The sequence below is a fragment of the Escherichia sp. 93.0816 genome (genome assembly GCF_013368855.2).
GTDB lineage: Bacteria > Pseudomonadota > Gammaproteobacteria > Enterobacterales > Enterobacteriaceae > Escherichia > Escherichia ruysiae.
Genome location: NZ_JABWNC020000023.1, coordinates 1 through 55,511 on the forward strand (window position 1 = coordinate 1; position 55,511 = coordinate 55,511).

Annotated in this window: 69 protein-coding genes and 2 pseudogenes (1 of these 71 running past the window's edge); 64 read left to right on the forward strand and 7 right to left on the reverse strand. The window is 46.2% G+C overall.

Features of this window, described 5'->3' with window-relative positions:
* Window positions 1–457: abortive infection system antitoxin AbiGi family protein (locus HEM79_RS18620; protein ID WP_286178629.1), on the reverse strand; the 457-nt coding region annotated here is incomplete at its 3' end.
* Between the two features lie 149 nt (window positions 458–606).
* Between HEM79_RS18620 and HEM79_RS18625 the strand changes: the two genes are divergently transcribed.
* The 5 genes from HEM79_RS18625 (at window position 607) to HEM79_RS18645 (ending at window position 3,393) form a co-directional block, all read left to right on the forward strand.
* Window positions 607–750 carry a hypothetical protein gene (locus tag HEM79_RS18625; protein ID WP_155082129.1) on the forward strand — a complete coding sequence of 48 codons (144 nt, stop codon included), beginning with the start codon at window positions 607–609 and terminating at the stop codon, window positions 748–750.
* Entirely contained in the window at window positions 747–992 is a 246-nt protein-coding gene (locus HEM79_RS18630; protein ID WP_175617228.1) for a GrxA family glutaredoxin, read from the forward strand. Before HEM79_RS18625 ends, HEM79_RS18630 begins: the two co-directional genes overlap by 4 nt.
* 95 nt (window positions 993–1,087) lie before the next feature.
* A complete protein-coding gene (locus HEM79_RS18635; protein WP_176242877.1) occupies window positions 1,088–1,696 on the forward strand; it encodes a hypothetical protein in 609 nt (202 codons plus the stop codon).
* A 9-nt stretch (window positions 1,697–1,705) separates the two neighbouring features.
* A complete protein-coding gene (locus tag HEM79_RS18640) occupies window positions 1,706–2,116 on the forward strand; it encodes a type II toxin-antitoxin system YafO family toxin (RefSeq protein ID WP_176242876.1) in 411 nt (136 codons plus the stop codon).
* A 173-nt stretch (window positions 2,117–2,289) separates the two neighbouring features.
* Window positions 2,290–3,393 carry a tyrosine-type recombinase/integrase gene (locus HEM79_RS18645; protein ID WP_000797845.1) on the forward strand — a complete coding sequence of 368 codons (1,104 nt, stop codon included), beginning with the start codon at window positions 2,290–2,292 and terminating at the stop codon, window positions 3,391–3,393.
* Here HEM79_RS18645 and HEM79_RS18650 read toward each other — a convergent pair.
* Window positions 3,388–3,774 (reverse strand): transcriptional regulator, encoded by a 387-nt coding sequence (locus tag HEM79_RS18650; protein WP_001282576.1) that lies wholly within the window; start codon window positions 3,772–3,774, stop codon window positions 3,388–3,390. The genes HEM79_RS18645 and HEM79_RS18650 overlap by 6 nt on opposite strands.
* 251 nt (window positions 3,775–4,025) lie before the next feature.
* Here HEM79_RS18650 and HEM79_RS18655 point away from each other — a divergent pair, with 251 nt between their 5' ends.
* The 4 genes from HEM79_RS18655 (at window position 4,026) to dnaE (ending at window position 11,475) form a co-directional block, all read left to right on the forward strand.
* The gene (locus HEM79_RS18655; RefSeq protein WP_024269779.1) at window positions 4,026–4,238 is read left to right on the forward strand and encodes a hypothetical protein; all 213 of its coding nucleotides are present in this window, start codon (window positions 4,026–4,028) and stop codon (window positions 4,236–4,238) included.
* Between the two features lie 98 nt (window positions 4,239–4,336).
* Window positions 4,337–6,445: a cobaltochelatase CobT-related protein gene (locus HEM79_RS18660; protein ID WP_060965157.1), complete on the forward strand. Its 2,109-nt coding sequence runs from the start codon at window positions 4,337–4,339 to the stop codon at window positions 6,443–6,445.
* A 95-nt stretch (window positions 6,446–6,540) separates the two neighbouring features.
* Complete coding sequence (locus HEM79_RS18665; protein ID WP_001717302.1) at window positions 6,541–7,776, forward strand: AAA family ATPase; 1,236 nt, start codon at window positions 6,541–6,543, stop codon at window positions 7,774–7,776.
* A gap of 180 nt (window positions 7,777–7,956) precedes the next feature.
* Window positions 7,957–11,475: a DNA polymerase III subunit alpha gene (gene dnaE / locus HEM79_RS18670; RefSeq protein ID WP_060965158.1), complete on the forward strand. Its 3,519-nt coding sequence runs from the start codon at window positions 7,957–7,959 to the stop codon at window positions 11,473–11,475.
* Window positions 11,476–11,778: 303 nt separating this feature from the next.
* On the opposite strand, the gene cspG is transcribed toward dnaE, so the two are convergent.
* The 3 genes from cspG to HEM79_RS22750 all read right to left on the reverse strand — a co-directional run bounded on the left by cspG (window position 11,779) and on the right by HEM79_RS22750 (window position 13,172).
* Entirely contained in the window at window positions 11,779–11,994 is a 216-nt protein-coding gene (cspG, locus tag HEM79_RS18675) for a cold shock protein CspG (RefSeq protein ID WP_000066497.1), read from the reverse strand.
* A gap of 329 nt (window positions 11,995–12,323) precedes the next feature.
* Entirely contained in the window at window positions 12,324–12,887 is a 564-nt protein-coding gene (locus HEM79_RS18680; protein WP_001240351.1) for a helix-turn-helix transcriptional regulator, read from the reverse strand.
* Between the two features lie 60 nt (window positions 12,888–12,947).
* A complete protein-coding gene (locus tag HEM79_RS22750) occupies window positions 12,948–13,172 on the reverse strand; it encodes a hypothetical protein (protein ID WP_001351985.1) in 225 nt (74 codons plus the stop codon).
* Between the two features lie 281 nt (window positions 13,173–13,453).
* Between HEM79_RS22750 and HEM79_RS18685 the strand changes: the two genes are divergently transcribed.
* The 11 genes from HEM79_RS18685 to HEM79_RS18735 all read left to right on the forward strand — a co-directional run bounded on the left by HEM79_RS18685 (window position 13,454) and on the right by HEM79_RS18735 (window position 20,089).
* Complete coding sequence (locus HEM79_RS18685; RefSeq protein WP_001351984.1) at window positions 13,454–13,858, forward strand: hypothetical protein; 405 nt, start codon at window positions 13,454–13,456, stop codon at window positions 13,856–13,858.
* Window positions 13,859–13,975: 117 nt separating this feature from the next.
* Complete coding sequence (locus tag HEM79_RS18690) at window positions 13,976–15,004, forward strand: hypothetical protein (protein WP_001717300.1); 1,029 nt, start codon at window positions 13,976–13,978, stop codon at window positions 15,002–15,004.
* Between the two features lie 60 nt (window positions 15,005–15,064).
* The gene (locus HEM79_RS18695; RefSeq protein ID WP_001755518.1) at window positions 15,065–16,009 is read left to right on the forward strand and encodes a 5'-3' exonuclease family protein; all 945 of its coding nucleotides are present in this window, start codon (window positions 15,065–15,067) and stop codon (window positions 16,007–16,009) included.
* Window positions 16,009–16,275, forward strand: a complete 267-nt coding sequence (locus HEM79_RS18700) for a hypothetical protein (RefSeq protein WP_000920224.1) — start codon at window positions 16,009–16,011, stop codon at window positions 16,273–16,275. The genes HEM79_RS18695 and HEM79_RS18700 overlap by 1 nt, the downstream gene beginning before the upstream one ends.
* 2 nt (window positions 16,276–16,277) lie before the next feature.
* Window positions 16,278–17,351, forward strand: coding sequence for a recombinase RecA (locus tag HEM79_RS18705; RefSeq protein WP_001051809.1), 1,074 nt, complete (start codon window positions 16,278–16,280; stop codon window positions 17,349–17,351).
* 92 nt (window positions 17,352–17,443) lie between these two features.
* Window positions 17,444–17,644 (forward strand): hypothetical protein, encoded by a 201-nt coding sequence (locus tag HEM79_RS18710; protein ID WP_021533191.1) that lies wholly within the window; start codon window positions 17,444–17,446, stop codon window positions 17,642–17,644.
* A 3-nt stretch (window positions 17,645–17,647) separates the two neighbouring features.
* On the forward strand, window positions 17,648–18,478 hold the full coding sequence (locus HEM79_RS18715) for an SPFH domain-containing protein (RefSeq protein WP_000715581.1): 831 nt from the start codon (window positions 17,648–17,650) through the stop codon (window positions 18,476–18,478).
* A 91-nt stretch (window positions 18,479–18,569) separates the two neighbouring features.
* A complete protein-coding gene (locus tag HEM79_RS18720) occupies window positions 18,570–18,995 on the forward strand; it encodes a DUF7238 family protein (RefSeq protein WP_033803584.1) in 426 nt (141 codons plus the stop codon).
* 55 nt (window positions 18,996–19,050) lie between these two features.
* Complete coding sequence (locus HEM79_RS18725) at window positions 19,051–19,326, forward strand: hypothetical protein (RefSeq protein ID WP_001265407.1); 276 nt, start codon at window positions 19,051–19,053, stop codon at window positions 19,324–19,326.
* 215 nt (window positions 19,327–19,541) lie between these two features.
* Window positions 19,542–19,877, forward strand: a complete 336-nt coding sequence (locus HEM79_RS18730) for a hypothetical protein (protein ID WP_000644408.1) — start codon at window positions 19,542–19,544, stop codon at window positions 19,875–19,877.
* Window positions 19,877–20,089: a hypothetical protein gene (locus tag HEM79_RS18735; RefSeq protein WP_001229345.1), complete on the forward strand. Its 213-nt coding sequence runs from the start codon at window positions 19,877–19,879 to the stop codon at window positions 20,087–20,089. Before HEM79_RS18730 ends, HEM79_RS18735 begins: the two co-directional genes overlap by 1 nt.
* A 579-nt stretch (window positions 20,090–20,668) precedes the next feature.
* Here the strand turns inward: HEM79_RS18735 and HEM79_RS18740 are convergent.
* On the reverse strand, window positions 20,669–21,883 hold the full coding sequence (locus HEM79_RS18740) for a RepB family plasmid replication initiator protein (RefSeq protein WP_024219435.1): 1,215 nt from the start codon (window positions 21,881–21,883) through the stop codon (window positions 20,669–20,671).
* 201 nt (window positions 21,884–22,084) lie between these two features.
* On the opposite strand from HEM79_RS18740, the gene HEM79_RS18745 reads away from it, so the two are divergent.
* From HEM79_RS18745 to HEM79_RS18935, 41 genes and pseudogenes are all read left to right on the forward strand, one after another.
* On the forward strand, window positions 22,085–22,729 hold the full coding sequence (locus HEM79_RS18745) for a hypothetical protein (RefSeq protein ID WP_000364573.1): 645 nt from the start codon (window positions 22,085–22,087) through the stop codon (window positions 22,727–22,729).
* 254 nt (window positions 22,730–22,983) lie between these two features.
* Window positions 22,984–24,069: a metallophosphoesterase family protein gene (locus HEM79_RS18750; protein WP_000174803.1), complete on the forward strand. Its 1,086-nt coding sequence runs from the start codon at window positions 22,984–22,986 to the stop codon at window positions 24,067–24,069.
* Window positions 24,024–24,302 (forward strand): hypothetical protein, encoded by a 279-nt coding sequence (locus HEM79_RS23070; protein WP_001308884.1) that lies wholly within the window; start codon window positions 24,024–24,026, stop codon window positions 24,300–24,302. The genes HEM79_RS18750 and HEM79_RS23070 overlap by 46 nt, the downstream gene beginning before the upstream one ends.
* Window positions 24,299–26,215, forward strand: coding sequence for an AAA family ATPase (locus HEM79_RS18755; protein WP_001404451.1), 1,917 nt, complete (start codon window positions 24,299–24,301; stop codon window positions 26,213–26,215). Before HEM79_RS23070 ends, HEM79_RS18755 begins: the two co-directional genes overlap by 4 nt.
* Window positions 26,205–26,948, forward strand: coding sequence for a hypothetical protein (locus HEM79_RS18760; protein WP_000008655.1), 744 nt, complete (start codon window positions 26,205–26,207; stop codon window positions 26,946–26,948). The genes HEM79_RS18755 and HEM79_RS18760 overlap by 11 nt, the downstream gene beginning before the upstream one ends.
* Before the next feature lie 9 nt (window positions 26,949–26,957).
* Complete coding sequence (locus HEM79_RS18765; protein ID WP_000037962.1) at window positions 26,958–27,527, forward strand: hypothetical protein; 570 nt, start codon at window positions 26,958–26,960, stop codon at window positions 27,525–27,527.
* 73 nt (window positions 27,528–27,600) lie between these two features.
* Window positions 27,601–29,916 carry a class 1a ribonucleoside-diphosphate reductase subunit alpha gene (nrdA, locus tag HEM79_RS18770; RefSeq protein ID WP_060965161.1) on the forward strand — a complete coding sequence of 772 codons (2,316 nt, stop codon included), beginning with the start codon at window positions 27,601–27,603 and terminating at the stop codon, window positions 29,914–29,916.
* A gap of 106 nt (window positions 29,917–30,022) precedes the next feature.
* Complete coding sequence (gene nrdB / locus HEM79_RS18775) at window positions 30,023–31,165, forward strand: class Ia ribonucleoside-diphosphate reductase subunit beta (RefSeq protein WP_000122502.1); 1,143 nt, start codon at window positions 30,023–30,025, stop codon at window positions 31,163–31,165.
* Between the two features lie 77 nt (window positions 31,166–31,242).
* A complete protein-coding gene (locus tag HEM79_RS18780; protein WP_001011861.1) occupies window positions 31,243–32,112 on the forward strand; it encodes a hypothetical protein in 870 nt (289 codons plus the stop codon).
* Window positions 32,113–32,283: 171 nt separating this feature from the next.
* The gene (locus HEM79_RS18785) at window positions 32,284–33,387 is read left to right on the forward strand and encodes a thymidylate synthase (protein ID WP_176242875.1); all 1,104 of its coding nucleotides are present in this window, start codon (window positions 32,284–32,286) and stop codon (window positions 33,385–33,387) included.
* 1 nt (window position 33,388) lies between these two features.
* The gene (locus HEM79_RS18790) at window positions 33,389–33,802 is read left to right on the forward strand and encodes a hypothetical protein (RefSeq protein WP_001308886.1); all 414 of its coding nucleotides are present in this window, start codon (window positions 33,389–33,391) and stop codon (window positions 33,800–33,802) included.
* Window positions 33,799–34,275 carry a trimethoprim-resistant dihydrofolate reductase DfrA51 gene (dfrA51, locus tag HEM79_RS18795; RefSeq protein ID WP_000781810.1) on the forward strand — a complete coding sequence of 159 codons (477 nt, stop codon included), beginning with the start codon at window positions 33,799–33,801 and terminating at the stop codon, window positions 34,273–34,275. The genes HEM79_RS18790 and dfrA51 overlap by 4 nt, the downstream gene beginning before the upstream one ends.
* A complete protein-coding gene (locus HEM79_RS18800) occupies window positions 34,275–34,919 on the forward strand; it encodes an AAA family ATPase (protein WP_000386469.1) in 645 nt (214 codons plus the stop codon). Before dfrA51 ends, HEM79_RS18800 begins: the two co-directional genes overlap by 1 nt.
* Before the next feature lie 61 nt (window positions 34,920–34,980).
* Window positions 34,981–35,400 (forward strand): hypothetical protein, encoded by a 420-nt coding sequence (locus tag HEM79_RS18805; RefSeq protein ID WP_001718079.1) that lies wholly within the window; start codon window positions 34,981–34,983, stop codon window positions 35,398–35,400.
* A 9-nt stretch (window positions 35,401–35,409) separates the two neighbouring features.
* A complete protein-coding gene (locus HEM79_RS18810) occupies window positions 35,410–35,967 on the forward strand; it encodes a 3'-5' exonuclease (RefSeq protein WP_176242874.1) in 558 nt (185 codons plus the stop codon).
* 158 nt (window positions 35,968–36,125) lie between these two features.
* Window positions 36,126–36,935, forward strand: a complete 810-nt coding sequence (locus HEM79_RS18815) for a hypothetical protein (protein WP_024219428.1) — start codon at window positions 36,126–36,128, stop codon at window positions 36,933–36,935.
* A gap of 183 nt (window positions 36,936–37,118) precedes the next feature.
* Entirely contained in the window at window positions 37,119–37,712 is a 594-nt protein-coding gene (locus HEM79_RS18820) for a phage N-6-adenine-methyltransferase (RefSeq protein WP_000559568.1), read from the forward strand.
* Between the two features lie 185 nt (window positions 37,713–37,897).
* Complete coding sequence (locus HEM79_RS18825) at window positions 37,898–38,128, forward strand: hypothetical protein (protein WP_000121543.1); 231 nt, start codon at window positions 37,898–37,900, stop codon at window positions 38,126–38,128.
* Between the two features lie 585 nt (window positions 38,129–38,713).
* Window positions 38,714–39,307, forward strand: a complete 594-nt coding sequence (gene rnhA, locus HEM79_RS18830; RefSeq protein WP_053271996.1) for a ribonuclease HI — start codon at window positions 38,714–38,716, stop codon at window positions 39,305–39,307.
* Window positions 39,308–39,452: 145 nt separating this feature from the next.
* Window positions 39,453–39,947, forward strand: coding sequence for a hypothetical protein (locus tag HEM79_RS18835; protein ID WP_021533181.1), 495 nt, complete (start codon window positions 39,453–39,455; stop codon window positions 39,945–39,947).
* Between the two features lie 9 nt (window positions 39,948–39,956).
* On the forward strand, window positions 39,957–40,154 hold the full coding sequence (locus HEM79_RS18840; protein ID WP_021533180.1) for a hypothetical protein: 198 nt from the start codon (window positions 39,957–39,959) through the stop codon (window positions 40,152–40,154).
* 93 nt (window positions 40,155–40,247) lie between these two features.
* Complete coding sequence (locus tag HEM79_RS18845) at window positions 40,248–40,673, forward strand: tellurite resistance TerB family protein (protein WP_021533179.1); 426 nt, start codon at window positions 40,248–40,250, stop codon at window positions 40,671–40,673.
* Entirely contained in the window at window positions 40,673–40,831 is a 159-nt protein-coding gene (locus HEM79_RS18850; RefSeq protein WP_014962273.1) for a DUF3927 family protein, read from the forward strand. Before HEM79_RS18845 ends, HEM79_RS18850 begins: the two co-directional genes overlap by 1 nt.
* Before the next feature lie 139 nt (window positions 40,832–40,970).
* On the forward strand, window positions 40,971–41,540 hold the full coding sequence (locus tag HEM79_RS18855; protein ID WP_001718087.1) for a hypothetical protein: 570 nt from the start codon (window positions 40,971–40,973) through the stop codon (window positions 41,538–41,540).
* A 55-nt stretch (window positions 41,541–41,595) separates the two neighbouring features.
* A complete protein-coding gene (locus HEM79_RS22930) occupies window positions 41,596–41,877 on the forward strand; it encodes a hypothetical protein (RefSeq protein WP_021533177.1) in 282 nt (93 codons plus the stop codon).
* 2 nt (window positions 41,878–41,879) lie between these two features.
* Window positions 41,880–42,494 (forward strand): hypothetical protein, encoded by a 615-nt coding sequence (locus HEM79_RS18860; RefSeq protein ID WP_000467662.1) that lies wholly within the window; start codon window positions 41,880–41,882, stop codon window positions 42,492–42,494.
* Window positions 42,495–42,597: 103 nt separating this feature from the next.
* Complete coding sequence (locus HEM79_RS18865; protein WP_021520151.1) at window positions 42,598–44,283, forward strand: DUF4942 domain-containing protein; 1,686 nt, start codon at window positions 42,598–42,600, stop codon at window positions 44,281–44,283.
* Between the two features lie 61 nt (window positions 44,284–44,344).
* Window positions 44,345–45,049: a hypothetical protein gene (locus HEM79_RS18870; protein ID WP_001718091.1), complete on the forward strand. Its 705-nt coding sequence runs from the start codon at window positions 44,345–44,347 to the stop codon at window positions 45,047–45,049.
* Window positions 45,049–45,429, forward strand: coding sequence for a hypothetical protein (locus tag HEM79_RS18875; RefSeq protein ID WP_021520153.1), 381 nt, complete (start codon window positions 45,049–45,051; stop codon window positions 45,427–45,429). Before HEM79_RS18870 ends, HEM79_RS18875 begins: the two co-directional genes overlap by 1 nt.
* Before the next feature lie 119 nt (window positions 45,430–45,548).
* Entirely contained in the window at window positions 45,549–46,190 is a 642-nt protein-coding gene (locus HEM79_RS18880) for an HD domain-containing protein (protein ID WP_021533175.1), read from the forward strand.
* Window positions 46,187–46,729 (forward strand): hypothetical protein, encoded by a 543-nt coding sequence (locus HEM79_RS18885; protein WP_021533174.1) that lies wholly within the window; start codon window positions 46,187–46,189, stop codon window positions 46,727–46,729. Before HEM79_RS18880 ends, HEM79_RS18885 begins: the two co-directional genes overlap by 4 nt.
* Window positions 46,729–47,229, forward strand: a complete 501-nt coding sequence (locus HEM79_RS22760) for a hypothetical protein (RefSeq protein WP_021533173.1) — start codon at window positions 46,729–46,731, stop codon at window positions 47,227–47,229. Before HEM79_RS18885 ends, HEM79_RS22760 begins: the two co-directional genes overlap by 1 nt.
* Window positions 47,226–47,573 (forward strand): annotated as a pseudogene (locus HEM79_RS18900) (ead/Ea22-like family protein); the annotation flags it as partial. The gene HEM79_RS22760 and the pseudogene HEM79_RS18900, both read left to right, overlap by 4 nt.
* Window positions 47,574–47,623: 50 nt before the next feature.
* Window positions 47,624–47,947 (forward strand): ClpX C4-type zinc finger protein, encoded by a 324-nt coding sequence (locus tag HEM79_RS18905; RefSeq protein WP_024187529.1) that lies wholly within the window; start codon window positions 47,624–47,626, stop codon window positions 47,945–47,947.
* Window positions 47,944–48,474 carry a hypothetical protein gene (locus HEM79_RS18910; RefSeq protein ID WP_021533171.1) on the forward strand — a complete coding sequence of 177 codons (531 nt, stop codon included), beginning with the start codon at window positions 47,944–47,946 and terminating at the stop codon, window positions 48,472–48,474. Before HEM79_RS18905 ends, HEM79_RS18910 begins: the two co-directional genes overlap by 4 nt.
* Window positions 48,471–48,656, forward strand: coding sequence for a hypothetical protein (locus HEM79_RS18915; RefSeq protein WP_001355905.1), 186 nt, complete (start codon window positions 48,471–48,473; stop codon window positions 48,654–48,656). Before HEM79_RS18910 ends, HEM79_RS18915 begins: the two co-directional genes overlap by 4 nt.
* Before the next feature lie 161 nt (window positions 48,657–48,817).
* Window positions 48,818–49,069: pseudogene (locus HEM79_RS22765) on the forward strand (DUF551 domain-containing protein); the annotation flags it as partial.
* Between the two features lie 18 nt (window positions 49,070–49,087).
* On the forward strand, window positions 49,088–49,309 hold the full coding sequence (locus tag HEM79_RS22770; protein WP_001718095.1) for a hypothetical protein: 222 nt from the start codon (window positions 49,088–49,090) through the stop codon (window positions 49,307–49,309).
* The gene (locus tag HEM79_RS18925; RefSeq protein ID WP_001355893.1) at window positions 49,306–49,689 is read left to right on the forward strand and encodes a hypothetical protein; all 384 of its coding nucleotides are present in this window, start codon (window positions 49,306–49,308) and stop codon (window positions 49,687–49,689) included. The genes HEM79_RS22770 and HEM79_RS18925 overlap by 4 nt, the downstream gene beginning before the upstream one ends.
* Window positions 49,686–50,312, forward strand: a complete 627-nt coding sequence (locus HEM79_RS18930) for a hypothetical protein (RefSeq protein ID WP_021533169.1) — start codon at window positions 49,686–49,688, stop codon at window positions 50,310–50,312. The genes HEM79_RS18925 and HEM79_RS18930 overlap by 4 nt, the downstream gene beginning before the upstream one ends.
* An 801-nt stretch (window positions 50,313–51,113) precedes the next feature.
* Window positions 51,114–51,503: a HumD family translesion DNA polymerase gene (locus HEM79_RS18935; protein WP_176242873.1), complete on the forward strand. Its 390-nt coding sequence runs from the start codon at window positions 51,114–51,116 to the stop codon at window positions 51,501–51,503.
* A gap of 37 nt (window positions 51,504–51,540) precedes the next feature.
* Here the strand turns inward: HEM79_RS18935 and apbC are convergent, their stop codons facing one another.
* The gene (gene apbC / locus HEM79_RS18940; protein WP_000004356.1) at window positions 51,541–52,641 is read right to left on the reverse strand and encodes an iron-sulfur cluster carrier protein ApbC; all 1,101 of its coding nucleotides are present in this window, start codon (window positions 52,639–52,641) and stop codon (window positions 51,541–51,543) included.
* A 157-nt stretch (window positions 52,642–52,798) separates the two neighbouring features.
* On the opposite strand from apbC, the gene metG reads away from it, so the two are divergent.
* From metG to HEM79_RS18955, 3 genes are all read left to right on the forward strand, one after another.
* On the forward strand, window positions 52,799–54,832 hold the full coding sequence (metG, locus tag HEM79_RS18945) for a methionine--tRNA ligase (protein ID WP_001755492.1): 2,034 nt from the start codon (window positions 52,799–52,801) through the stop codon (window positions 54,830–54,832).
* Between the two features lie 161 nt (window positions 54,833–54,993).
* Window positions 54,994–55,293 (forward strand): DUF5983 family protein, encoded by a 300-nt coding sequence (locus HEM79_RS18950; protein ID WP_021520099.1) that lies wholly within the window; start codon window positions 54,994–54,996, stop codon window positions 55,291–55,293.
* Between the two features lie 36 nt (window positions 55,294–55,329).
* Window positions 55,330–55,511, forward strand: partial view of a hypothetical protein gene (locus HEM79_RS18955; protein ID WP_000910476.1) — the 5' portion only. The gene runs 4 nt beyond the window's last position; the window shows 182 of its 186 coding nt (coding positions 1–182); its start codon is at window positions 55,330–55,332; its stop codon lies off the right edge, out of view.

The window sequence follows — 55,511 nt, forward strand, 5'->3', positions numbered from 1 at the left end:
GATCAGAGTATTCTGCTTTCAATTTCTCAAACTCTATTCTGTTTTTGGTATCTAAATTTCCTCTAGCCTTCCAAAGCGGCACCAACTTATTTTTAATAAGTCGAATTCTGGCATTGTATTTAGAAAATATTTCACTACTCTTATTCATATATAGAACTGGGTGTAGACCTTTCTTTTCCGCCCAAGACTTAGTTAGCCCAAGACCGAATTCTCCATATTTTCCGCTATGATCTCTGATTTGTGATAGTTTTATGTCACAAAACGATACCATTGGTACTGCAAACCTCCTGCGTCCCCCGACTCCTCTTATTTCCTCGCGAGCAAGAAATGGTTTAAAATATTTCTCAGCCAATATGCTATAGAAAGCATCTTCGTTTTTTGTAAAATGAAACAACGTGGTTGGATGAAGACTATAAACAGATTCAACATTCGCATCAGGATTTTCAAGGATAGTCATTTTACACCTTGTGGAAAGCCAGTTTAGTTCTGTAAATAGTATCACACGACAGGCGGCTATTCTTCTATCAATAAATGATAGGTAAGCACTTACTTTTTACGCACGTTAACTGTATAGTTCTTTCGGATACTCACTTGAAAGGACTCAATATGGGAAATAAATGTAAACATGCGCGTCGCGCATCTCGTCAGGTGCAGAAGTCAAATCCATACATTCACGAGCACTACCACCTCAGCTCTTTCACTAACCGCTACACGTTCCCCAGCGAAGCGCATAACGAGGCAAAGCAATGACGATCACTATCTATGGACGAGATAACTGCTCATACTGCAAACGTGCGGTCGAGCTGGCGAAGCAACTAAAGGGACATGGCTACGGTGATTATGAGTACATCGACATCACCACTGCCGGTATCGATAAGGAAAAACTTAGCGAAATTGTTGGTAAACCGGTAGAGACGATCCCCCAGGTGCTGATCGATGGCCAGCCGATTGGCGGATACACAGAATTTGCTGCTTTTGCGAGCACTCTGTAATACAATACGGCTCCTTTTGGGGCCATTTATTATTTGTAGCTTTCATCAGCACAGCGTACACTTAGTTACGAGCCATTGAGTAGTTAAGAGGTTTTATGCGTTTAGAAAATTGCCTAGAAGATATGAGTGTCATTAGCAATGCCCTTGCTACTGTGACCTCTAACGCTTCACGCTTTTCAAACGCAAAGCCTACAGCTAAATCTGGGCGTGATTTTATTGAACCGCGTGGATATCGACGCTTCCGTGGCACGATGAAGCCCTCTGCGAAATTCACAGGATTCAAAACACAAACCTATGTGAGCACTCCGGCTATTCCTGTTCAAGAGAACCGCGATGCGGCACAGCTGGCAAAGATTGAAAGCAAGCTCGCAGAATTGACGGCGAAACACGTTCGCTTAGCCCATGCCATCTCTGGATGGAAAGCGGAAAAGATTCGCAGCAACTTCGGTGAAAGTCGTTACGAAGAACTGAAGAACGTTGACCTGACCATTCGTGGTTTGGAGGGATTCGTTAACAAGTTGATTCGCGACTCTGAGCAACCTCATCCATATTTGAAACGCTTGAGCGATTCTGTAACTGAGTATCGTTTAGCTATCTCTGATCTGCTATTGATTTTAAATCAGTGTTTTAACGACGTAAACGTCATCGAATCGCAGACTGGCCTCATTGATGAGGACGTCTTCGCCAACTTCTCATTCCATTGAGGTTGAACGATGAAGATCACATGGAACAGTGATAGTTACGCCCAATTTTTAAAGCCGACCTTCGATATAAAGCCTGACTTAGAGATTACGTTACTCAACGATTTCAAGTCGTTTAAACAAGGCATGTACCCAGCCATATTCGGCAAAGATGGCCCGTATACGGCTCCTGGTGCTATCGTGTCCTCCCGCGTTTATCACGTTCATCTCTTGTTCACGAAGCAAGAACGAACCAGCAGCCGCAGCAGATTCGATTGCACAAGCGACCGTGCACTCGTTTACAGTCAACATGCACATTTCCAAGATGTGTATAGCCTATTGGCAATCTTCCCTAACAACGCACATCAGTACGCGAAAGATCCAAAAATTATGGTCGATATCGCTGCCTACGCGGCCGCATTTCAAGCTCTCACTAACCCTTAACAATCATATTAATAACGCCTCAGAATTTAAATTCCTCCCTTAAATGATTCCATACCTACTATGTATGGAATCATTGCTGAAAATGAGTTACTTTTACTCTTGATCCTATAAGAATCTATGCCTAATATACTGTTTACTTATACAGTGCATCGGCGTAACTCGGTGATTGTCATATGAAAAATAGCTTTGACAGAGCACGCGCTGCGGAGAACACCTCAAAAGAGGCGATAGAGTATCTCGAAAGAGCATCTCAAATGCAGGCCGTTATGATCTCCCAGGTCAGCAATGACATGAGATTCTCGGACGCATTCATGTTATTCACTCGCTTATCTCTGCTGATAACCAGACGTCGGCCAGAGATCGCTGTTCATTGTATTTTGATACATGTTTTGCCGCACATTGCCGATGTAAAAGTAAGTGACATTAATAGGTTCATGGTGAACCAACTGGTCAACCCACTAATACTGGATGGCAAAATTGTTATGGGCCGCCGCGTTTTCTCTCTGATGAAGCAGTTCCTTAGCTGGTGCGCCTTCCAGGGGATGATAGACGTGTCACCGTTAAACGATATGTCACTTAACAAAGTTGCCGGTGGCGCAAAGCCCACACCTCGCGAGCGGAAGCTGACCGACGCAGAGGTATGGGTGTTCTGGAATATATGGGACTACTTCAATGTGTGTGCTGGTACAAAATGGGCGGCCAGGCTATGTCTTGTATCCGCAAGACGACCTGACGAAGTACTGCGGGCTAAAAAAAGTGAGTTCAATCTTAAGCGTGGGGTTTGGAATCAAGGCAAGAGGAACAAATCTGCCCGTGAGCATTCTCTGCCTTTAAGCTCATTAATGCGCACTTGTATTGAAGAGTTGTTCGAATATGGTAAAGACAGCCAGTGGCTCGTGCCTTCGAATAAAAAAATCGGGAAAGACCTTCCTATGTCTAAAGTGGCAATAGCCCAGGCATTACGTCGTATTCTGGAACGACCAGAACTGATGGAGCTTGAGCCATTTACACCCCGAGATTTGCGCCGTACTGCGCGTAGTTACTTCCCAGCATTAGGCATAAGCCAGGAGGTATCACGTAAAATCATGAACCACAGTCTTGAGGGGATAGATCGGGTCTACGACCGGCACGATTATATGGACGAGATGCGAGACGCCTTAGAAAGTTTCTCGACGTACATCGCATCAATCGTAGAGCAACCGGATTTAGACGAAATTGACCACAAATTTAAGGGAGATCGTCTATCAACAGAGCTTATTCGTGTAAATTTTTCATAGAGACTTTATGGCCTCAACAACCTTTTGTGATGCGCCTTTCTCTTTACCGAATCGCTCGTTATATGCAGCAAGAACCTGTTTTTCGTCCTCGTTAAGAGGAGCAGTGCCTTCTTTGTATAAAAATGCTGCGAGTTCGGGTTGGCGTTCTTCCAGCACCATCATCATAAGACGACTTGGCTCAATGCCCAGTGCCAGCGCCAGCGGACGAACCTTATCGATAGGCAAAGGAATTTTGCCGCTTTTAATTAAAGAAAGGTTGTTGGCGTTTTTATACCCAATTGTTTTGGCTATCTGGGCCTGGCTCATAGGTGAGGATTCAATCAACCCTGCGATAAAAGCAGCGTAGCGACTTTCTATAAATTCAATCTTGTTATCAGACATGGTTACAACCTTTGCGCGTTCAATTCTCTCTGGTAAGTGCTTACCGATATTACATCAAAGGTTAGGGTTGTAAAGCTATTATCATTTTTTTCGATAGGCACTTAAAAGACCGGTTAAAGGCCATTGCACGGAGAAAAATTAGCCCAAAACAGGTAAGAAAATCAACTTGCATATGATATGAATGTATTCAGTATTGATACAAATTTTAGTAGTATTCCTTACCATAGTATAAGTTAGAATGGATTGATTGAATGAACACCACTATTTCCAGCCTAATCGCTCTTGAGATCGGACACGTACAGAAATTAGCTGATGAGTGTGTAGCTGACATCCTCACCGATCTACCGAATGAGCAGATTCAGGTTGGTGTGAATGACACAACTGGCTTTATATTCGAACTTAACAACAAACGCTTCACGCTTCTCAATACCGGCTCCTGGTCTTTAGCCGTCAGAATCTGTTAACCCCTCTTCTCCCTGCGCGAATGGCTTAGTTCCCTGTTCGCGCAGTGCTACATTAAACACACTAGTAAATAATTTGTTTTCATAACAAAGGATTAGCCATGTCTAAAAAACGTTCCATCAAAGAGGTTCAGGACTTCCGTGACAGTGTAAAACGAGTAGTCGCTCTCCTTTCAGGTAAAAACATCCCTGTTGCAGAACGAGGGGACGACGCTTATGTACGCTATAACGATGATGGAGAGCCAATTCTCGTAAACATCCCATCAATCCCGGATAACGCAACACCGGCATTGATGAATGCTGTGCGCGGATTTCTCGATCATGAGGTTGCTCACATTTTGTTTACCGATATTCGTGTGTCCAACAAAATGAGAGAAAAAGGACGCGTTCCTTCCTGGTCGCTATGGAATGCCTTAGAAGACGTGTTCATCGAGCGAAAAATGGGTCAGGTCTTTAACGGAACAAGACGTAATCTGATGGCAACTCAGCGCCTTATAATCGAAAAAGTCTTTAAACCAAAGGCTTCAGAGGCTATTGCTTATTGTGGCAAAGATCAGCGCGCGCTTTTTCTAAACTTCTTTCTCTGTCCGGTTGTAAGAGCCTGGGATGGCCAAGCACCGTTCGTAGATTTCATGGATGAATATTGGCCTGTCATTGAGAAACCAATTTCATTATTAAAAGAACATGGTATCGATGTGGCCGTGCGTAACATGTCTTGCACCGAGGATTGTGTAAAGGTGGCTGCGACCATAGCTAAGATCCTCAAAGACACTGAAAGTGAAAGCAAAGGTAAGGAGTCAGCTCCGGGAAAAACTTCCGATCCTTCAGACGCTGACCAGACGGATGCCTCTGGAGAAAACAATGAAGACAACGAAGATCATGAGACACCCTCAGCGTTAGATAATCACAAATCTATCAAATCAGAATCACACAGTAAGCACAAACATGATAATAACGACAGTGATGATTCAGATAATTCTGAATCATCAGAAACAATATTCGATGATACAGAAAATGATAAAGAGGTATCAGATTCTGGTGCTTCTGATAACGCGGCGTCAGAATCATTTACCACTGACCACGAAAAAAGAAAATCGACAGAAGACGGCTCTTCAGACATTCCAACTCCGTCAAAAATGAGTCTGGAAGAGGCTTTAGAGGAGTTGGATAGCATGGAAGATGAAGTCGGAGGCATGACAGAAGATGCGCTATCCGAAACGATTAAAAGCGAGTTAACAGAAAGCTCGAAAAGCGAATACAGGCCATACAATCGCTCATACGACTTCATCGGCTCGATTGATCAGGCAGAAGCCCATATCAAACGGCTTATTAAAACATTCTCCGATATTGATTTAGGTGGATATCCAATCAGCCGTTATCGCATCGTTCCTGAAGGCAACCAACTCTTCGACAAATATATTGAAAAGCACCTTTCGTCAGGTGTTTCGTCGACGCTGGCAAAAGACCTGGAACGTGCAATAGCAAGCAGAAACAGAGTTCAGTTTATACCTGGCCAGCGTCGGGGGCGCATTCATGGTTCAAGTATCTACAGATTAACAATGAATGATGATCGCGTGTTTCGTAAAAAAGAAGAATCTAAAGCCGTTAACGCCTGTGTTCAACAAGTGATTGATTTATCGGGTTCAATGAGTGGCGAAACGATAAAACTAGCTCTTGCAAGTGCATATACCATCGCCGATGCACTTGATCGAATAAATGTTCCCAACATTATCACCGGCTTCACTACATTTGGTAGTCATATGGCGGCAGGAGAACTTAAGGCTGTCAAGTATGAGTTCTCTCGCTTTGAATCTTTAATGCTACCTATCATCAAAAATTGGAATGAAAAGGTAAATTCTCGCGAAGTTCGCTCACGTATGGGGTGCGTAGGCTACACATTCCCACTTCTTAATAACGTGGATGGTGAAAGCATAGCCAGCCTTGCATCGTTATTTTCCGGTCGCATGGAGGACAGGAAGATCATGCTTGTTCTGAGTGATGGCGCGCCGTGGGCTGTTGGGAGAGGTTTTGACGCTCATTTGCGTTCAGTTGCGAAGCAAATTGAAACGCAGACTGATATTGATTTGATGGCAATTGGCATCATGACTGACGCACCGGAGAGATTTTACTCAAATCATGCCCTGGTAACGAGCGTTGATAGTCTTGGTTCATCTGTAGTTACTGAACTATCTCGTATCATTTTAAAGTGAACAAAACAGCCTTAACGATAAGTAACCACTTACGATAGATAATGATATATTTATATAAGAAGTTGAACGCTCATTAGAAAACAAAGGAAAAACGCATGACTACTACTGCACTGCAAAATGAAAAAAATCCTTCTGATTACCTTGTTTGCAAGTGGTGCGGAAAATCATTTCACTATTTTAAGTCCCATGTAGCCAATGGTAATTGCGAGGGCATTCCTGAGTCAGTAAAAGATGCCGATCCTGACACCGTACTGAAAATGTACACAACACAGTTTCCAGATGAGCCAACGCTATCGAAAAAGGCACTTGATGCAATTCAAGCTAAACGTGCCGAGCAAAAAAGCGAAATGGCCAAATCATCTGGCGTGACCAGTAGCCCAGGCTACACAGGCACAGTTGAGTACAAGACAGATCTGGTCGCAGCTCACGAACTGCTAAATGTAACGGTGAAAGAACTCGGAACAAAACGTGGGACGCCGCTCATGGTTAGCGTCAACGTCAATACGCCGTTTCCAGAGTTCGTTCCAGAAGTGAAGAAGGGATACGTATATGGCGACTTCGAACTGATCAAAGACATTTTCATGATGCTTGAACTTGGCATACCTGGCTATTTGTGGGGTCATGCAGGAACAGGCAAATCTTCATTGCCTACACAACTATGTGCTTTGCTCAATCGTCCGTTAATCCGTGCCCAACATACAGCATCAATGGAAGAGGCTCATGTTACGGGACAAATTCTGGCGCGTGATGGCTCTACGTATTTCGAGCCTGGCTTGCTTGCGCTCGCAATGAAGCATGGCTGGGTTTACCTCGCGGATGAATACGACTTTGCGTTTCCACAGATTCTTGGCGTGTATCAGCCAGTGCTGGAAGGTGAAGCGTTGGTCATCAAAGAGGCGACTCCAGAATGGCGTCGCATTACTCCACATGAACGGTTTGCTTTCATTGGCACTGGCAACACGAACGGATCTGGTGATGAAACCGGCTTGTACCAGGGTACAAACATCCAGAACGCCGCGAACTTTTCGCGTTTTGGCATCGTTTCGAATGTGAAATACATGAGCAAAGAGGCAGAGATCAACATGTTGATAAATGCCGGTATCGTGGATGAATACGCAGAAAAGATGGTTAAGTTTGCCGGTATCGTTCGCGATGGATACGAAGAACACCTTATCAGTCAGCCAATTGGCCCTCGTGAACTTTTGTTGTCGGCCAAGATTGGAATGATGCGAGGCGACTTTGTGACAGGTATTGAGCGTTCTTTCATTAACAAACTCCCTTCAGCTTCTGCACAAGCGGCTCGTGAAGTTGTTCAAAAAATATTTGGTTAATCGTGCGTAAAGGATGTTTCGGCTCTCTTATCGCTGCTTCTGAAACTGGTAAGGCTTGTCTGGTGTGTCCAGACAAGCCCGATTGTCACCAATCAGCAAAAGAAGTTGCGATTTCGATGCATGGGAAGTTCGTAGGCTTCCCCAATGACAAAATCAAAAAAACCAGAAAGGTAAAAACACATGAAGGCACTGATGGTTCGAACTGACTTCTCACTTGGGGAGTCGGCTCTAAAAGCAGAAAACGCGGTGAAGATTGCCAGAGAAGCTGGCTACACCGCTGTAATTTCAGCAGATAGCATGAATATTGCGAGCGTTATTCCACTACAACGTGCCGCTGGTGACGACATGGCGGTTATTTGTGGTGTGAAACTAAACATTGTTGATGATCCCACATACGAGCACCGGGCTAAACTTGCTAAAGAATCTATGAGATGTATGGAATCATTAGAGCGGGGACGTAACTACTCGTTTACCGCTCTAATTAAAAATGAGCAAGGATATCGCGACATCTGCGAACTAATGACGGCGGCCAACACACGAGAACAGTTCTACTTTGTACCGCGTCTCTCGCTCGAACAGTTGGTTTCTACATATGCCAAAGGCAACATCATCCTGCTTACTTCCGACATCGGTAGCGTGTTCCAACGCAACGATTTTGCAAAAATCATAAGCACACTGATTACAGCGGGTGGAAAAGACAACTTCTATAGTGTGGTTTATCCGCACCCTACCCCATTCTACGACCAGATTAACGTCCGGGCGATGAAAGTCGCCAGCGCATTGAAAATAGAGCCAGTGGCGTTCTATCCCGCTTATTACGAATCGATCGACGATGCAGACATTAAAGACATTGCGCACATGGTTACGAACAACATCAAAATCGACCAGCCGCATCGTCTGCGTATCCCCCACCAGCGAGATAACGCCGTCAATGGTCGCCGCCATCTCCTTGAGGCGCTTAAAGCCTTCTCCGTTCGCATGGATGTGCCGGTAACAGCTGCAATGGCCTCAACAACGCAGGATACCATTATCGATGCCTGCACATGGCGCTGGCATGAATTGCCGCCAGCACTGCCAAAGATGGCAGACGACGAGCCTGCAACGCTTATGAAACTGGCTGTTGCAGGGCTGCGTAAACGTCTTACCACAAAAGAGTTTGGCTACACACCACCTGCTTCTGAGAACAGGGTTTATGTTGAGCGGCTAAAGTACGAAATGGACACGCTGACTCGCCTGGGATTTTGTGGTTACTTCCTGATGGTACGCGATCTGATGAATCATAGTCGTGAAACTGGCATTCCCGTTGGGCCTGGTCGTGGTTCCTCTGCCGGTTCTCTGGTGGCGTGGTGCATAGGCATAACCAACGTCGACCCAATCCGTCACGGTCTTCTGTTTGAGCGTTTCATCAACCCTGAGCGTCTCGACTTGCCGGATGCGGACTTGGACTTCAGCCAGGCACGTCGCCATGAGGTGATCGAGTATCTGAATGAACGCTACGGCGAAGATTACGTTGCGGGTATTCCGAACTTCACCTACCTGGGCGCAGCCTCTGCACTACGTGATACCGCTCGTATTTATGGTGTGGAGTCCGCAGATATGGCGGTATCAAAAGAACTGAAGAACGTCGAGGATGATAGCCTTCCATTGGAAGAGCTGCGCGAACAACTGGCAAGTCTCGACAAATACGCAACAAAATATCCTGATGCATTCAATGCAGCCTGCAAGTTACAAAGCCTTATGCGTGGCTTTGGTAGACATGCGGCAGGGATGATCGTAGCAGGTGTTCCTCTGACAGAACGTACACCGGTTGAGCGCCGTGGTGACGCGCGTTGTATCGCATTTGACAAGCGTTACTGCGAGGCTATGGGCCTAATTAAGCTGGACGTGCTTGGCCTGGCAACTCTCGATTTGCTCGATAGTGCAAAACGCTACATAAAAGAGAACACAGGTGAAGATATCAATCTTGATGCCATTTCTCTTGAAGATCGCAAGGTGCTGGATGGTTTTGCTGCTGGGTACACTCAAGGTGTTTTCCAGCTTGAATCAGGCCCAATGCGCAAGCTGCTTAAAGATTTAGGTGGTGGAATTGAGCCAATGAGCTTTAAAACGGTCGTCGCTACAACTGCGCTCTTCCGGCCGGGGCCAATTCAATCAGGCATGTTGGATGACTATGTTTCTGTCGCCAAAGGCTTTATGACGCCGGAATCATTACACCCCGTTCTTGATGAACTTACCGCGGAAACAAATGGCGTGATTCTCTATCAGGAACAGACGATGAACGCGACTCGATTGCTTGCCGGCTTCACAATGGCTGAAGCTGACGCTGTGCGTTCCGCAATCGGTAAGAAGAACATGGAAAAAATGAAGAGCATGGGCGAGAAGTTCATCGTTCAGGCTCAAGCTGGCTGGATAGACGTTGAGCTGGAAGATGGCACTACACAGCGCATTCACCGTGCGGAACATTTTAAATGCGAAGACGGAACTCTGAAAACTGTCGAAGAGGCACTTGAGCACGGCGCAAAACTACCTATAAACGCAGTACGCGTTACAGCGTCACATCCAGGGCTATCAGAGATGAAAGCGAAGGAGATCTGGACCGCATTTGAGAAAAACGGAGCCTATCAGTTCAATAAATCACACTCCGTTGCTTATTCTTTAATCAGTTATCAGTCTATGTGGCTAAAGACGCACTACCCTGCTGAGTTCTTCGCAGCTGCGCTCACCATTCTGGGCGAGGATAAGCATCAGGGGCTGGTGAAGGATGCGCTGACCTATGGCATTCGCGTATTGCCACCAGACGTTAATGTGTCATCTAACCGAATTGAGATCCGCACACTCGAAGACGGCAGTCAGGCACTGTATGCGCCATTCTCTGCTGTGAAAGGCTGTTCTGAAAATGGTTGTCAGGCAATTATGCGTGCGCGTGAGAAAGTTGGTGGCAAATTCGAGTCAGTGGCACAATTCGATGAAGCGGTCGAGAAGCGTGCATGTAACAGTCGTGTACGCGAGTCGCTTCATAAAGTAGGGGCTTTTGCGTCAATTGAGCCAGGCAGTCTGCCAGCAACTGATCCTGAACGACTGCGCGACCAGGCTGAGCTGATGGGCAATCTCATCATTGACGCTGTTAAAGCATCACGTCCGTTCGAAATGAATCCTAAGCGTTCTGCCGAAATCAACGTACTCATGACACGTATGGCGGCTGAAATGGGCTTGGGTGAGGAGTTGATACGCCCGACTATTGGTATTAAACCCAAAATCATGATCATTCTGGACAATGCGAACGGCAATGACGCTCGTACCGGCTACTTCATGGAGAACGGATACGACGACTTTAAGGCAAAACTACTGACAGTTGGAGATCTGCGCATGGGCGATCTTTATGTCACGGGTGTTTGTAAGAAGGTTAAGGACAAAGAGAAAGACTATACCAAAGACGAGATAGGCCAGTTCACAGACTTTATGCGGGAAGAAATTAATCTTGTACGACCAACCTACATTTTGACGTGTGGTAGTCGTTCAACCGCACTATTTAACAATAAGAGTAAACCATCAGATCTGATTGGTCGTAAGGAGTACTTCCCAGAGCTTGATGCAACCGTCTTCTACGGATTTAACCCGAATATCCTGTACTTCCGACCGGAAGAAGGAGAGCGACTGGAGGCCATTCTGGCTGATATCGCGGAGACAATAAATAAGTAATAAAGAAAACCCGCCTGTTGGCGGGTTTATAAAGAATTATGGCGCTTGTTGAGGAAGTCACTCCTCTTACGCACTTTGTTTTGCCATGCCGGCAGTTAGCTTCTGCCTTTGACTATTCATGCGGCAACCCCGCATTTCGCCACAATGGGCAATTCACTTTTATGGAATAAACTGGCCGTTGTGTCGATTTAATTAGCATGGCCTTACCATGCTAATTTATTCAACTTGTACAATCCTACAAATCTATCCACTCAGGCTTACACCGTCTTCGTTATTGTAGAAATGAGGATCATCAGCGTTGAATCAGCTTAGAGCAACGACATTTGCTGCTGCTGGGCCTTTAGCCCCATTCTCGATAGAGAATTCGACCTGCTGGCCTTCTTCCAAAGTGCGGAAATTATTACTCTGAATTGCCGAAAAATGTACAAAAACATCTTTACTGCCATCAGCAGGAGAAATAAAGCCAAAGCCTTTATCAGAGTTAAACCATTTTACTAAACCAGTCATTTTATTAGACATAGATATTACCTTCTTAATTTTGTGAGCCACATAGTGCGGCGAGAATTTGATCTGTATAGATTGGGACTTACTTAGGCACTTAAGGAGGAGACTCACGAAGAAGGGAAATCAGAAGATAACACTGAACTGAGACTGCTTTACTAAAACTGCTTACATAAGGTCTGTCTTGCAAACCAACGATGCTATTAACGCATACCCCTTCTTTTCATGCAACCTTTATTTTTCAAAGATAACTAATTTTTGTCACCATTGGTTTAGTAAACGTTAACGAACCAGACGATGCCAGACACCTTTACAGAGAACAGATGCCCGCCAATTGGCGGGCATCATTATGCGCATTTCGCAATATCTTTGCGGCGTTTAATCAGTTTCTCCGCAATTTGCTCTATTTCGTTGAAATCTTTCGAGACGCTGTTTCGAAGCGCCAGATTCCATTTACTCAAAGTTCGGGCATTTTGGACAATTTGATCGCCCTCTTTAAGTCGTCCGTTATTCATGAGCCATTCAGCCACATCAGCCCAATCCCAGAGAGGAGACTGGCCTTTTATGCGTTGTACAGGGCAAGGGAAGTCGCCGCTTCCGCGCTTACCGTCTTTGAGCAACGCCACTGCCTGGCGAGACAGGTCTGTCAGTTCCGCGATATCGCTTAAGCCCACAAGAGCCGAGTCGACGGATTCAACAATTGCACCGATACCGGCTGATTCAATATTGTCGACCGCAGATGCGATAGCTGCATCAAGTGATTGTGCTTCGCGGTCAAATTCTACATAGACGGAGTTTCCATATGCGCAAATTAGCGCATCGTCACAGCCGTTTTGGTACAGCGCGTCTTCCAGTCCTTCCGTCTCATACGATACGCCTGAGAGCGTCAGAGTGAAGTTATAAAGCGCCATAGTTTTCCTTTGAAGATAGTTGGACAGTTTCTGCAAAAGGCGGCTAATGCCGCCTTGAAATCATTTACAACGATCAACCATTCGTTTGATCTGTTTGGCATGGTTTTCGGGATTACCCGGAGTCGACCATACGCTCATTTGGTGAGTTTTGTGTTCACCTTCTGGATTACCGCATCGCAGTCTGCAAAAACAATGTGCAGCACCACCAGCTGCTACCCAGATCCAGCCTTTACTTAATGCATAGTCAATGGCTGCTTGAATATGCTTATTCGGATGTTGCTTCATTCGCCTCCGATAATAGTATTCTATTCACAGTGTTGACATCTGTCAACGGCGACTGAATTTCATCCGTTCATGCCACACCCCCATCCATCTCATGTATGTGACCTAAAGATGGTCAGCACAGCTTACCAAAATAAGACAACTAATTATCTTCGGTGATCTCAATATTTTCCCCTGAACAAAGTTGACATGACGCCATAAACCCGTTCTCTGTTTGATATAATTGATACAGATTTTATAAGTAGGAACCTATTAGAGTGAACACTGATATTTTTTCTAAAATCATGGCCGATCTGGAGTTCGACCGCGACAACCTTGAGGAAGTATGGCGTAAACAGCCACGGCTTTTAATGGAGTATGGGTCAAAACTAGCGCAGGCAGATCGAGATGTCGCAGAGGCAAAACTTAACCTTGAAGCTGTTGAAGCAAAGCTATACGACACAGAGCGTAAGAACTTGAGTATGAACGGCATTAAGTTCAACGAGTCTGTACTGGACGCTAAGGTTAAAACAAACCCACAGTATCTGTCTAAACGGCAGAAGTTGGATGAAGCACGGCACATCGCAGACATATACAAACATGCTGTCGCCGCCTTTTCGCATCGCCGAGACATGATCGTTCAGGCGTCAAAGATGGCCATCGTTGAATTAGAGCGATTAGGCTCTGAACGCTTTATTACTCCCCGTTGATTTTTGATAGATAATAAGTAAGTACTGATCTATCATTTAACAGCTCGAAAGAGCCACGAATGAACGAAAGCCCAACGCGCATAGCGCCATCGGCCAAATCACAACAAGGAGAAACACATGTCTAAGACATTACTTGATTTGCTTAACAAAACTCGTGAAGACATTGCCGCCAAACGTGGCAACAACGTTGATCTGACTCGCTTAAAAGACGGCGTCAACTATATCCGCATCTTCCCGAATAAAGACGACCCAAACGGTAAGTTCTTCCAGACTTTCGGTATGCACTACGTTAAGTATCAGAACGAGGAAGGTAAAGAAGCAACCAACGCTTATATTTGTGAGCAACATACTCACGGTCGCGCTTGTCAGCTATGCGAAATGGTTATGGAAGGTCGCGCTCGTCACAAGGGTAACAAAGCAATGGAAGAACGCATCGGTCAAATGCGTGCCACTCCTCGCTACCTGGTCAACGGCATTCTTTCTGCTCGTGAGGATTTCGCAGATGCTGAGAAATGCCAGTTAATCGAGCTGCCGTCTACTGTATTCGATGATATCTGCAAAGCAATCACCGAAGACATCGCTGATGATATCGGCAATCCACTGAGCAAAGAGGAAGGCTACGCATTCCTGATTAAACGTACTGGCTCTGGTCGCGATACCAAATATGACGTCTCGCCTAAGCGTAAAGTCTACAAAGGCGATATCGAAGATAAATTCTGGAACACCCAGCATGATCTGATCGCATACGCAAATCAGGCTGATGAAACTCGTCTTCTGTCGACAGTTCGCACTATGGGTCGTCTGATTGGCATCGCTGCACCAACTGCCGCAGCATCTGCACCAGCAATTTCCTCAACCGCGAAAACATCGGCTGCGGCACTACCTGGATTTGGCTCTGTCACTGGTCATACAGAAGGAGCGACGGCTGTAGCAACCGCGCACACACCGGCTTCTGAACCAACCAGTCTGGTTGATGAAGAAATCCTCCGTGCCGTTGAAACTGAATTTAAACCAGAGGCAAGTTCCGCTGCCGTTGCCGTATCAGTCAAAGAGTCTGAAGCAGTCGCAGCGACATCTGTAGCAACCGCATCTGCGACGGAAGATGAAGGTCTGGATGACCTACTGAGAGAGCTGGACTCTCTGTAATCCCATTACGTGACCAGTAAGGCGTCTACGGACGCCTTACTTTTTGGAAGGAATGTACCGGTGAATTATCTCTTCGTAGATGGCAATAGCCTGGGTTATTACCATCAACAATCTGACAAATTGCACAACGGCGAAATGGAAGTACAGGCTGCTTTCGGCTTTGTTAAGAACGTCCGTCGTTATGCCTCCATCCTCCATGCCCGACCTATGATTCTTTGGGATGGATTTAGTGACAAGCGTCGCGACTTTTACCCGGACTACAAAGCAAATCGCGACGACGATCCTGATATGAAAAAGATGAAGGAAGGCTTTGCTATCCAGAAGCCATACATCCTCAAAATGATGACCGCGCTTGGAGTTACCCAACTCATTGCAAAAGATGCAGAAGCGGATGATCTGGCCGGGCTGCTGGTATCCCGCATGGCACCGCAGCCAACCGTTGAACACATCTATCTGTTAACAGGCGATAGCGACTGGCTTCAGTTAGTTCGTGAAAACGTAAGCTGGGTAAGCCTGCGTGAAGACGCCAAAAACAAGCAGGTTAATTTTGAGCAATTTGCGGAGCTGACAGGATTCGCCACGCCTCGCGCATTTTTGGAAGCAAAAGCATTACAAGGCGATAACTCGGACAACATTAGCGGTGTTGGTGGCATTGGTGCTGGCGGTGCGAAAGAGCTGCTGCATGAATGGGGAAGTGTCGCAACGATGGTACGCGGCATCAACGACGGCTCAATCGTGGTTAATAAAGGGCGTCATAAGACCGCCTTCAACAAACTAGCGAAGAATGCCTTCAACGAGAAAACAGGCTGTCGAATGCTCGAAGCGTTCAAGAGAAACATCACGCTAATGAACCTGATTGAGACGAAGTTTCCGCCTACCGAAATCGAAACAATCAAAGGCAATCGTGACGTGAAAGCATTCGAGCAACTGTGCTACGAGCTGAATTTCCGTTCGTTCCTTGAAGACCTTGAAGTGTTTGTTCTTCCATTCGAAAGGTATTGCTAATGCTTAAATCGATTATCAATGGCGCTACAACCACCCCTGCCCAACTGGCAAAAGAGATTGTCTTTTATCACGGTGAGTACGCTGTCATCGCACTGCCGTCAATTCTAGGCGCTGCCGGAATGAAAGCGACAGATCGCGAGTTTGGATTAGTCAGCGAGCAGGTCGTAAAAATCCTCGCTCGTGTATCCAGACTCCTTAACCACGATGCGATTGTATTCGATGAATCCGCCGCTTTAAAACGAATCAACGAAACAAAAGGAGCCTGATCATGGCAAAAGGAAAATCCGCACTGGCACTTGCTCTGAAAAAGAAAATCGGTAGCAACGACGAAATTCAGAAAGTAACTCATTGGATTGATACAGGCTTTCCACCGTTAAACAAAGCTATTTCTGGTCGTTACGATGGCGGCTTCCCATGTGGTCGTATCGTCGAAGTATTCGGTCCTCCAAGTGCAGGGAAAACGTTCCTTGCAACAGCAGCGATGATCTCCGCTCAAAAACAAGATGGTCTGGCGGTATTCCTCGATCATGAAAACAGTTTTGACGTTGGCCTGGCTGTCGCCAATGGCCTGAACGCAGATGAGGATGACGGTCAGTGGGTATACAAGCAGCCAGATACCTTCGAAGACTCTGTAGAGTTGATCGGCACAATACTTAAATTGGTTCGTGATGAAGAGCTTATCCCCGAATCAGCACCAATCTGTATCGTGGCTGACTCTCTTGCGTCTATGGTTCCGAACTCCAAAGCCGAGAAGTTCGAAAAGATGGCTGAAGGCACTGCCAAAGACAAAGATCAGCTAAACATGAACGACAATACGGCACTGGCTCGTGCGACGAGTGCGAACTTCCCTACTCTGGCTTTGTGGGCACGCAAATACAACGCCTGCATCATCTTCTTGAATCAGGTTCGCACAAAAATCGGTGTAATGTTTGGCGACCCTACTACGTCGCCAGGTGGAGATTCACCGAAGTTCTACGCTTCTGTACGTATCCGTCTTGGTGCATCGGTGATGAAGGATGGTAAAGAGAAGATCGGCCAGGACGTAGGCGCAGAATGCATCAAAAACAAAGTTGCACCACCGTATGGCAAATGCACCTGGAAATTCTACTTCGATCCTACTCGTGGCCTCGACGTTATCGAATCGCTCGTCGAGTACATGCTGGAAGAAGGATACCTGCCAAAGAACGCCAGCGGGCGAGTTGAAATTGGTGACAAGAAATACACCAAATCGCAGATCGTCGAGATGTATCGGGAGAAGCCACTGGCTGAAATCATTGCGGCTTTGCAGGCAATCGACGACCGAAGAGCAAAAGACAACCCCACCGAGTCAGTAGAAGAGTAAACACAAGGCGTCCACCGGACGCCTTTTTTATCTCTTGAAAATATATAAGCACTTACTTATTATTTTCGCATAACAACCACATAGGAAAACACATGATCAAAATCTATCTATTGGCAGTAGCCACAGGCCTTTCAGTGGCTCTCATCTACGGTTTACTGGTTCCGTCGCTGATTTCTACCAAGAGTGATTTAGCCGTCATGTTTGGAGTTATCGTTGGTTTTGGTGCTCCTGTAATCGGTCTTATTGCTGGTCGTAAGTTTATCAACTCATTAATCAAAGCAAAGGGGAAATAAGTAATGAAGAAAGGTTTACTTGCAGTTGCTCTGGCGGCTATTTGCACAATGGGTCTTACTGGCTGTGATCGCGTGGAGCCTGGATACGTTGGCATCAAAGTAAACAAATTAGGTGAAGACAAAGGGATTGGTGAAGTGGTTGGCGTTGGTCGCCAATGGACAGGTCTTAACACCGAACTTTACGTATTCCCGACCTTCAAACAAATGAAGACCTACGACGAGCCGTTCACATTCCAGATGAGTGACGGTACTGCTATTGGTCACAAAATTGGCGTTGCGTATCTGGTTAATCGTGACAAGGTAACGACGGTGTTCCAGACCTATCGCAAAGGCGTAGACGATATCACCGAATCAGATCTGCGTCAGAAAATTGCCGACTCTCTAAACCGTTTGGCCAGCCGTATGACCACTGACTCATTTATCGACGGTGGTAAGGCACAATTGCTGGACAACGCACTGAAAGATATTCAGAAAGAGATGTCTCCGGTTGGTATTGAGGTACTGAGCCTGTCATGGGTTGGAAAGCCTGATTACCCAAAAACTGTCATTGAATCTATTAACGCCAAAGTAACGGCTAACCAGCGTACTCTGCAACGTCAGCAGGAAGTTGAACAACGTAAAGCTGAGGCGAATATGCTACGTGAACAGGCTAATGGTGAAGCTGATGCTATCCGTGCTCGTGCGCAAGCAGAAGCAGACGCCATTCGTCTGCGCGGTGAAGCTCTGCGTCAAAACCCGAACGTTATGGAACTGGAAGCCATCAATAAATGGAATGGCCAGTTACCGCAGTACATGACTCAAGGGGCTAACACTCCTTTCATTACAGTGAAATAACTCCCCTAAAAAGTTCAGGCGTCCAGTTGGACGCCTTTTTTATCGCAATTATCTTATTAAGAAAACAATTTGTTTAAAAGGATAAGAAAACATGACAGCTATTAAGAAACTCTACGATGCCGCAAACGTGGCTCTGGATGTTATTGATGATGAAGCAGCAAAAGGCTTTCCTGAACCTGATTGGGCGCATCAGCTACGAAACGCTATCGCCGAAATGAATCCACCAGATCCGACCACCGACGAGACAGACTGGCAGCGATTTATCCGTATGTACGCTCAGGAAATAGGTCCAACGCCAACGGCAGAGCAAGCAATGCTGCTGAAATACTTCAAAGAGGCGGGAGAGGATTTACCAATTGATGACTCAGCATATTGGTTCCACTGCGCATGGCGTAAGTATGACGTGATATTCACACAAGGCATGGGGAGCAAAGATATGGTTGTGTGGCATCTACTCCATATAGACACAGCCGTTGACAGAGTTATTGAACAGTTTTTCCCTAAACAAGAAGATTGATCGCCTATTCATAACTAACAAAATAAGTAAACACTAACCACAAAAGGAAAAACACATGAGAGTTTTAGTTCGAATCGTTACCAGCACTGTCTATGACGTGTTTCCGCTTTTTATGGTCAAAGCCGATGGCCTTAACGACGAAGAAACTGACGCGCTGATCCAGCGTATTCTCGTTGAATATACAGGTCATGACGCTGATTCAGTGATGGTTGATGATGATGGTGTTTGTTGGCATAACGGCAACTGTTGGTACGTAGAAGAGACTCAACAAATCAGTGATGAAGATGCCGCACATCTTGAGCGTATTTTAAGCATCAGCACTTTTGAGTGAGTTTACAGTAAAATTTATATAAGTTAGTATCTACCTATCATGAAGATTTTTATTGAATACTTGTTACTCATCGTTTCAATAGCTTTTGTCATCGACTGCATTTTCACCGGTGTCATTCGTAAAGTCTTTTCCCCGGTGAACGACGTAGTCATAAACGCTTTGGCTATCGTGCTCGTATTTAATTCAGCATTTGATGTAATCAAAGAGGTGGCAGCATGAAGGCCATCCCATTCGCGCTGTTGTTCCTTTCTTCGATCGTTGTGGCCGACACCACTGTTTATCAGTGTGAAATGTCTGTAGCCGACGTTAAGAATGGCGCTCTTACCGACGTCATAAAAGCACCATATGGAGCGATGGTCGTAGACAGCGGCGACCAGTTCTATGTTGTGCGTGACGATCGAGTGTTGTCATCCCCATATCTCACAAATCGTAATGGCAAATTAACCGGCGTCGGAGAAGACCACTTCGTATACAACAAATACAAGGGCTTCTATGGTGTTCACGCTTCTCAGCAAAGCTACCTTTTCGATGACTGCAAGGAGGTTGGATAATGGCATTAACACTGGCAGGTCTGGAAATCGAGAAAACAAGCGGCTACTGGCGTGCTAAGGGTTTCAAGCAGCCTGGCATTCTTGAGCGTCTGGAACGTGAAGATGGGTATATCGTCCACCAGCGGCGTGAATGGCGTATGTACGATCCAGAAACAGGAAAACTGACTACAAAAGCCGGAACACTTTGGGGTCTGTTAAAGAAAATACACTAAATGCAAACTGACTGCGGCACGTTCCGCAGTCATATTTCATAGTCGTCACCGCTGACAGCATACACAATCAACTACCGCTGATAGCATATCGAGAGTCTATCTCACCGCTCACAGCATACTTTACTCGATTTTTTACCGCTGACAGCATACTTAAGACATTGCATGAATAATGTGTACCGGTATGGGTATAACCAGAACAAAATTACCGCTGGCAGCATACGAAGGTCTGACATATACCATTAATTACCGCTGATAGCATATCCAAACAAAAATTCCTCAATAAAACACCGCTGACAGCATACGTTCTATCAGGGAGCAGCAGGCAATAAATGCCTTTCACTACAAGCAATCAGCGCAATAGCAATAGAATGTTAGTGAGCGCAAACCTATATGGAATGCACTCTTCGAGGTTAGTAACCACTGGGGAGGTATGACAGAGCATTGAGTGGTGATAGATGATTTACCGCCCACAGCATACGTTCATCTCACTATACCGCTGGTAGCATATATTTAACCGTTTACAGCATACTTTTCAGAAAAATAGCCGCTGATAGCATACATTTCACCGCTGACAGCATATCAAAGCAGTTTGAGACTATTGGAAAGGATCTCAATCATCTTGATATTTTCAGGCGTCAAATTCTGCGAAAGTTCGGTTATCTTGTTGATAATGTTCTGTTTGGCATCAATTTCCCCAGCTTTCTCATCTAGTTTTTTGGGTTCGATGTCTTCAGGTTTTGGCGGTGCGACTTTGAGTTTTGGATTGCGGCTGTGAATCTGGATATAGATCGACCGCCCTCGCTTAATCTCGCTGTATTCGAGATAACCCAAATCTTGGAGAGCTTTTAAGCCGTTGCGTATAGTCTGATTCTGCGAGCTGACATTCCTGCTACTCAAATTGAGTCGCGCACGCAATCGAGCAAGCGATACCGGCGCAGGCTTGGTTGGAAGACTTTCGATGAAGGTGTACAGAGCCTGTGCTGTTTCTTTGCGTGGTAGCTTATTGATAACCTTTAACTGCAAAAGAACCTTATGGTCAAAGCGATATAGTTCGGCCAGCTTCGGTTCTGCATAGAACACCACCGTATCTTTCTGCTCGTTGTAGTCCACGCTATTGATGAGGTGCACCATCAGAAGCGAGATCTTGTTAGAGCCGTCGACGTTCTTTTCTTCATACGTTCTCTGGAAAGACAGAGTTGTACGCATGATCTTCAAAAGACTGTTTGTAAGCCGGTCGCGGAGTGTTTTGCGGATCTGTGACGATGGATAGCCACAAAACTTCGCAAATTTCGTGATGCTTAACTCGACACGACCGTTAGGTTCGCCGTATTCTGCCAGCGAACGCACAACGCCCACCCACGTTTTGAAATCATGATCCATGTCGAGACGAGGACCGGTTATCTTGATATCGGAATAGCCTTCAGAACGGGCTACTTCGAGCTGAACAAGCTCCTTTGAAGCATCGATCTCATTTGGCTTGTTACGCTTGCTGTATTTTGTCCCCTTGAGCGTGGGCACGAACAATCCCAGCCGCATCAACGCAATTGGTTGGACTGTATTGTTGCTATTAGGGACAAGTTCCCCTGTGTACAATTCAAGGGAACCTTCTTCAAAGTTGTCGAGATTATCTTCTACTTCTTTGTTATTTTTACCTTTTTTATTTTTTGTGGACATGTGGACACCTTTGTCATTCAACCGCTGACAGCATACTTGATTTGCCGCTGACAGAATACCAAAAACAGTTGGCAGCATACGGTGAACCGCTGACAGACTATCAATTACCGCTGACAGCATACATGAACATGGCTTCAGACCAGTCGTGGCGCGGCTTACAGCGATCGGGGATCTTATTTGATCTATACAAGGATCTATCTATGGATCTCTTTATTAGGATCTATCCTGTGGATATGTGAATAATTAAAACAGGCATTTACTACCTTCGGCGCACCTGGTGGGTTATCGTTGCCTCGGCTAACAATCACAGAAAAATGACATATGGATCTAAAACGCACGCGCTGGGTTCGTCGTCTTGAAGACGGCTCCTACACTATCGAATCAAATTCCAACCTGAATAAGCAGAAGTTGCTTTGTGACATCTGCGGTATAGCGGCGAAGTGCCCGATCTACGAAACCAGAATTAAACTTGATAAGGCTGGTGTGAATTTTCATTTAAACAGTTGCATCAGGTACGTTCCATTACTCGCATTTCGTAAACCGATCATCGGATTGGATGCTCCCTACTTCAACACACTCCGTTCAGGTGTGACGTGGCGAGATCGTTTATCACCAGACAAGCTGATTTGCCTCGTATCCGCAGACACAGGGAAAATCATCCGTTTTGGGAAAGTAGACAAGGTTTACTCAGGCCCAGTAGACGAAATGTTGCGGAAACACAGCCGGTTTAATCATCTCTGTATGGGTGGTGAGAAAATCGAGAAAGTAGAAGAAGTGATCCGCAAATCCTACGGACACTTTCTGACCAAAGATAGCCTGCTCACCGCAATCTACATCAGACATGTAAAACGTGAGTTCGACCTCGAATACCACAGCGAAGAAGAGCTTAACCTTGTTGACCCACGTCCAAAAGCTGGCGTCATAAGCATAAACGCAGCGCGTAAAAAGCCCACTGACGCGCTGTAACCCTCCAGATCGTATATTGGCGTAGATAGAATCTACGCCCCCTCAAAATAGCTCTCATAGCGTTCTACAGTGATCCTGTCTTATTTTTAGTCATACAGACAAGCAAAGTTGCGCCACGATAAATAGGTATATACTTACTTATAAATTTTGTATATTAAGGCGCTCGTTTCATTCCTAACATACCGTTATGCATAGTTGTTTACCTCCTCATTGCTCTTAGAATTTGTATCAAAATAACCACAAAGGAAAAATACATGACTTTGCCATACGGCGTCATTTCTGACTGCCACTACCACAAATGGGATGCGTTCTCCACGACGAACGCTGAGGGGCTTAACTCCAGACTTGAAATACAGTTGGAAGCAACGAAAGAAGCAGCCATCGCCATGAAGAAGGCCGGTTGTAAGTACATGTTGGTTGCCGGTGATACATTTCACGTCCGAGGAACTGTGTCCCCTTCTGTTTTGCATTACGTAACTGAAACGTACAAGTGGATTATCAACGAGCTTGATCTGACAGTAGTAATGCTGGCCGGTAATCACGATCTTGAAACCAACGATTCAGTATATAGCGCCAACGCAGCAGCATCGCTGAGTTCTATCGGCGTGGTAATCGTATGTGGCAAGCGCCCACACTCAATAAAAATTGGTGATGTGACTGTCCACCTGATTAGCTGGCGTAACAATCATGCGGAGCTTATCAGCGATCTGAAAGCATTACGTAAGAGCGTAGAAGGTGATAATCATGACGTTGTTATCCATACATCCATTAACAAAGCCATTCCAACAATGCCTGACGTCGGTATCGATGCGCAGGAGTTAAAGGATATCGGCTTTCGTCTCGTGCTTAGTGGGCATTACCACAACCACAAAGAGGTCATTCCTGGAGTTATCAGTGTCGGTGCACTGACTCATCAAAATTGGGGAGATGTTGGATCTCTGGCTGGCTACATGATCGTAAACCCGGACGGCAGTTTCAGTCACTACGAAACCAGTGCGCCTAAATTCATTAACCTGGAAGATGATGTTGCTGATGACCAAATTCGCGGCAACTACGTGCGTTTCCGCGCCGTAATTGAGAACGATGAAGAAGGCATTAAGTACCAGAACATCCTCAAAACAATGGGTGCAAAAGGTGTCGTGTGCAACTTCATCCGTAAGTCATCAATGATGGAAGGGACAGCCAGCACAACTGAAACCAGCAAAATCGATAGCCTGGGAGAGTCGGTATCTGCTTATTGCAAGATTGTCCACGATACTGACGGCGGATTTGATCTGAGCAAATTGGATATTTTGTGTCAGGAAATCCTCACCGAAGCGGAGAGTTCGGAGGCTGTGTGAAGCAAAGTCGTTATGGGAGCTTTCGAGACTTTGCCATCACGATGAAAAGACTTGAACGAGGCCAGACGGTGATGTTTCACAAGCCCTACCCGCCACAAGGAAATCCCGTAGCGTTTTATCTTGGAAGGTTAACAAGAAAAGGCGTATTGAGGCGCAGATCCTTCCCGGCGCATACGGAGTTCAGATTGAAAGAAGGCCAAAAGCTAACACACGGTATCAGAGGTGTTATATGAAGTTTTTAAAGCTCCAGGTTGAGAATTTTATGGCTATCGCCAGCGCGGAGGTCGAGTTAGATCAGCGTGGTTTAGTGCTTATTCAGGGTGTTAATAGTGATGATAGTTCCGCATCAAGTAATGGCTCTGGAAAGTCAACTCTAATGAATAGCCTGATGTGGTGTCTTTATGGCGAAACAGCTCATGGTGTGAAGGGTGACGATGTGTTGTCTACCGACCATGAAAAGAACTGTCGTGTTGCAGTAACCATCGAGGATGAAGGCAAGAGATACGCAATCATTCGTCACCGTAAACACAAAGAGTTCAAAAATCGTCTTATCGTTCGTGGTGAAGATGGCGATATGACGAAAGGCAAAGATGCGCTGACGCAGGAGTTCGTCGAGCGTCTGATCGGTGCATCTAAAGAGGTTTTCATGGCTTCCATCTATGCGAGCCAAGAAGCTATGCCAGATTTACCTGGAATGTCCGACAAAAACCTCAAAACCATCGTAGAAGAAGCCGCTGGCGTTGACAGACTGACACGCGCCTACGCTATTGCTCGTGAGCGAGCTAATGCAGCTGCCGCACGTATGGATGTGGTTAAAACCAAATTGGAGTCGACAATCTCGACCATTGAGGCAACACAGTCAGAAATTGAGTCAGCGAAAGCCTCCTCTGAATCATGGGAGCAAGAGCGTTCTAAACGTTATGACGATGCCCTGGCTGGGCTGGCCAGTGCCGAAGTTGAGTTAACGGAAGTTGAACTTGAGATCCGCACTCTTCCCGAACAGATACGTGATACCGAGAAGGCAATCGAAAGTGAGCGCAAAAAGTTAGCCTCAAAAGAAGAACATGACGCCAAGTTGCTCAAAGTTCGTGGTGCGATAACTGATATTCGGGCAAGCATCAAAGCTACAGAAAATAGTCAGGCTGATGCAATGAGCCGCGCGCGCAATTTTAAGACCAAAGCAGAAGAGGTTGGTACTAAAGTAGGATCACCATGCCCTACTTGTGGCAAAGCCTACTGCGAAGAAGATCTATCAACGGTGAAGGAGAATTTCATTGAACAAGCACGTCAGGAAATTGGTCAGGCGAAGACACTTGCAGAGGCAATGGCTAAACACAAAACGAATCTTGAGAAAGCGTTAAGCATTGAGTCTGCCCTTGTTAAAACGACACCTGATGTAACGGCTATCATTGCCCGGATTGAAGAGCTTACGAAACAACTCTCATCTTTGCGTCATCGTGAGAAGGAGGTTGTTGCTATTGAGTCTCTTGTGACTCGTGCTCGTACTGAGGTCGATCGTATATCAAAAGAGATTAATCCGTTTATTGCTCTTATCGCCAGACACGAAGATAACTTGGTATCCAGTAAGTCTACCTTCAAGTCCTTAAAAGATGAGTTGAAGGCTATTCAGGAACAAACGTTGCTATTGGAAAAAGCTCGTCAGGTCTACTCTCCTGCCGGGGTGCGTTCTCATATTTTGACGTCTGTTACGCCTTTCCTGAATACACGCACTGCCGAGTATCTCAATACGTTGTCTGACGGGAATATTACTGCTGAGTGGTCGACGATGGATGTCACTAAAAAAGGTGAGTATCGCGACAAATTCAACATTAGTGTGCAGAAGAAAGGTTCAAGTAAGTCGTTCCAGACCCTCTCTGGTGGTGAGAAGCGGAAGGTTCGCATTGCGTGTTCTTTGGCATTGCAGGATCTGGTTAGTAACCGGGCGAGTAAAAACATCGATTTGTTTATCGGCGACGAAATTGACGATGCACTCGATACAGCCGGTCTTGAACGCCTCATGGGTATTCTGGAGTCCAAAGCTCGCGAGCGAGGTACTGTGCTGATTATCTCCCATAAAGAGATGAAGTCATGGTTCCGGGAAACTATTACGCTGGAAGTTAAAGAGGGGCGCAGCTATGTCGTTTAAATTAAGCCGCTCGCAGTTTTTGCAGGTATTTGCAGTGATGCAGTCGATAAAACTGATCAATGGGCATACTTCCAATGGTGCGGCTCCACGTATTCTGTGGGGCAGCAACAATATTGACGGAGTACAATTCGCCGCGTTGCTTGGTCTAATATCCGAGACGCCATTGATGCAAAGTTTGAAATCACTACCACCTGGATGTATTGCGCCGATCCTGATTAATCCTTTTGTTGAGGGGGGATATCTTCCCAACGTCGGGCCTGGGTTTATTGCATCCCATGAAACTGAAGATCTTAACATTAATAGCGAAGGGTTCTTTGGGGGAATGGGTGCGCATCACTGTATGGCTTTCACGAACCTTATTCGACTTGCCAATAAGCGGGTGGATAGTTTGGCATCGCCAGGTGATGCTTTTACTGGTTTCCTTATCCAAAGGAGGGATAAAAAGTACAGTGCGGACAAACTACAGTTTGTTGGTAAGTATGGAGAAATGGTAGAAATCGAACTTCAGCTCCCTCATGTTTTAGCAAACGATAGTGCAGACAGTCGGAGGCTATTGGGCATCATGCGTCATTTCATAGCAAGTGGTGTTAAACATGCCGCAGATAAACGTGTCACGCAGGAAAATGAGTATTCAGACTTTGCAAACTATCCCCAACCAACGTTGCAAACGGCAATAGTAGCCAATTCGTTGGAGGCGAGATTATTGGAAAACCCTATATGGGGAACATGGTAAGGAGACTATATGAGTAAAAAAATCAGCGTAGTTGGTGTTGATCCCTCAATGAGCAACTTTGGGCTTGCTGTGGGCACTTTAGACCTTGAGACGGACGAACTTGAGATTCACGGCCTTACTCTTGTTGAGACTAAAGCGGGGAGTAACAAAAAGACCGTTCGTGTGAACAGTGACGATCTGCGCCGCGCCAGTGAAATATGGCGTGTTGCGAAGCCAATCATTGATAAGGCAAATATGGTTTTTTGTGAGCTACCGGTTGGGAGCCAAAACTCTCGTTCGCAGACGTCTTACGGTATTTGTATCGGTGTACTTGCGTGTGTGGATAAGCCATTGATCCAGGTTACTCCAAACGAAATCAAGCATTTTGTCGGCAATAAACTTACTACATCGAAAGAAGAGATTATCCAGTGGGCTACGAAAAAACACCCTAAAGCACCGTGGCTGCGTCGTAAGCAATCTGGACAGGATGTTCTCGTGAACAAAAACGAACATTTGGCTGATGCGGTGGCTGCCATCCATACCGGTATGCAAACAGATCAGTTCCGCCAGGTGCGCGATGTTCTTAAGTCTCTCATTTGATTTCATTGATAGGTAAGTGCTTATCTATTAACATGGGCCACTATATTTAGTGGCCCTCTTTATTTGGTGATACATGATAAGCATCGTAAAACGTAACGGCCAAACAGAGCCGTTATCCGAAGAAAAATACAACCGCGTCGTAATGTATGGCGTAGAAGGCATTCGTGGTGTAAGCGCATCCGCTGTAGCAATGGGAGCTGCGGCCAGCATTTTTGATGGGATTACCACCAGCCAGTTGCATGAGGCTTTGGTTAAATCTGCCGCTGATTTGATCTCACCAGAAGCACCAAATTACTCACAGGTGGCTGCCCGCCTGAACATTTTTAAAATCCGCAAAGATGCCTTCGGTCGTTACGACTATCCGAACTTCTACCAACACATTGTCAAGAACGTTAACAAGGGCGTTTATGACAAGGATTTGCTGACACATTATTCGTTTGAAGAGATCGAAGAACTCGGCAATTACATTAAGCCGAAACGTGACGATCTTTTTGGCTATGCAGCTACGGTGCAGTTGCAAAGCAAATACCTCGTTCAAAACCGTGTTACTGGTGAGATTCATGAGGGGCCGCAACATATCTATATGCTGGTAGGCATGTGTCTGTTCCAGAATTGGGAAGACGACTGCGCTGGCAAAACACGTATGGAGATGGTCAAAGGTTTCTATGACGTTACAAGTACGTTCAAACTGTCTCTGCCCACACCAATCATGGCCGGCGTCCGTACTCCAACCCGTCAGTTCTCCAGTTGTGTGCTGATTGAGTCTGGCGATAGTCTGAAAGGGATTAGTGCAGCTTCAGCCGCAATTATCGACTACGTTTCACGTCGTGCTGGAATTGGTATTGGTTTTGGCCGTATCCGTGCGCTGGGCAGCGAGATCCGCAATGGTGAAGCCACCCATACCGGAGTTATTCCATTCCTGAAGCATTTCCAGACGGCTGTTAAATCTTGTTCGCAAGGTGGTGTTCGTGGTGGCGCAGCAACAGCGTTTTACCCGATCTGGCATCTTGAAGTTGAAAGTCTGCTGGTGGTGAAAAATAACCGTGGTATTGATGAAAACCGCGTTCGCCATCTTGATTACGGCGTCATGAGTAACCGTCTAATGTACCGTCGACTCGTCAGAAGCGAGAACATCACTCTGTTCAGCCCGCATGATGTGCCTGATATGTACGAAGCCTTCTTCACAGACCAGGAGCTGTTTGAAAAGCTGTACCATAAATACGAAGCCGATGATTCAATTCGCAAGAAGCCAGTACCTGCCATTGAGCTGTTCTCATCTCTGATGCAGGAACGAGCGTCCACGGGCCGAATTTATATTGCGAACGTAGATCATATTAACGAGCATGGCGCTTTCATTCCTGCTCTTGCACCTGTTCGCCAGTCAAACCTGTGCATGGAGATCACTCTACCCACTCGTCCACTGGCATTTACCGACGACCCGAACGGTGAGATCGCGCTATGCACTTTATCCGCTTTTAACCTCGGAGCCATCCGTTCACTGGAGTCTCTTAAAGAGGTGGCGTTCTATGCCGTTGCTGCACTGGATTCGTTACTGGATTATCAAGACTATCCGATGGAGGCAGCCGAAGTGCCTGCCAAAGCTCGTCGTAGCTTGGGAATTGGTGTAACCAACTTTGCTTATTACCTGGCAAAGAATGGCGTTCGTTATTCTGATACCGCTGGCAATAAACTGGTGCATGAAACGTTCGAAGCTATCCAGTATTACCTTCTTGATGCCAGCTGCCGACTTGCTGAAGCAAAAGGTGAGTGTGACTGGTTTGAGCAGACCAAGTACGCAATTGGTCAGTTGCCGATCGACCATTACCGTTCTTCATTAGACGAAAGTGGCGAAACCAACTTTGAGTTAAAGATGCCGTGGGAAGAACTGCGTGAACGTATTGCAAAATACGGCCTTCGCAACTCCACACTGACGGCACAAATGCCATGCGAGACTTCCAGCCAGATCACTAATTCCACCAACGGCATCGAACCGCCTCGTGGCCCGGTGTCGGTGAAATCTTCTAAGGACGGCATCGTTAAGATGGTCGTGCCTGAGTTTGAAAAACTGAAGGAACAGTATGAATACCTGTGGGATATGCCGGACAACCGCGGCTATCTGACAAAGGTGGCGATCATCCAGAAGTTCTTTGACCAGGCTATTTCAGCCAATACCAACTATGACCCTTCTCGCTTTGAAGGCGATAAAGTCCCAATGATGACGCTACTGTCAGATTTGCTTCTCGCCTACAAGATGGGAGTTAAAACGCTTTACTACCACAACACCAGAGATGGGGCAGGAAAGCGTGATGACGACGAACCGCAGAATCCACTGACGCAAGCTGTAGCCGTCGAGCCAGAAGATGAGTGCGACGGAGCCTGCAAAATCTGACATATGGTGGGGGATATCCCCACCTTCTCTTTGATTTGTAAGCCTTGTTTAAACACATAAGATAACAACTTGTTTAAACGCACCAAAAAAGAAAAAGGAAAAACACATGTCATATTCAACGTTCCGTTTGGGTGCTAATGATGCAACCAAAGAGCCTATGTTCCTCGGACAATCTGTCAACGTGGCACGTTACGATCAGCAAAAATACCGTGATTTTGAAAAGTTGATTGAACGTCAATTGTCTTTCTTCTGGCGGCCGGAAGAAGTTGATATTTCGAGCGATCGTATCGACTTCAACACGAAGCTGCGGGACCACGAACGTCACATTTTTCTGAGCAATCTCCGTTATCAAACGTTACTCGATTCAGTTCAGGGACGTAGCCCAAATGCAACGCTGCTGCCGCTTATCTCTATTCCTGAACTGGAAACGTGGGTTGAAACATGGTCTTTCTCTGAGACTATCCATAGCCGCAGCTACACCCACATTATTCGTGGCATGGTGGACGATCCGAGCATTGTTTTTGACGGTATTGTTACGGATGAAGAAATCATCAACCGAGCGATCAGTATCTCTGCTGAATATGACAGGCTTTATGGGATGACCTGCGAGCGCCAGTCGTTAGGTGAGAAAGAGTTTGAACGTCTGTACGTAAATGAATATGGCTGGGAGCCATACCCTTTGCATCGTCAGCTTTTCCGCACGTTGGTGTCCATTAATGCGCTTGAGGCGATCCGTTTCTATGTAAGTTTTGCATGTACGTTTGCCTTTGGCGAACGGAAGTTGCTTGAGGGTAACACCAAAATTATGCGCTTTATTGCCCGTGATGAAGCTCTGCATTGCGAAGGAACTGAACGCATGATCCGCTTCATGCGTACCGGTCGCGAAGGTTTATTGTGGAAAGAGATTGCTGCTGATGAAGAAAACGTCATTTACGACACCATGAAATCAGTCGCCGAACAAGAAATGAACTGGGCAGACTATCTCTTCAAAGACGGTTCGATGATTGGTTTAAACGCGGATATTCTGAAGACCTATGTAAAATACCGAACCAATCTGGCTATGAATCGTCTTGGCCTGAAGGCTTTATTTCCAGAAGTTACCACTGATCCGCTGGTCTGGATGAACAAGTGGTTGTTAACCGACACACTGCAAATTGCACCACAAGAGGCAGAGCAAAGCACATATCTGGTAGGTCAGATCGATTCTACCGTGGATAAGGCTTCTCTAAGCCAGTTTGCAGACCTGTAAACCGATACAAAGCATTATGTGGCCTGGCAACGCTGGGCCACAATGGATCACAAGAATTAAGAAGGAACAAAACTAGCATGAACTTTACCAAACTGACTGACCACCTGAAACTTGCCACCGATCGACTCATTGGATTTAAGCCAGAACCATATGAGTTGCATGAAGGCCATGGTGTAGCCACTGAAAGTATTTACAAGATGGTCGATCAGTTTCATGAACTCTTCCAGCATCCGAGACGCGTTATGCCGACACCAGAGCTGCTTCGTCTCCGTGCAAGCCTGATTCATGAAGAAGCTGTAGTGGAAGGTATTCCAGCTGCAATGAATGGGGATATTGAGCAACTGCTGGATGCAATGGCCGACTTTTTATACGTTGGTGTTGGTACGATGGTCGCCATCAAAGGTGGTATTTCTACCGGCATGACCTATTACACGCAGGAACAGAGCATTGATCGCTTTATGCAGACAATTTTTGTGCCCGGTAACACTGTTTTCGATGATATGGCAATGCCATTTCAGGAAGCTCGTGAGGCGTCATGTATGCTCGAAGAGCTGGCAGATAAACTTGAGAACAAGACTGTTAAGGATTCTGAGCTGATTCAGGAACTGCGCCGTGTCATGAACAAAATCTATGTGGCGTGCATGATGACCTATCGACTGGCTGATTTCCTCGGTATCAATGTAGTCGAGCTGGTTGGCGAAATTCATCGGTCTAACATGACAAAATTATGGCCTGCTGATGTAGAGGAACGTCGCCAGGCTGTGGCCAACTGCAAATACGACTCTTCAGACCTGGGATTTCGCCATGCTGATGGTACCGATAAGATGATCGGTTTTCGAATTTCCGATGGAAAGATTCTGAAGTCTCCAACCTATAGTGATGTCGATTTATCCTCCTTTGTTGAGCAAGCTAAAGCCTCAGCAATGTACGGAATGATCAAAAAATAATTGTAGGTAGTTATCTATCTATGTATATTGTGTTGGCGCGTTAAATTCCTGAAACAACTATTCGTTTTTGGTGGCCTATGGCCACCATTTTTTTATCTATCTGGCCTTGTTCTCTCAATAAATGTAAACTCACGTAATGAATAAGTGGTTGCTTATCTTTGTGAGGTTTTTGTGTCACTCCTTTTGAATCGTGAGCATACGAACGGTCAGGTAACAAACGCATCGTATGCAAAAGTTATTGAGACGGTGCTTAAAAGCGGCGTGCAGGCTGATGATCGCACAGGCACTGGTACTTTAAGCACCTGCTACGTTCCCTCTTACTACATGCTTACTGGTGGGACTGTGCCGCTTATTTCTGGAAAGGCGGTAAATCTTAAGCCACTGCTTGTCGAACTTGAGTGGTATCTGAAAGGCACGGGCAACATCCAATTTCTCAAGGATAACGGCGTTAAGATTTGGGATGCATGGGCCGATGAGAATGGCGATTTGGGGCCGGTTTACGGTAAGCAGTGGCGTCGATGGGAAGATACCCGCATCGTGAGCCATAGTGAATATCTGAGCAAGATCGCTACTTTCCGTGAATGCGGGTACAAAGTCGAGGGATACCTGGGTATCAGTGAAGATCGCGTAGTGCTGTCCCGTGAAATCGATCAGCTACAGCGTATTGTCGATACACTGCGCACGAACCCTACCGATCGTCGCATCATGCTTAACGCATGGAACGTAGGCGAGCTTGAGGATATGAAACTGCCACCTTGCCACTTTGTCTTCTCTTTGTGGAGTCGTGAGCTGGATTTTGAAACCCGTTTAACGATGGCAACTGACATTGGTCTTCAACACAGTCGCCTCGGTTACGAGTCTATCTACACCAAGATGCTATACGATCTGGAGATGGACGGCAGTGTTACTGAAGCTGAACTGGATGAACTTGGAATCCCCAAACGCATCCTCAACTCCTGCCTCGTACAGCGTAGCGTAGACACTTTTGTTGGTATGCCATTCAATATTGCTGGCTATGGCATTCTCACTCATTTTCTCGCGAAGATTACGGGTCACATGGCCGGTGCATTTGTGCATTTTGGCTTTGACGTGCATTTGTACAACAACCACATGGAAGGTGTGTGTGAGCTAATGAAACGACAGGCTCCAGAGCATTCAGATCCGGTCGTTATTTTCCCTCATGAATGGTCAGAGTTGGATGATTTCAAATGGGACGAGGTTTTAATTCTTGGCTATGACCCTCTATCGTGGATCAAGGTTCCAGTGGCGGTGTGATATGGCAAGAGGTATGTATGTCTTATGCGAAATTGAAGGTGTGCTGGCAAATGCCAGCCATCGTAAATCAGTATCTGACGCGGATGCAGGCCAGCTCATTGCCGGTGATGAACTCATTTTCCCCACCAGCCGTATGTTGCGTGGTTTTGCTCGCTCAGGGGCTGAAGTGGTGCTTATCAGTAGCCGCTCTGAAACTCTTGAAGCGCCAACTAAACGATGGCTGAAAGATTTTGGCGTTGATTATGACTGGCTTCATCTCGTACCGAATGGCACCAGTTATGAGAAGCATATTAAGCGCACATTAGCGGAGCATAAAGGCGATCTGCTTATCGCTGCGCTGGTGCACGATCCTCGACTCCGTGCCGCTTTAGCCGACTCTCACCATCGACCGGTCATCTATGAGGTGAGCAAATGAAGATGATCGCTGCTGTTGGCCGTAACTATGAGATCGGCATAGCGAATGAACTCCCCTGGCGTTGTTCTACCGATCTGAAGCTATTTAAGAGACTCACCAAAAACGCCACTGTCGTTATGGGGCGTAAAACGATGGAAAGTCTCAAACGCCCTCTTCCAGAGCGTCATAACCTCGTTTTGACGCGCTCTCATGGCTTTGTACCAAATGGATTCTACCCTGCTGGTGTGGATGATGTGTTGCGATTACCAGAGCCTGTGTGGGTGATTGGCGGGGAACAAATTTACTCGCTATTCATGCCGCATGTTGAAGAGATTTGGCTCTCCCACATCGGCGTTGATGTGCCAAACGCCGATGCATTCTTCCCGGCAAGCATGATGCGTAATTTAGGCTTTGTGCCTGTTGAAACAGCTTATACCCAACGAGCCAGCGAGGAAGAGCCTGGCTTTTCGCAGATCGTATACAGAAGGTCGTAATGGATTACCGGATTGGGATCACTGGTGCTCAGGGCAGTGGGAAAACAACCCTGGCTAAATATATCGACAAACATTACGGAATCCCTTACGTGGATGCTGGTGTCGGAAGTTTGATGAGCCGCCTCGGTGTTCGAGTAGGTGATTCTATGCCTCTATATGAGCGGCTTCAGATTCAAATGGAAATAGCAAAGCATATAGAGCTACTTACGCGTGGTGTTGAAGGCTTTGTTATCGATCGCACACCTGCTGATGTTATGGCCTACACGTTGGATTTGGTCGGCCATACAAATGAAGATCGGTGTATTGAGTTAGCCCTCGATATCGAAAAGTTTTGCCACAAAACTGCTATTTCAAACTTTAACGCCATTGCTGGCTTACGCCCGGGAGTCGCTCTCTCAGAGCGAGATTACTTGCGATCACAACGAGCATCATTAGACCGTCTGTATGTCGCTCGTATTGATGCGTTGATGTGCGGGGAACTGACAAAAATTCACCTGCATCCGCAAAGGGGAGATCTGCAAACCTTCGTCGTTTCCAACCGATATCGCACGGTTGAAGCAAGAGCCAGATCAGTGATGAGAATGCTAGATAACGCTGTAGAAAAGATAGAAAACCGGTTCTGTGGCCGAGTGACCGTTCATTAGAAATTGTTCGCCTCTTCGACATTGCGACAATAAAACTCTCAAAATGGGTTAAGGATAAAAAATGTTTAGTGAAATGTTGCTTGAAGATGAACTGGATCGGAAAACAACAGAGGCTTTGATTCGTGTAGCGGACGAACATTCCCGGTCGCTTATGAGCGATCGAGAGGCTCGTCTGGCTATTCGTGCCATATTCGAAACTGCGCAGGGGCTTGTTGGTACACAAGTGGGTGAAGCCATTAACATCGCCATGTCTCAGTTCAGTGAAGGCAGTAAAAAGCCTCTGTTTCCTATGCATTTGATGCTGGCTGGTGGCACGGTGCTTTATATCTCTGTTTGTCTGGATAGCAACCAAATCAATATTCTCAACACTGTGTCAGGTAAGTGGAAAGATCCGATTGTCTGTGAAACCAGTGAAGAAACTTTGAAAAAAGCGGCTCAATTTGTACGTAGCGCACTACTTAAGGGCGCTAAGAAGTTGTAAGGAGTTCTGATGACAACGATTGTTGCAGGCATCGATATCGAGTCTACGGGACTGGATTTCCTTGCTGGTCATAAAATTATTGAAATCGCAATTACCCGCTATGAACTGGAGACACAGAGACATATTGATAGTCTGGAGATGCGTTTTAACCCTCGCAGAAACATAGATCCGAAAGCTCAAGCCGTTCATGGCATTTCATTGGAACAGCTCGCAGCTGAACCTTTGTTGTCAAATCATGCCAGCGAAATTGGCGCTTATATGGGGGCATGTACTGTGTGGGTTGCTCATAACGGCGAAGCATTTGATATACCATTTATTCGACACGAGTTTTCAGGGTATGGAGTAAGACTGCCAGAAGTTCCTGTTATAGATACTATGTTATCGGGATTGTGGGCCACAGAAGACGGTAAACGTCCCCGCCTTGAAGAGTTGGCCTTCTCTCTTGGCTTTATATACGATCATGCCAAAGCACATAGTGCCTTATATGACACAAACTTAATGATGCAATGCTTCTTTAAGGCACGTAATAAGTACGGATTTTTTAAATTACCCTCTGAAATTGTGTAAAACAAAAGCCTACTTTAAAAAGTTTAAAGTAGGCTTTCTTTTAAAGAACAGTCGCCTTTCAATCATTTCCTGCCTGTATTTAATACTTTTCCGCCTGATAGGTTTAGTCAAAATGTAGCCATCGAAACGCAAATGTAACCAAACAGAAGGAGACTTACATGAGTTCGGTTGAAAATGTAATGACAAATGATGATCTGGACGAGCTGGCAGCCATGTTGCAATCACTTGATGAACCAGTAAAAAAAGCTGCACAGGTTGAAAATACTGATGATATTGACGATCTGCTGCTCGGCCTAGATGCTGGCGTAGCCATGAGTTCTGATGATGTTGCCGAAGAACTGTTCAATGAAGAAAAAGCAGGTGATTTCAGCTCAGCTTTAAATGAGTTGGAGTTAGCGCATGAGCCTATAAACGTAATTAACGCTGAAAGTGGTGAAGCTGCCGAAAACGAACCAGAACAGTTGGGGATCATCGAGGTTGAAGGGTGTGTTGAGATTAATGATGAATTAAAAGTTCAACAGTCAAATGATAGCAACACAAATAAAAAAGCGCGTACTGCAAGAGGTCCTCGTTTTGCTCTAAGTGATAAAGATGATGCGTTTTTCAATAAAGCGGGTTTAGAGAAAGATATTTTTTTAGACGCTTACGATAACGCGCCTGTCAAAGCAAAGGATAAGATATTAAACCTTCTTAATTGGTTTAGCGGAGGTCCAGATATTAGTGTTTACACGGTAATTTCCATGAGACACCTTCTCACAGAAAAGAAGGCTACAAGTAATAGTATTAAGATTGCTTTAATGAGCAATCCAGAAAAACCGTATCCGCTTAACACTGCGTCAACTCAGGCTGGGCAAATGATGGCTGTATTTCCAGCGACAGGAATTGCCGTTAGAGACGGTGGAAATCTAACATTGAACGAAGAATCACCGATCGTTAAGAAGTTTGTCGCGGAGTACACTATTGGATGACGTTCCCCTACTGAAAATAAAGCCCATAGAGAGCTTTATAGTGCTGGGTAAGCCAATCACATACCCAGCACCACAAAAACGCGCCAGAGAGCTTCTCGTTTGCATTTCTGGCGCGTTTTATTTGATTGCCAGACATAAAATCAAATGCAAAAATAGGTATTTACTTACCTATCGAGAAAGAAGATGATTGCAGCCGAAAAAATCAAACAGCGAAAGCGCGACAACTCTCTTCGTGACCTCTGGAGAACACCTGACTGGCTGTTTTCTGCCATTCAACGTTATCTTGGAGTGACATTTGATGTTGACGTTGCCTGCAACAAGGACAATGCAAAGCTGCCTAATTTCATAGGCGTTGAGCGTGATGCTTTGAAATCTGAATGGGGACAGCCAGGTACAATTGCCTTCCTCAATCCACCCTACTCCAAAATCTCCCCCTGGATTGATGCGGCTATACGTGAGCAGGCTCGCGGAGTTACAACAGTGATGCTAATTCCTCAATCCCTAGATACAAAGTGGTATGAGCGTGCAACAGAGTGTGCGAATGAGACGATTATTCTGTCTGGTGGCCGCGTAGCGTTTGTCGAGCCTGACGTCAATCTGGGTCAGGTAGAAGTAAACATCAACCCAGGTGGCAGTATGCTCGTTGTTTTTCGAGGATTCTGTCAGGACGCTGGGCACTCTATAAGCAAGATCCCTTTGGACGTCATGAAAAGTCTGGGAGGGTATGATCCTGCGAATGTGATCAGGAAAAAAAGACCATCAAAGAAGGCTGCTTAGTTTGTTCTGGCGTCTGTAATTAGCCTGCTTCTGTATATATAAATAACTACATATTAATTATTAATATACGGAAGCAGGCTGTTTTGTATCAGAGACTCCAGACCTGAACATCACTACAGAATCCACTAGAACCCCTTCCCAGACGCTTTAAAATCGATTTTATGAACCACTTTAAGGAAACCAACATGTCATACCCGACTAATGTCGTTGCGCTCGTAGAGAGCGATTTTCTGGCCCAGGCTCGTGAAATGATGAAAGATCGTGAGCAGGCTTTCAACTTGTACGAATGGGCAATTAAGTGCTTGCATCTTGGCGAGCATCGCGAACTTGTTGAACAGCTTTTAGGTGAGTTGATCAATGAGGTGTTTGCCTTGAATGTTCAACTACATGGTAGAGAAAATAATCAATCACAATGATAGATAAGTACAAACTATTCATAAAGTGAATTGTAAGTGCTAAGATCTGATAGTTTCCAGTCGTAGACTGGAGACTCGACCTGATGGGTGGGGGTAAGCGTCACTGGCGTCAGGTTTAAAAAAGCTCACTACCAGCGTAGAACTGGTGCCGTTTAGGTGTCGGGGAAGGGGGAACCAAAGTGAGCGGAGACAAGGGTCACTTTATGATTGTCGAGTCTGGGGTGTTTCGAGAGGTTGAATCCAGTACTCCCCTTCATAAAGTGTGGGAAGATCTCGGTTCTGGGGTGCTGTCATCCATAACTTCCCAAGTCTAAGCTGGCAGTAGACTTAGACCATAACTTTTCAGGTTATGAAACGACCAGGTTGGTGAGGGATTTTTATACTCACCTCCCTGGGAGAGTATTACCTGAAAAGACAACCTCTCACTTCGTTCGAGGTGAACTTCACTCACTTCGTTCGTTCAGTTCAGGTTTATAAAAACCTGTTCTGGGAAGTAATTTGTTTATTTTAATAATTATTAACACGCACGCGTGTGCGCACGCGCGAGGAAAAAAAATCGGCGCGGCGCTTGATTCAGGAGTTTATATGACGACGAAGACACCAGCCCGATCGCAAGAAAAAACTCGCAAAAAAGCCAAAAACAAAAATTCTCCCCGCACCAATTCCACAACGCCTGTCGTAGAGTTCAATCCCCAGCTTAAAACCGTGAAAATCTTCAGTGATGGCTCTTGCCTTAAAAATCCGGGTGGCCCGGGCGGTTACGGTATAGTTCTCCAGTATCGTGGTGAGGAACGCGAGTTCTCAGATGGTTTTCATAGCACCACCAATAACCGCATGGAGATGATGGGGGCACTTATCGGGCTGGAGCGTTTGAAATATCCATGCAACGTTATTTTGCACTCTGATAGCCAGTATCTGAAAAACGGCATGACACAGTGGATGAAATGGTGGAAACGCAATGGATGGGTGACTTCTGACAAAAAACCGGTAAAGAATGTTGATCTGTGGAAGCGTCTGGATGAGGCTGCAAGTCGACATAATGTTCGCTGGAAGTGGGTTAAAGGTCACGCCGGGCATCGTGAAAATGAAATATGTGATCGACTCGCGAAGATCGCAGCTTTTTCCGCAGCAGATATGCCTCACAAGAAAGATATTGGTTTTGTTTACAACAAGCAGTAAGTAAGTGTTTACCTATCATTTTAAATCATGTATCTTATCGGCGTCAGGATGACAATGTGTCGGTAAGACACAGTTCCAGGATGGAACGAGAAAGGCGGCTGGCAATCGCCAGCCGCAACTCTTTCTGACACTGGATGGAGTCCACATGGCACGTCAAACCTATTTCACTTCTGCAACTAAACGTCCTCGTTCACTACGTCAAATTTTGGCCGAATTATTTAGCGGTCGTGTTCTGTCACGTCTTGATGAACTAGAGACTGCCGTTCGGTTGCTGAATGAACGTTTAGATAAGCAAGCGTCAGTTGTTGCGAACGTGGGGGCGATTGTTACCTCTGGTTCTTCACGCGAAGCGAAAAGTACACGGCCTTTAGTGAAGGAGAAAAACAACAAGGACAGTTCGAATGGAAAATTTTCAAAGAAAGAGGCTGAAACCAATGGCCTACGTTCTCATTATAGTTTCACTGGCGACGGTAGCCGTTCCAGCCGGCCAGAGCCTTTTGATGCCGGGTTCATCCATCACCACACCTCCGTCGACGACAATTACCACCACTCCAGTAGAGCGTCCTGTCACTCTGGATGGGATGACGGTGGATGCGATACCTCAAGTTCATCCAGTTACTCAGGATCATGCTGTGACTAAGGCGGTTGTATGAACTGGTTTTCAAATCACTTTGGAAAAACTTGGCTGGCGATTCTGGCTTTCATAGCTCTCATGGCCGCCGGTTGGGTATCGAACATTGTAAAACTCGTTTGCTCTGGTGATCTCCAGTTTCAGGCTGGTATGACCTTGGCTCGTGTTGTTGGGATTTTTGTTTTTCCAGTCGGTTCGGTACTTGGTTATTTCTGACGGTTGTTAGTGCATATGCATTGACCGTCTTTTCGTAAGCAATTCATGTAACTAGAAAACAACTTGTTTTAACAAATAACAAAAGGAAAGCACATGTTAGGTTTATTCAAAAAGAAAACTCGTAAAGCTGTTATCGAGGTCAAAAAAATGGAGAACCGAGATGCGGTTGAAGCCACCGTGTGGGGCGCGTACATGATCTCCTATGCCGATGGCACATGCGACGCAAAGGAAATTTCCATTCTTGAGAAAACAATTGCAGCTCTGCCTGCGTTTTCTCCGTTTGCTGGTGAGATTGCCCAAATGAGCGCCAATATCCGTGCTCAATACGAAGCCTCACCGCGCCGCGCTAATGCCCAGGCTTTACGTGAGCTGGCTGATGTGGCCGGGACTAATGATGCAGTAGATGTACTGTGTCTGTGCCTTGATATTGCCGACCAAGACGGTATTGGCGAACAAGAAGAGCTGGCCCTGAAAAAGATCGCACAGGCGCTTCAGTTGTCACTGGATGCTTATCTCTAATGCTTGAGAGATTCCGGCTTGTGACCGTCATTGCTCTTCTGGTGATGGCGGTGTTGGTGGATTTTACGGGAAAGATGATGTCTGTCATTTCTGATGGCGTCCTCATTGGTCTGGCGATCTACTTCGCTTATCCGCTAGTCCGTAAAGCAACGTGTTAATGACAAGGGCCAAATGGCCCTTGTGTTTCGTTGACCGAAATAGAGAGTTTGCACCTTTACGTTTAGCTTGCTCCCCTTTTATGCCACATCACAATAAAGCCAATAAGAAAACAACTTGTTTAAGCATTAGGAAAAACACATGTGCAAGAAATGCAAAGCGATAGCTGATGAACAAAACGCCTTATTCGAAGAAATGGATGCTAATGAACTGGTCAAAATGTTAGCCATTCTTCGAGGAATAGAAGACGTTTCCATATTTGAGAGAGTGGTTACAGCACTTAATTTTGAGTCCACCTTTGAAGAGCCAACTCAGGTTGTAGCTTTAGCACATCATTTCGGTGTTCATTATCTTGCTGAAAAAGAGCGCGCTGATAAGTTGCAGGCGACTTTGGATATGGTGAGCGAGACTCAACGAACTGATGACACTAACAAGAGTGAGGCGATTATTGCCAGCAAAGATCGTGAAATTGCTGGGCTTAAATCCTCTCTAACGATGTTGATGTCTGCGTTCAATCTTATGTCTTCTCAGGCGGGTTATAAAATGCCATCACTAAACAGCGATGATCCGATGGCCGTTCGTCAGCTTTTGGGAGCAATGGCCGACCAACTCGACGACACAAAGAGTCGGCTTGAAGACATGATGCGTGAGTTAAGCCATCGACATAACCTCGCAACACAGCCACACAAAGCCTTTCAAAGCTCTAATTGATCTGATATGGCCGCATGATCGGCCATATTGTGTTGATAAAAAACAAGGATGAAAAATGGCATACGGTACAGGGATTTACAACAATAAAGGAATTAACGTTACTGGCTTCCTTACTCCTATTTTTTTTCTTGATCGATTTACTGCGTCATCAGGCTCTAAGACGTACTCCAATCCGCCACCGGGTAAATCGCTACATGCCGTGTGGTCATTGATGCCTCTTAACAACGACAACTACATTAATTTACCTGTTCCAACAGTTACTATTAATGGAAATACGGTTAGTTGGTCAAATTTATATACGGGGCTTGGTTCTTACATATACACATACTGGGGATAATTATGTTCGGGATGTCAATTACTCAATCAGATGGAAGTTTGTGGATGAGTCCAGAATTTACTCCGCAAAATCTGATTAATAAAGGGACAATGTCTACATCTAAAGGTTCTGTTTTTCAAACATCAATCCCATCAAACAAATCATGCTTTTTCTTCATAAAAAGCAGTAATAAGGCGAACATGATGTTTATTCATGAGCATAGTAACGGATACAATGCTCTCAGATTGCATCAGGTAAATGGTAGCCCCGGAACAATAACAGTTTATGCTTTTTCTGATATGGTGTTACCACATTCTGGCTATGGCATTGCCATGTATAACAGCGCAGGCGCAATGGTGTATCACGGTGAGATGATGCCCCTTGATGCGAAACTTATCACTATTTCTGACCCTCAATTTACAATAGATATGGGGTATCCATGTGCGGTAATGCCTGCTATGGTTGGGGTATATAACTATAGACGAACCGATTACGACAGACCTGTCTATGTAACAATGACAGGTGCAACTGGAAACCAAGTATATAACGGTCAATGGTATTCCGGTAATGTCACATGGGATATTAAGAAGATTTATACAAACAAAATTCTGGTGATAAATACCTCCAAGTATGATTAGCCAATGCCTTTATTTGAAGGATTGCCTGTTTATTTCTATTTAGTACCTTTTCATTTTTGAAATAATTGCACCATTAAACAAATCACTTCTTAATGGTGCAATTATGAATACAGCCCTTTCCATCATCGACGATGCCAACTCAAACACTGCTATCGACTATCGGCAGGAAATGAACGTCATCCACGAAATTGTGGCCGAGTGCGAGAAAGAGATCGCCTTCATGTATCAGGTACACGACTTCGTTTATGGCGACGAACGCCACAACATGATTAATCGCCTGCTGAGACTAAACCATCGACCAGATGAAGATCGCTCGCGTTTAAATCGAGGTTGGTTGGATAAAGTCGATCTGGAATGGGTGAAACAGAATATTTGGGCCGAGTACTGGAGGAAGGTCACGGACATGACTAACGTTTTGCTGATCATGCCAGCTTCCCGTCGAGATGAGTGGCGCGAGCAGTTTATAGAGGGCAAACAGGAAGTCATCAAAACTGACAGAACCGGCTACCAGATGAAGGTTAAAGAGTTCGTTGGTGTACCGGAGTTCAAAGCAGAAACGGTCATACCCACGATGCTTAATTTGCTGAATGACAGGCACAAATATCTCTCTGAGCGCGTGTATGGCTTGTTTAAGGCGCTGAGTCCTGCGCACAAGACAAATAAGACAAACGGTTTCAGCGAACGTCTGATAATCGCTGACTGCATTTCTGATTTCTGGCGGGACAGCGTTAGTGTGAACTATCGCAAAGAGGACTATATCGACGATCTGCGTGTCTTGCTTCATTTCTTCGCGCACAAAGAATTTATTACCATCAACCGCACTGCTGAGGTGCTATCAGCTGCGTATCGGGCAAACGACTGCCAGACCGGTGACTGGATGAACGTCGATGGAAATCTAATGCGCGTGAAGATGTTCAAGAACGGCAACGTTCACTTTGAAATACATCCTGACGTGGCCTGGAAGTTGAATGAGGTGCTGGCTTACAGTATGCCTGCTGCAATCCCCGCGCCATGTCGCACCGCGCCAAAAACACGGGCACCAAAGCAGTTCGGGTTAATCCAGAAGACGATCTCCGTGCCGGTTCGCACTGCGCTTCGTGACGGGCGATTAAGCAAAGACAAAGGCGTATGGTACTTCTCTGATTCAGCTCTCCAGAAGTCGCAGGTGGAAGAGCTTGAGCGCACACTGAGCTTCATTGGCGGCGTGCAGGAGAAAAAGCACTGGCAGTTCCCGTATGAGATCGGCCATACGCTAAATACGATTGTGGCTACCGGATTAATACCGGATACAAAATCACACCAGTTCTACCCTACCCCACGCTTGATTGCTGAGTACGTTGCCAGAGCCACTGAATTGAAGTCTGGTGAGAAGCTGCTGGAGCCTCAAGCCGGACGTGGGGATCTTCTGGCCTATATCAACGCCGATCTGGAAGATGTTACCTGCATAGAAATCGCACCTCTCTTCGCTGATATCCTGCGCGGAAAAGGGTATACGAACACGATTTGCTGCGACTTCATAAAGTGGTCTGAGGACAACGTAGGTTATCAGTTCGACAAAATCGTTATGAACCCGCCGTACTCGCTTGGTCGTCATAGAGAGCACACGCTGGCTGCGCTGGGGCATCTGAAAGTCGGCGGGCGTCTTGTAGCAGTATTGCCGGGCACTGCGCCAATACTGGACTGGATGACGATGGATAATTACGTTTATGCCAGAGGGAAGTCGTTTACCAACGAGTTTGAAGACACAGGGATCACAGTCAGCGTATACGTTTTCAAACGCGTTAAATGATAGGTAAATACTTACCTAATTTGTGTAAGAATGTAGTTACTAAACGATAAGAGAAAAACACATGAACAACCTCCAGTTAGAGCATTTTAACGTCACAGGCCATTCTGATTTTCCTTTCAAGTTTACATTGAAAGGTTATGCAGAGGATGCGGTAGGCCAGATCATTATTGATAAAGGCATCGTTAAGTTTGAGGGGGATTTTGATGAATCCGCGAAAACATTCATAGACTTCGTTGCCAAACGTTGGAGCGAGCAATGGAAAAACCTGGAAAAGCGCGCCAATGAGTTTGATCGGTTCATGGATGCAATGGATACAGCAAAAGAGGCTCTTGATGCCGGGACTCCGTTAGATCTGGAGTCACTTTTCAACGGCGAAGTGGCCTCTGCGATGTTCGCCACCATGTTCGCGGGTGAGTTCGTCCGCAGCGGTGCCAAAAACTACCTTGAGCTGGATTACAACGTCCCTGCAATTGGCGATTTCGTCGTTACCATCCAACGCAAAGAAGGTAAGACGCCAGGTGAACGCGTCGCAGAGCTTGAGGCCGTTGTGGATCAGCGTAACGGAGAGTGTGACCGTTTGATCAACGAGCTTCATGCACTTCGGGAAGAAAGAATATGTGCGGGTAGCAATACACGTAATGCAGCGGATATCTACTTCCAGTTAGTTGAGGAATGCCAGATTCCACCAGGTGGCTCTCTTGTCGATTACGTCAGACATTTAATGGCGGAAGTTAACTCCAGCCATAAAGATGGTGAGGTGCGCTGATGTTTGGCATTGACGCACAGCGTATAGCCGCTTTTGCAAAAAGCCCTCTTGATAATCCCTTGTCTCGTAGTGAGCAAATGGAGCTGGCAAGGCTTTTTCTTCACATTCAAAAACAGGCAGACATTTTCAATAACATGCCTAATCAACCTATTCTGGATGGTCACATCCAGATGGTCATTAACAGTCATGAGAAAGGCTGGGCTGCAATCGTCCCCTGCACAATTACATACAAGTTGGCGAAAGAGGTTCAAGAGTTTCGAAAAGCCAGTGTCGAATCGGAGTCTACCAAAGCCGCAATAAACACTCTTATTCGCATGGGGTTCACATGGACCGGTGGAGCCTACTGGCAAGCACCTCACCCCATTTTATCCGGCAATTAGACGCTACAAATCCTTCGGCATGAATAAATAAAGGCCATAAGTTGTGGCCTTAAATAAATTGTTTTCTACCTTTTCTTATTTGTGAAAATAACCACAACTAGAAAACAACGGAGTTAAGAATGTCTAGTATTTCCGAAGCTCATATGTTCGCCGCTGGCGCTCATGGTGGCGTTGGTCAGAAAAGAAAATATACCGGCGAAGACTACATCAACCACCCGGTTGCTGTCCGAGAGATTGTTGCATTGCATGACGGAACCGTGGAGATGCAAATCGCGGCGCTTCTGCATGATGTGGTCGAAGACACCCATGTAACCATAGAGATGGTTCGTGATCACTTCGGTGAGCGCGTAGCTGAAATGGTTCAGGCTCTGACCAACATTGCAAGGCCAGAAGACGGCAATCGAATACAGCGTTTCATCATCAATGTCCGGGAGCTGGAGCAAAATCTCGACATGCAGACGCGCATGATCAAGCTGGCTGACCTGCTCGACAATACCTCTTCTATCGTGAGTCGCGATCCCGAGTTTTCAGCTGTCTACCTCGCAGAGAAAGAACTGATGCTGGACGTACTCTTTCACGGCAAAGAGATTGGTGCCAACGCTGATGTTGTCGAGTACATGGAGAGGATAGGTATAGAACACCCGTTGCTATTAAGCGCAATGGCGAAAGTCACTGAAGGTATTGCGCTTCTGAAACCGGTACACATCAAACGTTATGAAAAACACAAATCGCTGATCTGGAGCGCGTGGGAGGCTGCATGAAGGTCGAAAAAATAGATGTTCTTTCCTTTGTGCTGACGGATCTGGAACGCCTCGATCCGGTTCGAGTGATGATTGAAAACTACGAACCTGGTAAGGGAAGAATCACCATCATCTGCTACGGAAAAGCGTGGACTGCGGCTTGGTTTGCTATGGGCGGTGATGATGTGCAGACGTTCATTAAGCGGGTCAGCAACGAGTATCTAATCGGCTATTTCGACTCTCAACTGCGAAGCACGGTCGACGATGACAACGATGCAAATCTGCTTTTCGTGAAGTCAGAAATCATAAAGTTACGAAGAGAGAGAGAAATCGACGCCGTACTGGCTCGTGAAATGTGGGACGAGGCGGAAAACACCGATGACGTAAAAGAAAGCTGCTGTTGTTTCGGCGTCGGTAACAAACTGCTGAATCTCTTTGGTGATGATCCGTGGTATGCCGACTGGCCAACGGTACCAAACCCGAAATACCAGTATCTGGAACGCATTGTGAACGCGGTACGTGAAGGGCTGAAAGAGTTAGATAAGTTAGAGGCATCGTAATGAGAGAGAAAATCAAGAACCCGGTCGTCGTATTGTATAAACGGGAAACCAGCGATTCTTATGCGGTATCCATCACTGATGGAAGCCAGAACATGCACGATGGTCTGCTAATGGCCTCCGTATCTCCTGATGATTCTGACTACCCTTTCGCCACTTTCGCTATGGTTGGTTACTACATGGCTGCCGAAATTGAGAAGTTGCGAGCGCAGAGAGACGCATTAGCGGCGGAGAATGCAGCCCTGAAAGAATCTGAGCGAGCATTCGATGCGATGTGTGCCGAGGAACACGGAGATAATTGGGTTAGCGAATTAACGGAGACTCCAGCCACCGATGCTTTTCTGGCTGAAGTACGTGCGCAGGGCGTGGATATGGCTCGTAACGCGATGATTGATTTTGTTGATGGTGAAGTTGGGCCAAACAAGAACGTTCCGGGGCTGATTAGAGGCGCAGAGATATGCGTAAGTATTGCTGAACAGCTTCGTAAAGGAGTCATCCAGTGAGCAAGATTGACTATCAGGCACTGCGTGAGGCGGCAGAGCGTGCAATTCCGGCAATGGAACGCCTGTTAATGTTGCCAGTTGATGATGATCTGATATGCGAACAGGAACTTAAAGATAGCGGTGTTGATATTGATGCCCTCAACGCCTTCAAATTTCTGGCCGGACCAGAAACCGTGCTGGCACTACTGGATGAGATCAACGCATTAGAGGAAACGCGTATCAACGATGTTTGCCGTATTGCGGAACTAACAAAACAACTGGAGTTGGCAAAATCAAAACTCAACGAGCAGCGTGAGTATTACGAGGGCGTTATCTCGGATGGAAGTAAGCGCATAGCCGCTCTTCTTCGCAAGGACAATCTTGCCAGCGCCACGAACATTGAAGGTGAAAGAAAATGACCACATCGCACTCTGCTATTACCCAAGAAAAAGCCTTCAACATACTCGAACGACTAGAGACGCTCGCTACGGAGGAGGAGATATCCCCGGAGAAACTGGTTGAGTTCAGCCGTGTGATATTGCGTCGCAAGAACGATATGGAGCGGCTGACATCTGGCGCTCCATCCTTATCAGTCAGGCGAACACTTTGTTGCAGCTTCTGCAACAAATCCCAGTACGCCGTCAAAAAGTTAATTGCTGGGGACGCCGTTTTCATCTGCGACGAGTGTGTGGATGTGTGCAACAGAATTATCCGGGGAGAGAAAGAGAGATCAGCATGAAATTATCCAAATTTTCTGAGTTGGTGAATCGTATTTTGTCCAACAACCACAGCCATCGTCGCGATATGGATGTAACGATCGTTGTTCATTCGCCTGGTCGCATCGGTTCAACACCATCAGTTGAGGTTCAGTCAATTCAGGCGGGTTTTGATTGGGATGCCGGGCAAGTGATGATTTTTCCATCACAGCCACTGACCACGCTAACACCAGAGCAGGTTGCTGATATCGCTGATAGTGTGCGCAAAGGTCAGTCTTGGCACGCGTATCAGGAATACAAGAAGCATAAAGAGCAGTTGGAAAAATTGTCGATGGAGTTGGAAGCCGCTAAACAGCGGGAAAAAGATCTGTTTATGGAAAATGTTCGACTTAAGTCAGGTATAGCCGGTCTGATACACCTCGGTATTCGATATGCGGATGTTGAGGTCATGAAAATTGCTGGAGATGCCCAGCTTTCTACTCCATGCACTGACAGCATCATAAACAGCATTGCAGCAGGCATTTTCACCAAAGAGGGGGCAGCACGATGAGAACACTAGAGGTTCGCGCTGAAGACGTAATCCCTGGTGATGTGCTCATAACATCTAAAGGTCAACAATGTGCGGTTAAATCTTTTTGGATGGAAAATGACAAAGTGACTCTGTTCGGTACGGATGGTTCCGAAACTGATTATGACTACGACGAATTGCTTGTTGTTGAGAGAGCTGCCTAATGACCACCGTTAACAATAAGAAATGCTACCCAAGCGAGAAATATCTTAATGAGCTGATCACCAACATTGAGTTTGCTGCAAGGGCACCAGTTGAAGTCGTGAGAGCGATTGCAGCAGAGCTACAGAAGCACCGTAAGGCCTATGCCAATACAGCCGCATCTAAGGATGGTTGGATAAGCTGTAGTGAGCGAATGCCTGTAATTGGCGAGCTAAATTGGAGAACTAGTTTTCCTTTACTGGTTACGTGTGAGATCGGCGTTATACCTGCTTATTACGGCTTTGTGAGCGTTAATGGTGATAGGCATTATGGCTTTATGGAGAGTCTTAAATACGGAGACGATAACGGCAACCATCCTCAAACTAATGAATATGGTCTGATTAGCAATGTCACACACTGGATGCCACTACCAGAACGCCGCAGGAGTCGAACAGTGAATAATGCAGAGTTATTTCAGAAAATATCGGCTCTCGCGACTGAATGCCACGCTATAGCATCTGAGCTTGATGTTGGCGATGAACGAACCGAGATGTTCGAAATATACAGTGTGCTGCGCAATCTCTGTCGGCGTGGCTACGCCACTCAAGTAGGGCGAATGACTAACCCACTACTCTCATCCTGTGATGAGGATGACTCGGATGAGGATGACGAATGATGCATAAATCAGTAGCCGGTGAGTTTCAGAAGGAAGTCGATAATACCACTGATCTATTGGACGATATTTTAAGCATTCTCGCGCTGCTTGAGGCTGGCGATTGGTCAGAACATTGCACTAAAACAGAGCTAGGCGGTCGGCTTGAAAGAGAGATTACACGACTGATTAGCGATGCCCAAAATGATTTGTCACCTGAGCATCTCCCCTGCGATGTAGTTCTTGTGCCAGGGATGAGGATACACGAAGGCGTCAGAACGAAAACATTATTAACCGCATTACAGAGAAGAGCCGAACTAAGCTCGCGGATAAAGTTGATGCCATCCAAAATATTTGATGTCGTCAAATTTACGCCATCGCAACATACTGAGAGAGATAAATGAGCACGGTAGCGAAAGATCTCACAGAAGATATTCTCAATGAAATTATTGCTGGTGCAAATACCTCGCTTGAGCAACTTCTTGCGTTAGCACTGAGAGCCGAACGTCGAGACAGAAATTGTTTTTATGAGCGATTACCAGGGAAGCGACCAGATAGATCGGATGAAGAAGGTTGCGATATAGACTACATGGAGCCTTCAGAGATTTATCAACTTGGTAAAGATGACGGCTGGAACGCTTATCACGATGCTGTGATGAAGTTGGATGAAAAAGTTAAACCTCTTTCTCGACCGGTAGATCACGGTTTCCGCGATAACTGCGAATGCTCTAGTTGCCAGACCACGGCCCGTATTTGTTCCGAATTGACAGATAAGTCCAGCCTAATCTACGAAGTTAATGTAGGCGGTAATACATGGGTCGAATGCACAAGAGCTGCATACGTAAGAGCAAAAGACAAGGGTGAATTAACCAGAGTTGTTACCAATCACCCAAATAATGAGCTTAAAGATCACCAGATTCGAGAACTGGTGAACGAGTTGAGAGATATTGCGGTTCAGTACCACGGAACGCAGCAATTGCGGGAGAAGATTGCCAGAGCAGTGAACAACTCAGTCCGTAAAAAATAAGCAATAGTACGATAAAGAGGCCCCATGCTCTTGATGGGGCCTGTAGCAACTAGCGTTATGGACGCTGGTTTACGTACTCAATGATCGCTTTGATAATCGCGAACATCGGCGGCACGATTTTGAACAGTAAGTTAACCATAACAGGCCTCACTTAGTTTTATCGCGCCTAGCTGCAAATACCTTTGGGCTTGCCTTTGCAGTTGCAATATCTGTAGTCGCCAGATACTTACGGCACGATTTCGAGTTAAGGTAAGGTTTTAGAGTCACCAAAAACCTGGACTTAAATCTTCTTTGAGAACAACGATGTTTAGTAAATGGTCATTATTACCTGGTATGACCACTCAACGTTTCTTGATGAATCCAGTACATTCGGTTAATCTTAATTCAGTCGCCAGATACTTATGGCTCAGGAACAGAGCCGCAAACTCTGTTTCCTTTTAAAAAGCCCAGCCTAGTCAACTGGGCTTTTTAATGTCTATTTTTAACCCAATGAACCTTCAATACCGCAACATCAGTGTCTTGCGAATTAAGATAGTGTGTATAGGTTATGCATGCAAGTGCATAACTCTGTGGATAACTCAGGAAGGAAAAAGTAGCTTCCGCGCAATTTAGGCCAGACAAGGCTTTCGCAAAAGTCAACAGAGAGAAAAAATTTGTTAAAAATAACGTTTGTTGGAATTGTATATATTTATGCCTTTCAATAGTTAGCATCTTATTAACATCTTTTTTAAGAGATAGAGTTCAAAAATATATAGCTTCAACATATACTGTATGTATATACAGTATTAAGAGGCGAGTATTATGAGCTTCCCTTCTCCTGCGGCGGATTATGCTGAGAGCCGTATTTCTCTTGATCAGCAGATAATTAGACATCCTTCAGCGACCTACTTCATGAGGGCAGCTGATAGTCATCATCGTGAGGGAATATTACAGGGTGCATTGCTGGTGGTCGATTCCTCACTTACCCCGGTTGATGGTTCTCTGCTTGTATGCGCTCTGGATGGGGAATATCGCGTAAAAAGATACCGGAAGTATCCACGTCAGCATCTGGAGGATTTAAGAACCGGTAAGAAGGAAGCATTGCCAAAGGATGACGATGGATGCACGGGCAGCAATGCCGTGTTTGGTGTGATCACTCACATTATCAACGACGCAAGAAGTGGCGAGTTTGATGATTGTCCCGTGATGTAGGAGAACTGATTAGGCGGTGCAATGCACCGCCTTTTTATCACACTGCGCGGAATGCGATTTCGCCAGGTATTACTTCACCTTGCCAATACATTTGGGCAGCAACGCGATCTGCGAGGTCACGATAAATAGCCGTAAATTCGCTATCTGGACGACTAATAACGGTTGGTGTTCCGTTATCCAGATCTTCACGAAGAGAGATATGAAGTGGCATTTGGCCTAACAACTGCGTGTTGTATTTCTCGGCCAGTTTCTGTGCGCCACCGGTGCCAAAAATTGGCTCGTGATGACCACAGTTACTGCAAATATGCACACTCATGTTTTCGACGATACCCAGTACCGGCACTTCGACTTTTTCGAACATCACAATGCCTTTCTTCGCATCGATCAGCGCGATGTCTTGCGGCGTAGTTACCACAACCGCACCAGTTACAGGAATGTTCTGCGCCAGCGTCAACTGAATATCACCAGTGCCCGGCGGCATATCGAGAACGAGATAGTCCAGATCAGGCCATAGAGTTTCCTGCAACATCTGCATCAGCGCCTTGCTGGCCATCGGTCCACGCCACACCATTGCATTGTCGTCGGTGACCAGATAACCAATAGAGTTGGTTGCCAGGCCATGAGACATGATAGGTGCCATGTGAGTACCGTCAGGTGAGGTTGGACGTTGGTTTTCCGCGCCCAGCATGGTTGGAATTGATGGACCATAGATATCGGCATCCAAAATACCAACTTTCGCACCTTCAGCAGCCAACGCCAGTGCCAGGTTTACCGCCGTGGAGGATTTACCCACGCCGCCCTTGCCTGAGCTGACGGCGATAATGTTCTTAACGCCATTAATGCCTGGTTGGTTTTTGACGCGCTTAAGCGTGGCAATGTTGTACGACAGCTTCCAGTCAATAGCCTTTGCGCCAGTGATACGGAGCAGATCACCACTACATTGCTCTTTCAGGTCTTCAAAAGGCTTATTCCACACGAAAGGCATGATTAGTTCGACATGCAGTGTGTCATCCATCAACGCAACATGGTGTAACGCTTTAAGCGTAGTCAGGTTGTGTTTCAGGGTTGGGTGCTGAAAATTAGCCAGCGTACCGGCTACCATTGCTCTCAGGGCATCCGGCGATTTGGACTCGCTCATCCCGTCTCCTTTATTTTAATTTGCGCAATTGTCGCCTTGTAGTGTACTCCAGCTACGACATTTAATCATTTATGAGAAATGCTGTTATCACATGGCAGACATAAGGCCATTTTGTTACTATCAAGCCCCTTTTCACTACAAAGAAGTAATGCCTACTATGACCCAAGTCGCGAAGAAAATTCTGGTGACGTGCGCGCTGCCGTACGCTAACGGCTCAATCCACCTCGGCCATATGCTGGAGCACATCCAGGCTGATGTCTGGGTTCGTTACCAGCGAATGCGCGGCCACGAGGTTAATTTCATCTGTGCCGACGATGCCCACGGTACGCCGATCATGCTGAAAGCACAGCAGCTTGGTATCACACCGGAGCAGATGATTGGCGAAATGAGTCAGGAACACCAGACTGATTTCGCAGGCTTTAACATCAGCTATGACAACTATCACTCGACGCACAGCGAAGAGAACCGTCAGTTGTCTGAGCTTATCTATACTCGCCTGAAAGAGAACGGTTTTATTAAAAACCGCACCATCTCTCAGCTGTACGATCCGGAAAAAGGCATGTTCCTGCCGGACCGTTTTGTGAAAGGCACCTGCCCGAAATGTAAAGCGCCAGATCAATACGGCGATAACTGTGAAGTTTGCGGCGCAACATATAGCCCGACGGAACTGATCGAGCCGAAATCAGTGGTTTCTGGCGCTACGCCGGTAATGCGTGATTCCGAACACTTCTTCTTTGATCTGCCCTCTTTCAGCGAAATGTTGCAGGCATGGACCCGCAGCGGCGCGTTGCAGGAGCAGGTGGCAAACAAAATGCAGGAATGGTTTGAATCCGGCCTGCAACAGTGGGACATCTCCCGCGACGCGCCTTACTTCGGTTTTGAAATTCCGAACGCGCCGGGCAAATATTTCTACGTCTGGCTGGACGCGCCGATTGGCTACATGGGTTCCTTCAAGAATCTGTGCGACAAGCGCGGCGATACCACCAGCTTCGATGAATACTGGAAGAAAGACTCCACCGCCGAGCTGTACCACTTCATCGGTAAAGATATTGTTTACTTCCACAGCCTGTTCTGGCCTGCCATGCTGGAAGGCAGCAACTTCCGCAAGCCGACCAACCTGTTTGTTCACGGCTATGTGACGGTGAACGGCGCGAAGATGTCCAAGTCTCGCGGCACCTTTATTAAAGCCAGCACCTGGCTGAATCATTTTGACGCCGACAGCCTGCGTTACTACTACACTGCGAAACTCTCTTCGCGCATTGATGATATCGATCTCAACCTGGAGGATTTCGTTCAGCGCGTGAATGCCGATATCGTGAACAAAGTGGTTAACCTGGCCTCCCGTAATGCAGGCTTTATCAACAAGCGTTTTGACGGCGTGCTGGCAAGCGAACTGGCTGACCCGCAACTGTACAAAACCTTTACTGATGCCGCTGAAGTGATTGGCGAAGCATGGGAAAGCCGCGAATTTGGTAAAGCTATCCGTGAAATCATGGCATTGGCTGACCTGGCTAACCGCTATGTCGATGAACAGGCTCCGTGGGTGGTGGCGAAGCAGGAAGGACGCGATGCCGATCTGCAGGCGATTTGCTCTATGGGCATTAACCTGTTCCGCGTGCTGATGACGTACCTGAAGCCGGTACTGCCGAAACTGACTGAACGTGCAGAAGCATTCCTGAATACAGAACTGACCTGGGATGGTATCCAGCAACCGCTGCTGGGCCATAAAGTGAATCCGTTCAAGGCACTGTATAACCGCATCGATATGAAGCAGGTTGAAGCACTGGTGGAAGCATCCAAAGAAGAAGTGAAAGCCACAGCCGCACCGGTAACTGGCCCACTGGCTGACGACCCGATTCAGGAAACTATCACCTTTGACGACTTCGCCAAAGTTGACCTGCGCGTGGCGCTGATTGAAAACGCAGAGTTTGTAGAAGGTTCTGACAAACTGCTTCGCCTGACGCTGGATCTCGGTGGTGAAAAGCGTAATGTCTTCTCAGGCATCCGTTCCGCTTATCCAGATCCACAGGCACTGATTGGTCGTCACACCATTATGGTGGCTAACCTGGCACCACGTAAAATGCGCTTCGGTATCTCTGAAGGCATGGTGATGGCTGCTGGCCCCGGCGGGAAAGATATCTTCCTGTTAAGCCCGGATGCTGGTGCTAAACCTGGCCACCAGGTTAAGTAATTAAACAACCTCTCTTCGCAATGCCCGGCAACACGCCGGGCATTTTCATATAGACACAATCCCTTCTGATTTACACAGTACCTAAAACAATTTGTTTTCTGCCTTTTGTTGATGGAGATAATAAACCACATAAGAAAACAACTTGTTTTGGAGTGGTTGAAATGTTGAACATTACCCAAGCCTACCAGGTGGCATTGATCAGCTCATCTCATACATCAGAGGAAGATGCTCGCCGATTCATGATCGCAAGCAATGAGCTGGATTGGGTTTCACAAATTGAGTACGGTTGCATTGTCCACGCCGGGTTACAGGACGATGACTGGAAAGATGAGTTGCGTCGATATGGTATATCCGAGGGCGCGATTGCGAACATTCAGAAAGTACTTGATGTAGGCTTTGACTCTGTACATTTTGATTGTGGTGCACCGGTCGTTGAAGGGCTAGAGTGCTGGCAATGGTAATCCGGCAATCGCTTCATACTAGACAACGGAGAATTTATGCTTAAAGAAGACTCATATCTACTAAAGGCGCTTGAAATGCGTGGCGTTGAACCTACAGTGAAAAACGCTCACGATATCTACCTTCAGTTTTCACCGGAGCTGAAACGGTTCATAAATCAATACGGGGTTAATGACTCAAGTGTTAAAGCAATGATAGATGATGAATTAGACCATCTCAT

Bases quoted from the DNA above. Each gene is read 5' to 3' on its own strand.
- HEM79_RS18930 (WP_021533169.1), top strand. From the start codon at position 49,686: ATGAGCACGGTAGCGAAAGATCTCACAGAAGATATTCTCAATGAAATT.
- HEM79_RS18625 (WP_155082129.1), top strand. From the start codon at position 607: ATGGGAAATAAATGTAAACATGCGCGTCGCGCATCTCGTCAGGTGCAG.
- HEM79_RS18665 (WP_001717302.1), top strand. From the start codon at position 6,541: ATGACTACTACTGCACTGCAAAATGAAAAAAATCCTTCTGATTACCTT.
- HEM79_RS22930 (WP_021533177.1), top strand. From the start codon at position 41,596: ATGGCATACGGTACAGGGATTTACAACAATAAAGGAATTAACGTTACT.
- apbC (WP_000004356.1), bottom strand. From the start codon at position 52,641: ATGAGCGAGTCCAAATCGCCGGATGCCCTGAGAGCAATGGTAGCCGGT.
- HEM79_RS18800 (WP_000386469.1), top strand. From the start codon at position 34,275: ATGGATTACCGGATTGGGATCACTGGTGCTCAGGGCAGTGGGAAAACA.
- HEM79_RS18780 (WP_001011861.1), top strand. From the start codon at position 31,243: ATGAACTTTACCAAACTGACTGACCACCTGAAACTTGCCACCGATCGA.
- cspG (WP_000066497.1), bottom strand. From the start codon at position 11,994: ATGTCTAATAAAATGACTGGTTTAGTAAAATGGTTTAACTCTGATAAA.
- HEM79_RS22760 (WP_021533173.1), top strand. From the start codon at position 46,729: ATGAGAGAGAAAATCAAGAACCCGGTCGTCGTATTGTATAAACGGGAA.
- HEM79_RS18645 (WP_000797845.1), top strand. From the start codon at position 2,290: ATGAAAAATAGCTTTGACAGAGCACGCGCTGCGGAGAACACCTCAAAA.
- HEM79_RS18640 (WP_176242876.1), top strand. From the start codon at position 1,706: ATGAAGATCACATGGAACAGTGATAGTTACGCCCAATTTTTAAAGCCG.
- HEM79_RS18635 (WP_176242877.1), top strand. From the start codon at position 1,088: ATGCGTTTAGAAAATTGCCTAGAAGATATGAGTGTCATTAGCAATGCC.
- HEM79_RS18710 (WP_021533191.1), top strand. From the start codon at position 17,444: ATGATCAAAATCTATCTATTGGCAGTAGCCACAGGCCTTTCAGTGGCT.
- HEM79_RS18715 (WP_000715581.1), top strand. From the start codon at position 17,648: ATGAAGAAAGGTTTACTTGCAGTTGCTCTGGCGGCTATTTGCACAATG.
- HEM79_RS18875 (WP_021520153.1), top strand. From the start codon at position 45,049: ATGTTTGGCATTGACGCACAGCGTATAGCCGCTTTTGCAAAAAGCCCT.
- HEM79_RS18910 (WP_021533171.1), top strand. From the start codon at position 47,944: ATGAAATTATCCAAATTTTCTGAGTTGGTGAATCGTATTTTGTCCAAC.
- HEM79_RS18700 (WP_000920224.1), top strand. From the start codon at position 16,009: ATGCTTAAATCGATTATCAATGGCGCTACAACCACCCCTGCCCAACTG.
- HEM79_RS18680 (WP_001240351.1), bottom strand. From the start codon at position 12,887: ATGGCGCTTTATAACTTCACTCTGACGCTCTCAGGCGTATCGTATGAG.
- HEM79_RS18805 (WP_001718079.1), top strand. From the start codon at position 34,981: ATGTTTAGTGAAATGTTGCTTGAAGATGAACTGGATCGGAAAACAACA.
- nrdA (WP_060965161.1), top strand. From the start codon at position 27,601: ATGATAAGCATCGTAAAACGTAACGGCCAAACAGAGCCGTTATCCGAA.
- dfrA51 (WP_000781810.1), top strand. From the start codon at position 33,799: ATGAAGATGATCGCTGCTGTTGGCCGTAACTATGAGATCGGCATAGCG.
- HEM79_RS18755 (WP_001404451.1), top strand. From the start codon at position 24,299: ATGAAGTTTTTAAAGCTCCAGGTTGAGAATTTTATGGCTATCGCCAGC.
- HEM79_RS18860 (WP_000467662.1), top strand. From the start codon at position 41,880: ATGTTCGGGATGTCAATTACTCAATCAGATGGAAGTTTGTGGATGAGT.
- HEM79_RS18685 (WP_001351984.1), top strand. From the start codon at position 13,454: ATGGCCGATCTGGAGTTCGACCGCGACAACCTTGAGGAAGTATGGCGT.
- HEM79_RS18740 (WP_024219435.1), bottom strand. From the start codon at position 21,883: ATGCTGTCAGCGGTAATTGATAGTCTGTCAGCGGTTCACCGTATGCTG.
- metG (WP_001755492.1), top strand. From the start codon at position 52,799: ATGACCCAAGTCGCGAAGAAAATTCTGGTGACGTGCGCGCTGCCGTAC.
- HEM79_RS18935 (WP_176242873.1), top strand. From the start codon at position 51,114: ATGAGCTTCCCTTCTCCTGCGGCGGATTATGCTGAGAGCCGTATTTCT.
- HEM79_RS18750 (WP_000174803.1), top strand. From the start codon at position 22,984: ATGACTTTGCCATACGGCGTCATTTCTGACTGCCACTACCACAAATGG.
- HEM79_RS18650 (WP_001282576.1), bottom strand. From the start codon at position 3,774: ATGTCTGATAACAAGATTGAATTTATAGAAAGTCGCTACGCTGCTTTT.
- HEM79_RS18820 (WP_000559568.1), top strand. From the start codon at position 37,119: ATGATTGCAGCCGAAAAAATCAAACAGCGAAAGCGCGACAACTCTCTT.
- HEM79_RS18840 (WP_021533180.1), top strand. From the start codon at position 39,957: ATGAACTGGTTTTCAAATCACTTTGGAAAAACTTGGCTGGCGATTCTG.
- HEM79_RS18880 (WP_021533175.1), top strand. From the start codon at position 45,549: ATGTCTAGTATTTCCGAAGCTCATATGTTCGCCGCTGGCGCTCATGGT.
- HEM79_RS18815 (WP_024219428.1), top strand. From the start codon at position 36,126: ATGAGTTCGGTTGAAAATGTAATGACAAATGATGATCTGGACGAGCTG.
- HEM79_RS18810 (WP_176242874.1), top strand. From the start codon at position 35,410: ATGACAACGATTGTTGCAGGCATCGATATCGAGTCTACGGGACTGGAT.
- HEM79_RS18825 (WP_000121543.1), top strand. From the start codon at position 37,898: ATGTCATACCCGACTAATGTCGTTGCGCTCGTAGAGAGCGATTTTCTG.
- HEM79_RS18865 (WP_021520151.1), top strand. From the start codon at position 42,598: ATGAATACAGCCCTTTCCATCATCGACGATGCCAACTCAAACACTGCT.
- HEM79_RS18655 (WP_024269779.1), top strand. From the start codon at position 4,026: ATGAACACCACTATTTCCAGCCTAATCGCTCTTGAGATCGGACACGTA.
- HEM79_RS18790 (WP_001308886.1), top strand. From the start codon at position 33,389: ATGGCAAGAGGTATGTATGTCTTATGCGAAATTGAAGGTGTGCTGGCA.
- HEM79_RS18720 (WP_033803584.1), top strand. From the start codon at position 18,570: ATGACAGCTATTAAGAAACTCTACGATGCCGCAAACGTGGCTCTGGAT.
- HEM79_RS18735 (WP_001229345.1), top strand. From the start codon at position 19,877: ATGGCATTAACACTGGCAGGTCTGGAAATCGAGAAAACAAGCGGCTAC.
- HEM79_RS18845 (WP_021533179.1), top strand. From the start codon at position 40,248: ATGTTAGGTTTATTCAAAAAGAAAACTCGTAAAGCTGTTATCGAGGTC.
- HEM79_RS18725 (WP_001265407.1), top strand. From the start codon at position 19,051: ATGAGAGTTTTAGTTCGAATCGTTACCAGCACTGTCTATGACGTGTTT.
- rnhA (WP_053271996.1), top strand. From the start codon at position 38,714: ATGACGACGAAGACACCAGCCCGATCGCAAGAAAAAACTCGCAAAAAA.
- HEM79_RS18870 (WP_001718091.1), top strand. From the start codon at position 44,345: ATGAACAACCTCCAGTTAGAGCATTTTAACGTCACAGGCCATTCTGAT.
- HEM79_RS18765 (WP_000037962.1), top strand. From the start codon at position 26,958: ATGAGTAAAAAAATCAGCGTAGTTGGTGTTGATCCCTCAATGAGCAAC.
- HEM79_RS18885 (WP_021533174.1), top strand. From the start codon at position 46,187: ATGAAGGTCGAAAAAATAGATGTTCTTTCCTTTGTGCTGACGGATCTG.
- HEM79_RS18630 (WP_175617228.1), top strand. From the start codon at position 747: ATGACGATCACTATCTATGGACGAGATAACTGCTCATACTGCAAACGT.
- HEM79_RS18850 (WP_014962273.1), top strand. From the start codon at position 40,673: ATGCTTGAGAGATTCCGGCTTGTGACCGTCATTGCTCTTCTGGTGATG.
- HEM79_RS18745 (WP_000364573.1), top strand. From the start codon at position 22,085: ATGGATCTAAAACGCACGCGCTGGGTTCGTCGTCTTGAAGACGGCTCC.
- HEM79_RS18690 (WP_001717300.1), top strand. From the start codon at position 13,976: ATGTCTAAGACATTACTTGATTTGCTTAACAAAACTCGTGAAGACATT.
- HEM79_RS18915 (WP_001355905.1), top strand. From the start codon at position 48,471: ATGAGAACACTAGAGGTTCGCGCTGAAGACGTAATCCCTGGTGATGTG.
- HEM79_RS18855 (WP_001718087.1), top strand. From the start codon at position 40,971: ATGTGCAAGAAATGCAAAGCGATAGCTGATGAACAAAACGCCTTATTC.
- HEM79_RS18925 (WP_001355893.1), top strand. From the start codon at position 49,306: ATGATGCATAAATCAGTAGCCGGTGAGTTTCAGAAGGAAGTCGATAAT.
- HEM79_RS18835 (WP_021533181.1), top strand. From the start codon at position 39,453: ATGGCACGTCAAACCTATTTCACTTCTGCAACTAAACGTCCTCGTTCA.
- HEM79_RS18730 (WP_000644408.1), top strand. From the start codon at position 19,542: ATGAAGGCCATCCCATTCGCGCTGTTGTTCCTTTCTTCGATCGTTGTG.
- HEM79_RS22750 (WP_001351985.1), bottom strand. From the start codon at position 13,172: ATGAAGCAACATCCGAATAAGCATATTCAAGCAGCCATTGACTATGCA.
- HEM79_RS18760 (WP_000008655.1), top strand. From the start codon at position 26,205: ATGTCGTTTAAATTAAGCCGCTCGCAGTTTTTGCAGGTATTTGCAGTG.
- HEM79_RS18660 (WP_060965157.1), top strand. From the start codon at position 4,337: ATGTCTAAAAAACGTTCCATCAAAGAGGTTCAGGACTTCCGTGACAGT.
- HEM79_RS18705 (WP_001051809.1), top strand. From the start codon at position 16,278: ATGGCAAAAGGAAAATCCGCACTGGCACTTGCTCTGAAAAAGAAAATC.
- HEM79_RS18950 (WP_021520099.1), top strand. From the start codon at position 54,994: ATGTTGAACATTACCCAAGCCTACCAGGTGGCATTGATCAGCTCATCT.
- dnaE (WP_060965158.1), top strand. From the start codon at position 7,957: ATGAAGGCACTGATGGTTCGAACTGACTTCTCACTTGGGGAGTCGGCT.
- nrdB (WP_000122502.1), top strand. From the start codon at position 30,023: ATGTCATATTCAACGTTCCGTTTGGGTGCTAATGATGCAACCAAAGAG.
- HEM79_RS18905 (WP_024187529.1), top strand. From the start codon at position 47,624: ATGACCACATCGCACTCTGCTATTACCCAAGAAAAAGCCTTCAACATA.